This window comes from Bacteroides sp. 41_26 (genome assembly GCF_949740115.1).
GTDB classification, from domain to species: domain Bacteria; phylum Bacteroidota; class Bacteroidia; order Bacteroidales; family Bacteroidaceae; genus Bacteroides; species Bacteroides nordii.
In genome coordinates, this window is record NZ_CATJGZ010000090.1 from 1 (window position 1) to 57,671 (window position 57,671).

General features: G+C 42.9%; 23 protein-coding genes. 13 read left to right on the top strand and 10 right to left on the bottom strand.

Features of this window, described 5'->3' with window-relative positions; translation table 11 throughout:
- On the top strand, window positions 1-962 hold a 962-nt coding region (locus QX565_RS13910), incomplete at its 5' end, for a methylmalonyl-CoA mutase family protein (RefSeq protein ID WP_289293111.1).
- Window positions 963-1,264: 302 nt separating this feature from the next.
- Here QX565_RS13910 and QX565_RS13915 read toward each other — a convergent pair.
- Entirely contained in the window at window positions 1,265-2,551 is a 1,287-nt protein-coding gene (locus QX565_RS13915; protein ID WP_289293113.1) for a DUF4861 domain-containing protein, read from the bottom strand.
- A 275-nt stretch (window positions 2,552-2,826) separates the two neighbouring features.
- On the opposite strand from QX565_RS13915, the gene QX565_RS13920 reads away from it, so the two are divergent.
- From QX565_RS13920 to QX565_RS13950, 7 genes are all read left to right on the top strand, one after another.
- The gene (locus tag QX565_RS13920) at window positions 2,827-6,867 is read left to right on the top strand and encodes a hybrid sensor histidine kinase/response regulator transcription factor (protein WP_289293115.1); all 4,041 of its coding nucleotides are present in this window, start codon (window positions 2,827-2,829) and stop codon (window positions 6,865-6,867) included.
- A 537-nt stretch (window positions 6,868-7,404) separates the two neighbouring features.
- Window positions 7,405-10,563, top strand: a complete 3,159-nt coding sequence (locus QX565_RS13925; protein ID WP_195349740.1) for a SusC/RagA family TonB-linked outer membrane protein — start codon at window positions 7,405-7,407, stop codon at window positions 10,561-10,563.
- Between the two features lie 21 nt (window positions 10,564-10,584).
- Window positions 10,585-12,075: a RagB/SusD family nutrient uptake outer membrane protein gene (locus QX565_RS13930; protein WP_221649549.1), complete on the top strand. Its 1,491-nt coding sequence runs from the start codon at window positions 10,585-10,587 to the stop codon at window positions 12,073-12,075.
- A 24-nt stretch (window positions 12,076-12,099) separates the two neighbouring features.
- Window positions 12,100-13,737, top strand: a complete 1,638-nt coding sequence (locus QX565_RS13935) for a choice-of-anchor Q domain-containing protein (protein WP_221649550.1) — start codon at window positions 12,100-12,102, stop codon at window positions 13,735-13,737.
- 79 nt (window positions 13,738-13,816) lie between these two features.
- Window positions 13,817-15,979, top strand: a complete 2,163-nt coding sequence (locus QX565_RS13940; protein WP_289293118.1) for a T9SS type A sorting domain-containing protein — start codon at window positions 13,817-13,819, stop codon at window positions 15,977-15,979.
- A 16-nt stretch (window positions 15,980-15,995) separates the two neighbouring features.
- Window positions 15,996-17,201 (top strand): glycoside hydrolase family 88/105 protein, encoded by a 1,206-nt coding sequence (locus tag QX565_RS13945; protein WP_002562488.1) that lies wholly within the window; start codon window positions 15,996-15,998, stop codon window positions 17,199-17,201.
- A 5-nt stretch (window positions 17,202-17,206) separates the two neighbouring features.
- Complete coding sequence (locus tag QX565_RS13950; protein ID WP_289293119.1) at window positions 17,207-21,211, top strand: fibronectin type III domain-containing protein; 4,005 nt, start codon at window positions 17,207-17,209, stop codon at window positions 21,209-21,211.
- Window positions 21,212-21,403: 192 nt separating this feature from the next.
- Here QX565_RS13950 and QX565_RS13955 read toward each other — a convergent pair whose 3' ends face one another.
- The 3 genes from QX565_RS13955 to QX565_RS13965 form a co-directional block, all read right to left on the bottom strand.
- Window positions 21,404-24,790: a LamG-like jellyroll fold domain-containing protein gene (locus QX565_RS13955; RefSeq protein WP_289293121.1), complete on the bottom strand. Its 3,387-nt coding sequence runs from the start codon at window positions 24,788-24,790 to the stop codon at window positions 21,404-21,406.
- A 361-nt stretch (window positions 24,791-25,151) separates the two neighbouring features.
- Window positions 25,152-27,401 carry an inorganic phosphate transporter gene (locus tag QX565_RS13960; RefSeq protein WP_289293123.1) on the bottom strand — a complete coding sequence of 750 codons (2,250 nt, stop codon included), beginning with the start codon at window positions 27,399-27,401 and terminating at the stop codon, window positions 25,152-25,154.
- A 63-nt stretch (window positions 27,402-27,464) separates the two neighbouring features.
- The gene (locus tag QX565_RS13965; protein WP_289293125.1) at window positions 27,465-29,543 is read right to left on the bottom strand and encodes an RNA degradosome polyphosphate kinase; all 2,079 of its coding nucleotides are present in this window, start codon (window positions 29,541-29,543) and stop codon (window positions 27,465-27,467) included.
- Between the two features lie 54 nt (window positions 29,544-29,597).
- Between QX565_RS13965 and QX565_RS13970 the strand changes: the two genes are divergently transcribed.
- From QX565_RS13970 to QX565_RS13990, 5 genes are all read left to right on the top strand, one after another.
- Window positions 29,598-30,089: a metallophosphoesterase family protein gene (locus tag QX565_RS13970; RefSeq protein WP_002562483.1), complete on the top strand. Its 492-nt coding sequence runs from the start codon at window positions 29,598-29,600 to the stop codon at window positions 30,087-30,089.
- Window positions 30,090-30,335: 246 nt separating this feature from the next.
- Window positions 30,336-34,670 carry a CusA/CzcA family heavy metal efflux RND transporter gene (locus tag QX565_RS13975; RefSeq protein WP_289293126.1) on the top strand — a complete coding sequence of 1,445 codons (4,335 nt, stop codon included), beginning with the start codon at window positions 30,336-30,338 and terminating at the stop codon, window positions 34,668-34,670.
- Window positions 34,671-34,683: 13 nt separating this feature from the next.
- Window positions 34,684-35,586, top strand: coding sequence for an efflux RND transporter periplasmic adaptor subunit (locus QX565_RS13980; RefSeq protein WP_289293128.1), 903 nt, complete (start codon window positions 34,684-34,686; stop codon window positions 35,584-35,586).
- A 60-nt stretch (window positions 35,587-35,646) separates the two neighbouring features.
- The gene (locus tag QX565_RS13985) at window positions 35,647-36,708 is read left to right on the top strand and encodes a sensor histidine kinase (RefSeq protein WP_289293130.1); all 1,062 of its coding nucleotides are present in this window, start codon (window positions 35,647-35,649) and stop codon (window positions 36,706-36,708) included.
- Complete coding sequence (locus QX565_RS13990; RefSeq protein WP_289293132.1) at window positions 36,705-37,520, top strand: LytR/AlgR family response regulator transcription factor; 816 nt, start codon at window positions 36,705-36,707, stop codon at window positions 37,518-37,520. Before QX565_RS13985 ends, QX565_RS13990 begins: the two co-directional genes overlap by 4 nt.
- A gap of 96 nt (window positions 37,521-37,616) precedes the next feature.
- Here QX565_RS13990 and QX565_RS13995 read toward each other — a convergent pair whose 3' ends face one another.
- The 6 genes from QX565_RS13995 to QX565_RS14020 all read right to left on the bottom strand — a co-directional run bounded on the left by QX565_RS13995 (window position 37,617) and on the right by QX565_RS14020 (window position 57,198).
- Window positions 37,617-39,938 (bottom strand): GH92 family glycosyl hydrolase, encoded by a 2,322-nt coding sequence (locus tag QX565_RS13995; protein ID WP_289293133.1) that lies wholly within the window; start codon window positions 39,936-39,938, stop codon window positions 37,617-37,619.
- A gap of 248 nt (window positions 39,939-40,186) precedes the next feature.
- Window positions 40,187-45,523 carry an FG-GAP-like repeat-containing protein gene (locus QX565_RS14000; RefSeq protein ID WP_289293134.1) on the bottom strand — a complete coding sequence of 1,779 codons (5,337 nt, stop codon included), beginning with the start codon at window positions 45,521-45,523 and terminating at the stop codon, window positions 40,187-40,189.
- A gap of 12 nt (window positions 45,524-45,535) precedes the next feature.
- Window positions 45,536-47,527: an alpha-galactosidase gene (locus tag QX565_RS14005; RefSeq protein WP_289293135.1), complete on the bottom strand. Its 1,992-nt coding sequence runs from the start codon at window positions 47,525-47,527 to the stop codon at window positions 45,536-45,538.
- Window positions 47,528-47,639: 112 nt separating this feature from the next.
- A complete protein-coding gene (locus QX565_RS14010; protein ID WP_289293136.1) occupies window positions 47,640-50,108 on the bottom strand; it encodes a glycosyl hydrolase family 95 catalytic domain-containing protein in 2,469 nt (822 codons plus the stop codon).
- A gap of 101 nt (window positions 50,109-50,209) precedes the next feature.
- Window positions 50,210-52,240: an FG-GAP repeat domain-containing protein gene (locus QX565_RS14015; RefSeq protein ID WP_221649558.1), complete on the bottom strand. Its 2,031-nt coding sequence runs from the start codon at window positions 52,238-52,240 to the stop codon at window positions 50,210-50,212.
- Window positions 52,241-53,148: 908 nt separating this feature from the next.
- On the bottom strand, window positions 53,149-57,198 hold the full coding sequence (locus tag QX565_RS14020; RefSeq protein WP_289293138.1) for a hybrid sensor histidine kinase/response regulator transcription factor: 4,050 nt from the start codon (window positions 57,196-57,198) through the stop codon (window positions 53,149-53,151).
- Between the last annotated feature and the right edge of the window lie 473 nt (window positions 57,199-57,671).

A 57,671-nucleotide genomic window follows, 5' to 3' on the forward strand; every position in this document is an offset into this window, starting at 1 on the left:
CATGGGGTGGTTCTTATTATGTAGAATCTTTGACCAATGATCTTGCCCATAAGGCATGGGAACTGATTGAAGAGGTAGAGAAGTTGGGTGGTATGGCGAAAGCAATCGAAACCGGTATCCCTAAGATGCGTATTGAAGAGGCTGCTGCCCGTACACAGGCTCGTATCGACTCCGGTTCACAGACTATCGTAGGTGTGAACAAGTATCGTTTGGAGAAAGAAGCTCCGATTGATATTCTTGAAATCGACAATACGGCTGTTCGTCTGGAGCAGATTGAGAACCTGAAACGTTTGAAAGAAGGACGTAACGAAGCTGAAGTGCAGAAAGCCCTCGAAGCTATTACCAAGTGCGTGGAAACCAAAGAAGGTAACTTACTGGAGCTGGCTGTAGAAGCTGCCCGGGTTCGTGCTACACTGGGTGAAATCTCTTACGCATGCGAGAAGATTGTAGGACGGTATAAAGCAGTAATCAGAACTATATCAGGCGTGTATTCATCAGAAAGTAAAAACGACAGCGACTTCAAGCGTGCTTGTGAACTGGCCGAGAAGTTTGCGAAGAAAGAGGGACGTCAACCTCGTATCATGATTGCAAAAATGGGACAGGACGGTCACGACCGTGGTGCCAAAGTAGTAGCAACCGGCTATGCCGACTGTGGTTTCGATGTGGATATGGGACCGTTGTTCCAGACTCCGGCTGAAGCTGCCCGCGAAGCTGTTGAAAACGATGTTCACGTAGTGGGCGTTTCTTCATTGGCTGCCGGACACAAGACACTGATTCCGCAGATCATTGACGAATTGAAGAAGTTAGGGCGCGAAGATATCATCGTGATTGCCGGTGGTGTAATTCCTGCTCAGGACTATGATTTCTTGTATAAAGCAGGTGTGGCTGCTATTTTCGGTCCGGGTTCACCGGTAGCGAAAGCGGCTTGCCAGATACTGGAGATTTTGCTGGACGAAGAATAAGCCAATAAGGCTTTTAAGAAATAAGAACAGGGGTAGGAGCCAATTGGCACTGCTCCTGTTTTTTTATTCGGTACAGAAGAGACAGGGCTGTTTCAAGTTGGTATTTTATAAACAGGAGGGTGTGCCCAAAAGTCGGAGAAAGCTTCCATGTACAATATCATAAACGCAGATTCACGTAACTTATCGCAAATATTCATTTATTCTTTGCGTCAATTAGCGATCATCTGCGTTTTAATGATAGCGAGTTTTACTTTTGTCACCTCTCACTAATACATCCCTGAAACAATCTGATTACAAAAAACTTATTTGGATATTTCTACTACAACCGGATTTACCATATTCCGGGCATAGCTATCAATCATATTCATATAATAATCCCTGTTCGTAAATTGTTCGTCTGCCAGTTCCCAGGCAGCATAGGCATTGAACAGGTATTTTCCTTCTTCATTGGGTTTCATTTTTACACACCACGTTTTCAGGATATCCGAACCCTTGTCGGGCGCATTAAAGACATCGGAATAGTTGCTCACCGGCATAATGAGACTCATCCCCATATACCACTCCTTATTATAAGTTTGCCGGTCATGCGTACTCATAGAAACAACTTTCCGATCATAAGTCTCCAGTCTTTGAGGCATATCGTTGAAGTTTCCTACAATTCCTGTTACCAATACTGCGTTATCGGGTAGAGGAGAAGTTGTTATCTCATTTTCATATCCATACTTTCCTGCCCAAATAGTCATTGTTTCATGTACATCGACTTTGGTATTCCCCACTTGCCATCCATAAAAGTCTAATTTAAAGATAGAGCGCACAGGGCCTTTACAAACAAGTGTGTAACGTGTTGAGTCCACATTATCTACAGTTTCTTCTATAGTAACTCCCATACGTAAAAGGGTATCGGGCAATTGAACAGCTATACCTCCCAGTCCGAAAGAGTTGGCAGCACTCATAATGTCTCTTCCCCAGGGGCGGAGAACGTGATAGGTATCACCCGGAGTTCCGTCGGGACGGATACCTACTGTATCGAGCACAAGATCGGGTATTCTTTTTCCAAACACATCTCTACAATTTCGCCCGTCAAAGTAATGGCGGAATCCCATTTTGTCGTTTTCCCATGATGGGCCGTCTGTCTGGTAGGGATAAGGATTGTTATCGTCTCCACCTCGTGCCAGGTTTTCTTTTCCATGCATGTCGGTTGTCAGCTCTTCTATCACTCCCGGGCGCTTCATTTTGCCATAATGTACATTGGTTCGCACAGAGAAAGCCGGGTAGTTCGCTTCATCTATCCATTCTAATTGTAAAGTCAGTTTCTCTTTTTCGTTTATGTTGTATACGAATGCCAGTTCATCCCATAGTCCGTCTCCGTCCAGGTCGTCTAACTGGGAAGGAATATACTGTCCTCCTTTATCCTTTAGTACGGGAACCAATTTCTGATTTTCCGCACACAGGTCTTTGCGCTTGATTACACAGGCTTCGTCTTGCCGGGAAGTATCTGTTGGATTGGTTAGTGTGATTATATCTGCATTTCTTTCCGCACAGCTTTCGCAGACCACAGCAGCTACTCCCAAAATGAATAAGAATTTCATACTTGTTTTCATGTTTTCAGAACTTATTTAATGTTGGTTGCAAAAGTGGTAATATTCTGTTTAAAAAGGTATGAAATCTGATCCATATTCTGGTAAATTTGTATTGTTTCCGCTTTTATCGGCTTCTAAAAACAGGTTTATTATACGAAAGTACAAGTACTTGATATAATTTTCACATGTTTCTTATCTATTAAGGTTTATCTTTGTAGCGTTCGCATGATATTTAATTTAATTCCTATATTTGCGTACATTTATACCAATTGTGTGAAAGAAATATGAAAAACATTGTCATTAACAGGAAGTTCTGGCTCATTTGCTTTAGCTTGTGGTGGAGCTTTTTGTCGATAAGTGCTTTGGGTAATGACTATTCTTTTAGGACATTGACTGTGATGGATGGGCTTTCCAATAACTCGGTGAAAGCTATTTATCAGGACTCTCTCGGATTTATCTGGATGGGAACTAAGAATGGACTTAACAGGTTTGACGGATATGAGTCCAAAACTTATTATAATCATAATGAAGAGTTTGTAGGCCAGTCTAATGATGTGATCAATATAACTCCCGATAAGGCCGGTAATATGTGGATCGGAACTTTTAACGGAGTAATGCTGTTCAATCCGTATACTGGTAAATTTAAAGATCTGTCACAGGCTTATCAGGGCGAACTGCCACGGGGAGTTGTTATAAATATCTGGATGGAGAATGATTCAACTGTCTGGGTAGCAACCAAATCGGGGCTTTATTTTCTTAGGGGTAATACAAGTTCCTGTGTGGAAGCCTTCCGGGGGAAGTATATTAATGCGATGGCGGCTTCGGGTGAACATACTTTGCTGATCGATATTGTACAGCAGGGATTAATGGAGTTTAATATAAAAACCAACGTTATCACTTCTTTCAAAGATAAAGAAGAGCGTCCTGTCTCTTCCAAAATAATGCGTGATACAAAGCAAAGGATATGGTGTGCTGCCGATCTGGGAAATATTTTCATTGCTGATTCTGACGGTTATACCTTAAAAAGAGTAGATACCAGTGATTTGAAAATAGGGTTTAAGCAAGCACAGATACATGATTTGTTAGAGTATAATGATTCTACTTTGCTGTTGGCTACCGACAACGGATTGTATGCGTTGGACGTGAGTAATTCTTTGAAAGTTCATCCGGTCTCTGGTATTTTTCCTACCGAATTGGCTAAAGTGAACCGGCAAATGTGTTTGTTTAAAGACCGGCAGGAGTCTTTATGGATCGGAACCTTCAATGAAGGAGCCATGCTTTTCAACTCCAAATATACGAAATTTAAATCCTATTTGTTCCATTCGGAAATTCGTAAAGAGCCTCTCCGTGTAGTAGGAAAGTTGGTTGAATACAAACAGCAGATATGGGTGGGATGCAATACCGGTATTTTTGTGATTGATCTGATCTCCGGACAGTGGCATCGTGTAAATCTGGATAATCAATTGGAGATAGATACCAACTCTGAAATTTATTATGTATATCGGCTGTCAGAGAATCAAATATTATTCTATTTGCTGAATCAGGGAACATTTGTCCTGAATCTGGATACCAGGAAGGTATCACGCTATGATATCGGTTCACCCGCTTCTTCCCAGATCCGGTCTATTGCCAAAGATGTGGATGGGAAGCTGTGGATAGCGCAGGATGAATTATCATTATTTGATGTTGCTCTGCGAAAAAGTTCTGTTGATTTATCAACCAATTACGATGGTACCACCCGTTTTATGTTTACTCAGGACATTCTTCCTGTTGGAAGAGATATGTTGGTAGGAACACGTACCAGAGGTGTGTGGCGCTTCCAGCGTAACCTGGATGATGAGCTTAAATATTTTAAAGGTGAACCCTGGGGAGGAAAAGAACTTGAAAACAAGAATGTGAGTGTGCTTTATGAAGATAGTGAGCGGAATATATGGGTTGGAACGTATGATTCCGGATTATATATGTATGATTCGAAGAGTAATGAGGTGATTCATTTCTTCGGGCAGGATAAGATTGCACACAATACCATCTATGATATTATTCAGGATAAACAGACCGGTATGATCTGGGTTGCCACCTTAATGGGGATTTCCCGGATAACCAGAGATCAACAAGTTTTGAACTATACTTATAAGAACGGATTTCCTATTCATGAACTTTCCGGTCATTCCTTTTTGGAAGCCTCTAATGGAAACATCTTTGTGGGTGGTAGAGGAGGAGTGGTAGAATTACTTCTGAACGAGTTGTACAATACTTCCGGCATTGCCTTACAACCCCGTATTTCTCAGGTAGAGACTCTGAACTCTATTACGGGCTCCAATCATCTTCTGTTTGATAACGCCGAGGCTTTCAAAGAGATTGAACTTAATTATGGAAACTCTTCCGTGCAGATCAAATTTTCGGCTATGGATTATCTTTTCCCGGATGGTGTGAAGTACGCCTACCGTTTGAAAGGGGTTGAAAAGGAGTGGAATTATGTCAATAGAAATGAAGCGATCTATTCCAATCTGCCGGCCGGCATCTATACGTTCCAGGTTAAAGTTTGTAGTAGTGATGGAGTATGGGGAGACGCTATAACGAGCCTGCCTTTGATTGTTAATCCTCCTGTATGGTTGTCGGTATGGGCCAAAATGCTATATTCTCTTTTAGTTTTATTCATGATCTATCTCATTTTGCGGTATTATTATATGAAAAAGACGGCTAAATACCGGTTGAAAATCGAAGAGATAAAAAAGGAGAATATTGAGCGTGATTATAAGATGAAGATTGAGTTGTTCACCAACTTCTCTCATGAGTTACGCACTCCGTTGACTTTGATAAAAGGACCTGCGGAAGATATACTGTATGATGAGGCCTTGCCCCGGAAGTTTGTTTATTCGGTGAAACAAATATTGAAGAACTCGAACAGGTTGCTTTTGCTGGTGAATCAACTGATGGATTTCAGGAAGATGGAACATGGAGCCATGCAGCTGAATCTGTCTAATGTGAATATGGTCTCTTTTATGACAGAGCGAATAGACAGTTTCTCGGAATTATTACAGAAACGGGGTATTGTGATCCGGTATACCAATGATTACTACGGAAGTAACTGGTGGATTGATGCCGATTTGATGGAGAAAGTGATTTTTAATCTTTTGTCCAATGCCATAAAGCATTCAAAGGATGACAGTGTTATAAAGGTGGTATCTTCCGTAGAAGGTGACAAACTGCTCCTGTCCGTTCAGGATTATGGTGAAGGTATATCACAGGAGAATATAGATAAGATATTCGATCCATTTTTCCAGGTGAAACAGGGGAGCATGTCCAATATGTTCGGTAGTGGCATCGGGCTTAACCTGGCAAAGTATGTAGTAAGCCTGCATCATGGTAAGATTTGGGCAGAAAGTGTTGTCGGGCAGGGAACCACTTTTTTCATAGAGCTTCAATTGGGGAAGGAGCAGTATACAAAAGATGACGTGGTTTATGTCGAGGGAGATTCGGTGGATAAGACATTTGCATTAGAGAAAGAGAGTCTGAAACCAATCGGCGAACCTTTGTGGGAGGATGCGAATCCGAATGAAACGGACGAAGCGCCTGTTGTGCTGGTGGCAGAGGATGATGAAGACCTGAGAAAATATCTCGTATTACAATTGTCGGCTTCTTATAAAGTGATTGAAGCTGCCAATGGGCGTGTCGCATTAGAACTGGCACTCGAAAAGTTCCCGGATATCATATTGAGTGATGTGATGATGCCGGAAATGAATGGACTGGAATTTTGTGAACAAGTAAAGTCGAATCCTAAGCTTGCTTATATTCCTTTTGTCATGCTCACGGCAAAGGTGTTGGATGAACATATAAAGGAGGGATATAGCGTGCTGGCCGATGACTATATATTGAAGCCATTCAATATAACTGTTTTGAAAGCTAAAGTAGAAAGTATTATTAAGAACAGGGAACAACTCCGCCGGCTCTTTGGCGAAAAAATGTCGGCTATTGAAGTTCCGATGCCGGAGATTGCTGCAGTGGATCCTTTTATGGATAAGCTGATAGAACTGATAAAAGAAAAAGCTTCTGATTCTGAATTGCAAGTAAGCGATTTGTATGAAGCAATGGGATATGGGCGAATACAATTTTTCAGAAAGATAAAAGCTGTTTCCGGGATTTCACCTAATAAATTGATCGTGAATATACGAATGAAAATGGCTGCTGATATGCTTCGTGAGAATCAATATACCATATCAGAGATTGCTTACCAGACCGGATTTTCTGATCCGTCTTATTTTTCCAGAGTATTTAAGTCTGTATTCCAGATCACTCCTAAGGAATATCAGAAGAATATGAAATAGCATACTTTTGCTGTTCCTGCCTTGGGGCGGAGGGGTGTTTCAATGCTTTGAGAAGAAACTCTCAATGCTTTGAGAAAGAATTCTCAACGTATTGAGAAACTTTTCTCAAAGCATTGAAACAAAATTCTCAATAGGTTGAAACAAAGTGTTTCATCCTGATGAAACAAAACTCTCATGAATATGAAACGAAATGGAACGATCGGTTTCCTTTTTTGTATAAAGCGGCTTGCTACCTCCTTTATACAAAACTACCAGTGGTGATACTAATTTACCAGATTACAAAATATTTTCAGGTATGACACAATTCTACAGAGGATTGATACGATTCTCCTACTGTTATTGGTGCCGTGCGGATACATTTGCAACAGAAATTAATAGAAATCTTAAAATATAATGCGTATGGAAAAAGTAACGAGTTAACCTGACCACCTTTCAGAATATCTTCAAAGATATCTTCTATCTATCAGATGTATTATAGCATCTATTATATTATTAAAACAAGAATAAGTTTAATCAAAACAAAAATCAAACTTAAGTATGCAAAAACACATTTTGCTAACAAATTCCAGATTCATTTGGGTAACTGCACTGTTATTAATCTGTAATGTAGCTTTTGCACAAATGAAGGTTACCGGAATAGTAACTGACCCATCTGGTGAGCCTGTTATAGGTGCAAATGTTTTGGTGAAAGAAACATCCATGGGAGCCATTACGGATTTAGACGGACATTTCACGGTAAATGCCCCGGAAAACGGTTCTCTGGTTGTTTCTTACATCGGCTATTTAACTAAAACCATTAAGATTTCCGGTAAGAACAATATCAAAGTGGTTTTGAGTGAAGATAGTAAAGCGTTGGACGAAGTAATCGTTATTGGTTACGGTAGTGTAAAAAAGCAGAATCTTACTTCATCGGTGTCTAAAATGACAGACGAAGCTGTCAAGGAGCGTCCTGTAGCTACACTGGGAGAAGCATTGGCTGGTAATCTGGCAGGTGTTCGTGCCCAAAGCACAAGCGGTGTTCCCGGCGAAGAACTGCAAATACGTATTCGTGGTGTGAATACGATCAATGGTAGCAGTGATCCGCTGTATGTTATTGATGGTGTACCCTATGAAAGCATGAGTGATATCAATCCTGCTGATGTGGCATCCATACAGGTTTTAAAAGATGCTTCGGCTACTTCTATTTATGGTGCCCGCGGTGCAAACGGGGTTATCCTGATCGAAACGAAGCAAGGCAGTGACAAACCGGCTGTTACGTTTGACGGTTTCTATGGTCTGCAAGATCCGGAGAAATATGTAAGTATGATGGATGCCAAAGAATGGCTGGCTTTCAATATCTGGAAGAGAAACAACGACCATTTGCGTAGTGGAGGTTCAATGAGTGACCCTATGAGCGCACGTGCCGATGCAAATAAGATTCCGGATTCCTGGTTAGACCCGGACTTGGTGACTACAGATTGGCAAAAAGCAATTACTCAGGTTGCGCCTGTACAGAGCTATCAGTTGTCTGCATCGGGTAAACATAAGATGGGAACGATCTATTTTTCAGGAGGTTATTATGATCAGAAGGGTATCATTAAAGAGACCTACTATAACCGTATTAACTTCCGCCTGAACGGAACATTGAATCTCTCGGATTATTTAAAAGTAGGCGCTAATATTTCCGCTTCACGTAGTAAGCAGGATAATAAAGAGGCACAGGGCAAAGAGACTGTTATTCAGCACGCTTTGATGCAGGCACCGATTGTAAAACTGGATGAAGCTACCCGTGACTGGGGATATCCGAATCTGGGTATTACCGTATATCCTAACCCTTTGGAGCGTTTGAAAGAAACACTGGATCAAACAGTGCAGAATAAGGCAGCAGCATCCGCCTGGGCTGAGATTACTTTTATGAAAGGCCTTGTGTTCAAGTCACAGTATAATTATAGTTATGACGGTAGGGTATATGAGTACTATGTTCCGGGCAATGTTACCTACAATAACAATAATGTAACTTTGGGAAAAAGTAATTCTCAAAGCAATAATAGCTGGTCTATTCAGAACACTCTGACTTATGATGCTTTGTATGGTAACAAACATGCCCTGAATGTTATGTTGGGACAGAGTGCCGATGCAACTGATAAGTATCGTATTGATGGTGAAGCAACCGGATGGCCGTTGGAGAACATTCCGACATTGAATGTGGCTACTTTGGCAAAAAGGGCTTCTACGGAAAAATACCAGGTGCGTACGGCTTCTTTCTTTGGTCGTGTAAGTTATAATTATAAAGAAAAGTATTTGCTTAATGCAACCGTACGTAATGACGGTTCTTCACGTTTCGGTGCAAACAATCGTTGGGGATGGTTCCCGTCATTCTCGGCAGGATGGAAACTCAATGAAGAGTCATTCTTGAGTTCTGTAAAATGGATCTCTTTATTAAAACTTAGAGCATCCTGGGGAAAATCGGGTAACGACCGCATTGGATATTACGATTATCTGTCAGTGCTGACTACTGATAACTCGGCTTATGGCAATACACTTCAGGCTGGTATGGCTCCTAAAAATCTGAAGAATGAAGATTTGAAATGGGAGAGTACAGCCAGTCTTGATTTCGGATTGGATTTCTCTGCTTTCAATAACCGTTTGCAGTTCAATTTTGACTATTATATTAACAAGACCGATAACCTGTTGTTTAATCTGCCTATTGTAATGACAAGCGGTTATGACAGAATCCGTACCAACCTGGGATCCATTCAGAATAAAGGATGGGAGTTGGACATAACAAGTCACAATCTGACAGGTACATTCAAATGGTCTACTTCTCTGAACCTTTCCGGCAACCAGAATAAAGTGCTGGACATGGGAGGCATCGATAGTTTCACCGATTCAATGTGGGATGGCAAGTTCATAACCCGCGTAGGCGGACCGGTATCACAGTTCTATTGCTACCGCACGAATGGTATCTTGACTGCAGATGATTTTGAAAAGAAAGCTGATGGCACTCCGGATGAAAACAAACCTCTGGTACCTGTGTACAAAGGTCAGCGTATTGGTAATGTGAAGATGGTGGACCAACCTACTAAAATGGTTGACGGAAAACTGGTAGGTGACGGAGTAATCACAGAAGACGATCTGGTGCCTTACGGAAATAATATCCCTGATGTCATTTATGGTATAACAAACCGTTTCTCTTATAAGAACTTTGAGTTGAGTGTCTTGATTCAGGGACAGATTGGTGGTGATGTTATGTTCCTTGGACAACGTTCTTTGGACTATGGTTCTCCGGGAGTTAACCAGTTCTCGCATTGGGTACGTTGCTGGAAACCCGATTATCAGGCTGTTTACGGAGATCGCGGAGATCCTACTCCTTACTATTTAGGTGTAGATATGTCATGGGATGGTACAACCCCCAACATCTATAACCGTAATTCTACTTATGAGAATAATTCAGACTTACGTATCTACGATACTACTTACTTGAGAATCAAGAATATCACCTTGTCATATACCTTACCCAATGACTTATTGAAAAAGTCTTTCCTGAAGAAAGCTAAAGTATATGTTTCATTGGATAATGTGGCAACCTTTGACAATTATCCGGGTGTATCTCCTGAAACGAATAGTTATGGTAATTCTACAACAAGAGCCGGGGTGGATTATAGTACATATCCTATGAGCCGAAAATATACCCTTGGTGTAAATCTTGTATTCTAACTCTATAAAAACAATGAAAAAATGAAGCAAATAACATTCATATTATTGTTATCGTTGTCGTTTGTGTTGGGAGCTTGTGATGCTTTTCTGGACATTACTCCACAGTCCGATTATACGGTGGAAGAAGGCTATAAAAAAGAATCGGATTTTGAGCAGGCTATCTCGGCTGTTTACGGAAAACAACAACTTCTGTATGATACGAACTCCTGTTGGTTTATGTATATCAACCACCGTAGTGATGATTCGCGAAATGCAAATAACGTGGGCCGGTTTGTTGATTCACCTAACGAGAGTATCTGGACTACTTCCTGGAAAACTTACTGGTCTATAATTGACCGCTGTAATCTGATTCTGGATAAGATTGATAATGCAGAATTCACAAATGAGGAAAGACGTGATTACATTAAAGGAGAAGCTTATATTCTGCGTGCTTATGCTTATTGGAGTTTGGGTTGGCAGTGGGGAGGCGTTCCTTTGATCACAAAGACAACTCCTTTGGCGGAGATCCGCAAAATACCGCGTTCTACTCAGGAGGCAACTCTCGGACAGGCTATATCCGATTATAAGGAGGCTATCAGATTGCTTCCCGAAGAATGGGGGACGAATGATATCGGACGTGCTACCCGCTATGCTGCTGCCGGAATGCTCGGCCGGTTATACATGTTCCAGAATAATTTTGAAGATGCCCGGACTTACCTGAAAATGGTAGTAGATCAGGAATCTGTACGCTATGAAATGGAGAAAAAATATGAAGACTGCTTCATTGACTCCAAAGACAATGGAAAAGAACGTGTTTGGGAAGTTCAGTTTATCGGGGGACAGATTGGTGAAGGTAATTCATTTATTACCGGTTTTATTCCTGAAAAACTGACATTACCTAACACTGCTTATGTGGCTCCTTTCACCGGATATAGCGGAAATATGAGAGCGTCGGAGAATTTATGGGATGCTTACGAAACCTCTCCGAAAGTGGATAAACGTAAAGCTCTGTCCGTAGTTACCAATGTGAAGATTAACGGAACCTATGATACACAGTCCAAGCTGGTATACAAATATTGCAAGTGGGATACTTACACACCGAAAGAGAAAAATGACTGGGCAAACAATCTTCCTATCCTGCGGTATACAGATGTGAAGATGATGTATGCTGAGGCTCTTAACGAGTTGGGCTATGTGGCTGATATTAACAGTGAACCTTTTAAAATTCTGAATGCCGTACGGGCTCGTGCCGGACTGGATGCATTGACTCCTGTAGAACTGTATGATAAAGACACTTTCCGCAATGCAATTATCCAGGAGAGAAGAGTTGAGTTTGCTTTTGAAGGCCTGCGTTGGTGTGATTTGATTCGTTGGGGAATAGCAGTTTCTACAATGAATGAGCACTTTAAGCATCGTGACGAAGGTTCCGGACAGTATACAGTTCAGGATTATCAGTTGCTGCTACCGATTCCTTTCGCCGAAATGGCAGCTTATAACGATGTGAATATCATGTGGCAGAATGAAGGTTATTAATGTATTATTAAAAAAATAGTTATTATGAAAAAACATTTATTAGCATCTTTGATGATTGCAATGGCTTGTTCCAACCAGTTAGATGCAAAGAACGTGTATGTGAAATTAAGTAGCGATACAGAAGCCTGGAGTCATATTACTCAGGATGAAAACAATGTGGTTGTAGAGATTACCGATGGAAAGTTTAATGGTATATTGAGCAATATTGCTGCCAAAGATAGAGTGTGGGTTGCGAAAGGTATTTATCAGGTGACAGGTTCCATCAATCTGAATGAAGACCGTGCAGGAGTACAGATATATGGTGGTTTTAAAGGAAATGAAACCGCATTGGAACAGCGTATATTGAAAGATCAGGATGAAAATGGCATTGTAGAGCCTTGGGAGTTTGAATACGAAACACAATTCCAGGGAAATACCGATACTGATCCCAGCTATCGCATATTCACTATGAATGCAGAAGGAGACGTGGTAGATGGTATAACGATCTGTGATAATACAAATGTAAATGATCATGGGGCGGGGGCTTACCTGAAAAATAATGCAGTTCTGAGTAATTGCATCGTTCGTAATATTAAAGCGGAAGCCAGTAAGAATAGCGCTGTAAACGGAGCCGGTGTATTTGTGGATGGTGCCGGTTTGGTTAAGAGCTGTTTGATTGAGAATTGTACGAATCAGAATGACGATTCCGACGGTTCTTCTTATGGCGGCGGTATTAATATACAAGGTAATAAAAGTGTTATCAGCAATTCTGTTATTCGGAATAACCAGGTTGTTTCCGGTAAAAACGCATTTGGCGGTGGTATCTTTTTAAATAACAGTGCAGTAGCAGAAAACTGTGTGATATATAATAACTCTTCTGTTTTTCGCGGTGGTGGTGTTTATATCCATAGTGGTAGCGGAAAGTTGATTAATACAACCGTAGTAAAAAATATGGGTGCTAAAGCTGGTGGCGGTGTTTTCTCTAATGGAAATTCCACTATTTACAACTCTGTATTTTGGGGCAATGTGAACGAACAGGGGAATGCGAATAATCTCAACCTGAATCAGGCCGGATATGTAGAGACATTTGCATACTGCGGAATCCAGGGTGCAGGTATCTGGATGGAAAATAAGAACCTGAATACAAACCCAACTTCTTACCAGTTGATTGAAAGCAATGACTTTACTGAAGAGGTAACAGAAGGACTTGCTCCTCGTTTCATTCGTCCGACAGTAGACGCCGGTATTGGTTACGAATTTCTGGAAGGAACGCTGGAAGCAATAGCCAAAGCAAACTGGGGACTTTTGAATGCATCAGACTTGGTAGATAAAGGTGTTAATACCATTCCTGATTATACGATTGCGACGACCGACATTTGTGGTAATGCCCGTCCGGTAGGTCAGAAGTATGATTTAGGTGCTTACGAATTAGGTAGTGGTGCTACTGGTATTACTACTAATCAGAAAGAGCAGAGTCGCTTCACATTGGTTGCTAACAGCAATGGAGTTACCGTATATGGTATTGAAGGGCTTGCTAAGGTAAATGTGTACAATACTTCAGGCGCATTGGTTAAATCCGTACAACTGGGTAATGGAGAAACCATCTCTCTTATCGAGCGTGGAGTGTATTTCCTGTCTGTCTCCGAAGGTGAGACTTCACAATCAGGCAAAATCCTGTTTTAATTAAAAAAACACATCCGGACTACTTAGTCTTGAGTTTAAGTAGTCCGGAACTTTTTCCGGTAATTTTATGAGTGAACCAATGAAAAAACTTTCTATCTGGCTGTGTGTCTTATTATTTATGATAAGTGCTGAAAGTAGAGCGCAGTCTATGATTTCGGGGGCTACCTACGAGAAGCGGTGTGATGCTATGATTCAGTATATGGCAAAGGGTACATCACCTTCCGGAGGTGATCCTAAATATACGGGTCCGTATTATTTTGCACGTTTATATCTTAATTACGATAAGTCACGGGCGATAAACAACCTGGAGGCTATGTATGACAAATATATAGCCGATCCTGATTTGTATTACAACTCTACGGGTTCGGGCGTTGAATTTTATGCTCATGCCACACTACATGGTTATTTGCTGACAAAGGACAATATGCCGGAGTCTTTGAAAGCCAAAATAAAGACGTTTCTTCAGTTAGGTGATTATAATTCAAGAGGAATTACTCTTAATTTGGATATGATACGTTATACGGTCGGCTTTATGGCTACTGAGCAATGGAGTGATTTTACAGATCGGTACGGACGTACAACGAAGCAGATCAGAGATTATAATCGTCCCCGTATTTTGAATTGGCTGAATAAATTCTTCCACAATAATTGTAGTGAAGCAGATGCATTCATTTATTTCTCTACGAATATAATGTATGTACGTATGTTGGCTGAGTTCTGTCAGGATGAGGAAATCAATCAAAAGGCTAATGTGGTTTACCAGCAAATGATTGCCAGTTTGCTTTCGGCCTGGAATCAGGGACTGTATGTGGCCAATCCACCTCGTTGTAAGGGTTGGGACCAATTATATACAGGTGCCCGTGCTTCCAATTCGAATATAACGGCGCTTGCCTGGTTGTACTTCGGTAATCAGGAGAATAAGTACCTTTTTATTCCGGGACTGACCGTAACCAATAATACGGCAAGTATGAATTTCTGGTTGGCTTATAAACGTAATGTGGCTCCCGACCCGGCTTTGTTACAGGTTTACGACTCGAAGGAATATCCTTATGTATATACCAGTTACATTAATGATATAGGAGTGAATGGTTCAAACAAAGATGTGTTGAACTGGAAACGTTTTAAATATACATATCAAAGCAACAATTACGGTTTGGCTACTCAAACAGAAATTCCTTATGATTTGTCAAAAGCTACTTCCTGTTATGCCTACAAAGAGACCAAACGTACTTATCTGGCCTGGCAAAGTGATGTTGTAGAGAGTGTGTTTTCTGTTTGTCAGGACAATCCTGCCCGTCCTACCGACAATACAAATGCTAATATTGAAGGATACGGAGAGAACCCTTATCACAGGGTGATGCAATATGAAAAAGCAGCGGTTGGGGTGTATAATGTACCGACTACTTATATTCAGGGAAAGCGTTACCGTATCTATGTGCCTTTCACAAAAAGAGGTATTAAAGAACGTATCGAGGCAGATGGCTGGATCTTTTGTCATACCGGAACGATGCTTTTCGCCTTTAAAACATTGGAACCTTATACGTGGGCGAATACAGATTTTGTAGTCAGCAATCACGATGTTCTTACTTTGGAAGATACCTCTTGCCGAAAAGGAGCCTGGGTGCTGGAAACCTCAGAAATAGAACCGGAATATAAAGCGGCTACCCGTAGTGAGGAACTGGAGTTATTCAAGAATGCGGTTCTTACCAAGACAAAGATAGAAAAACAGGATTATACTACAAGTAAGCCGGCAGTGAAGTATACTTCACTGAGTGGTGATGTTTTGCAGCTGCAATTCTTTCCGCCTACCGAAGCTTATCAGGATAATTACAAGGTGAACGGAGTACCGTTGACCCTTTCTGAAGAATACCTCTTCAATAGTCCCTATGTACAGCAGAAGAATGACGCAGATGAACTTTTCGTCTATAAAAATGGTGTGTTGGAAAAGACTATCAGCTGGAATGATTCGTCTGTTGGGATTGAGAATGCCAGAGAAGAAGTAGGTTACCACCTTTTTCCCAATCCGGTAAAGGATGAGTTCCATCTTTCTTTTCCGCAGGAAGATAAACCGGAACGTGTGTCGATAGTCAGCTTATCCGGACAGGTAGTGAGGCATTGGAATATTCAGGAAGAATATGAGCAGACAGTTACTCTTTCGGCTGTGGGCTTGTATGAAGGACTTTATTTCCTTCGTGTTGACAATGGCAAAAAAGTATGTATGCTGAAGTTTTTAAAGATTTGATTATATAGTATTAGTTATGAAGAAGAATATTGTTTTCTTTGCATTGGTAATCCTGGGGCTGGCATCATGCTCAAGGCAAGAAGTGAGTTATTTTGATAATTTCCCGGAGGGGGCTGATCCCGTTGAGATTGGTACTAAAATAACTTACCGCTTCTTGGCTCAGGGGCATTCGCAGTATGGCAGTCCTTTACGTATAAACGAACCACGTACTCAGATTACTTATCCGGACGTTTGCACCTGGTTGGGAGGATTGTGGTTTGCTAAGGAATGTGGCAATGCGGAATTAACACAACGGTTGACCGAACGCTTCGAGCCTTTGTTTACTACAGAAGCATTTCTTCAACCGAAACCGAACCATGTTGATAACAATGTATTCGGAGCGTTGCCTTTAGAATTCTATTTGCAAACCGGTGATGAACGGTATAAGAAAATGGGGATGATGTATGCCGATTCGCAATGGGAGTTGCCGGCAGACTGGACGCTCGATCATCAGGATACATGCAAGAGCAGTATGTATGGTGATTTTGTAGATGCAGATGTCTGTCTGCCCCAGCAAAAGGAGTGGGCAGATAAAGGATACTCCTGGCAGACACGTTTCTGGCTGGATGATATGTTTATGATTACTGCTATACAGGCACAGGCTTACAGGGTAACGAACGAACGGAGATACATCGATCGTGCCGCCCGTGAAATGGTGCTTTACCTGGATTCCATACAACAACCTTCAGGCTTGTTTTATCATGCTCCGACAGCTCGCTTCTGTTGGGGAAGAGGCAATGGATGGATGGCTGTAGGTATGGCAGAGTTACTGCGTATTCTTCCGGAAGATAACCCGGACAGGAAAGCTATCATGCAGGGTTACCTCAAAATGATGGTACGCCTGAAAGAGATGCAGGACGAAAAAGGTATGTGGAAACAAGTTGTAGACGATGCATCTATGTGGGAAGAAACATCCGGTACGGGTATGTTTGCGTATGCAATGATCGTAGGTGTGAAAAAAGGATGGCTTGATAAAGACGAGTATGGTCCTGCCGCCCGTAAGGCGTGGATTGCACTCACTTCTTATGTGAACCAGATGGGCGATGTGGAAGGTGTATGCGAGGGTACTATGCTGGGAAATACGAGTGAACATTACCGTAACCGTAAGCCACTGACGGGCGATCTGCACGGGCAAGCTCCGGCATTGTGGTGTGCTTATGCTTTGATAGCTGAAAAAATTTAAAATTGATGAGATATACTGTTATTAGTTTTATTGTGTTGTTGTGCTGGGTATTTGATACCCATGCACAACAATATCGTATTTCTACGGACCATCCGGCTGTTACTTTTGAAAAAGAGAATCCGCTTTTTTTGTCTATATACAGTTGGCCGGAGACTCTGATCAGCTATCCGGTTACTTTTTCTCCGGATAGCAATGTTGAGAACCGTTTGGAGTTGATAGATACCCGGACCGGAAATCCGGTTGCTTTTCAACTTTCGGATAAGAAGTACGATAACAATCGTATTTGCTCTGCACGTATCCATTTTTTCACCTCCATGTCTGCCGGGGGAGGTTTTAAGTATACTTTGCGGTTGGGCAGCCGGAAGATGAAGTCTGATCATCCGGTATACATCGAACGAAAAACGGACTGTTGGATACTTGGGAATACGGATTTTAGTGTTGCCATTCCTGTAACTGCTACCGTGAATGACAATATCGCTCCGGCTCCAATTCTTTCTGTTTCAAAGGGAGAAGGAGCTTCCGGTCGTAACAGGTTGTACTCCGGTCATAAGAAAATAGTGTCCGTAGAGACTTCCGTAAAAGAGAGTGGAGAGCTGTTTGCCGAGTGTCTGGTACTTTATCGTTTGGAGGGAGGAGCCGAGTATCGGACTTCTGTTAAGGTGGTACAAGGCTATCCGTTCGTAATCTTCGATGAAGAGATGAGCGGAATAGAAAAACAAGACGGAGTTTTTGTAGATATGGAATGGACCGGCTTCCATCCGACTCATAAATATGCTAACTGGGACCGTCAGAAAGATGTGACCGTTGCTGACGGAGTACCTGTTGAACAACCTCTTTATACCAGTTATTGCCAGGAAGATCCGCATTGGACAGGTGAAGGATGGATAGAACAGGTTGACAAAGAAATGGTATATCGTCTGTTGCCTTTCGGAGGAAACTCTACGCGGGAGCAAGTTCCTGTGATGACCTTTTGGGAAAGTGGGAAGGATGCCCGTGAGTTGGGCGTATTTGTTTATGACCACAATCGCTGGAATGACCGGCAATACGGTATTTGGCAGCCTACTCCCGATCTGTCTGTCTATTTCAGATATGCGGATCAGAAACTCTATTTTAAGTATCCGGTACAAAATGGTACGCGCTCTACAGCAATAGCATTTACCCGGATCGGTGATACACACCCCAAAGTGGAAGCTTTCAATAAGAGTATTGATGATATTGCGGCTAATGGCGGAAAAGACCATTCGGCCGAAATGGTATTCCGGTATACGATGATGCTTCACCGGCAATATGCGTTACTGAATTTGGATAAGGTGAAGAACTGGGTACTGGAATATCCACGAGAAGCGAAACGCCCCGAAAATCCTTTTGTCAAAAGACCCAAAGAAACTTCTGCCGATCGGTTTTATAAGCAGATGGTCACTTCTCCGATGGCGTATTATATGACCGGGATGAATAGTTTTCCGGGCATTCATTCTATATCTCACCGCCCGGTTTATTCACAGTGGGTACAGGATTATCTGACTTACTACAAAGATTTGTCCGACGAACAACGTAAGACTGTTGAGGCTCTTTTCTTATTGGCCGGTTATGTGAATATGCTTGAACCGATGAATGCCATTCGTACTTCATTGGCAGGCACTGCCAACATGGCTGCCGATGGATGGGCGGTGACCGGACAAACGGCTTTTCTTTTCCCGGAACATCCGATGGCAAAGGAGTGGGCCGATTTCTTTGAGAAGTCGATTGAAGTTTATGGTTTGTTTTATACCCGTCCGGAAGTCAGCTCCTATGAGTCTAAGGGAGGACGTTGGGTAGAAAGTCTGGGAGTGTACAATTGGGCTTATCTGCGTCCTACCGTACATTCGAATATAGCCCTGGAACTGTTTGATGGTAAAAATCGGTTTGCAGATTCTCATATGGCGCAAAGAGCCCGCTGGATGGTTGATATGGTAACGCCGGGACGAGCTTATCCACCTCATGGTGCACACGGTGGCGGCAGATTGGTGCCGCGCTATGCGCCTGTTTATGAATTAGGAAACTGGTTACAGTATTATGATCCGCTGGTAGCCGAAAATTTACGATGGTTGGGAGCGATAGGAGAAGATGTGGAAGAAAAGGCGAATGATACGAAATGGGTAGAGGTGCATAAGAATACGCATCAGACGAAAGATATCGGTACGAATCCGCATCTGAAAAGTTGCAAATATACCGGGCATGGGATTGTACTTCGTGCCGGAGTTGATTCGGATGAAGAACTTTCTATCCATTTGAATCAGGTAGACAAGGGGCCTAATTACCGCTGGGGACATCAGGGGCAAGGCAATGCAGGCGGTATCTATTTCTATGCACAAGACAAAGTTTATACCGGTCATGAAAATGAGGCGGTAGGAGATCATACCCAGAATAATACGGATGGCGTAACCAATTTCGGAGTCATGAAAAACGGTACTTTCTGTAATATCGGAATGAATGAGCTGGTTGCCCCTTTATATGATCTGGAGATAGCTCAGATGGCTGAAGTACGTTCGGCAGAGGGAAAAGATTCTTTTGCATGGCCCGAATATGTATCCCGCAGTATTCTTCTGGTAGGGACCGATTATTTTCTGATTTACGATCAGACCGGGACTAATTGGAGAGCTTTCAACCGTTTCTCATGGTTCACCCGGAAAGAAGATGAATTTCCGAAGATTGTATTTATGGATAAAGTACGTCCGGAGTATTGGACAACAGCAGGGACTGCGAAGTCGAAAGGCTTTTACCGGGATGGTGTTGGTTCTTTGCTGACGCTGGTTACCCACAAGAAAGAATCAGTACGTGTTTTGGATGGCAAACTCACTGTTCCGGCATTACTGGAAGGAAATGATGTTTATGAATTCGTTCCGGATAAAAGCGGAAGGCCGAAGGGGGTAGTGCAGGTCGCTACAGATAAGAGCCGGGATATTATTTTCAGGGACAGCGATCCCATTACCTGGCATTCGGATTCTGTGACTTTCAAAGGAGAAGCAGGGATGGTTCGCCGGATGAAGAACGGAGATCTGCAACTGGCCCTGTTCAAAGGTTCTGAGATTGCTGCTGACGGTTTGGGCATTCATCTTACGGGTGAGACAGAAACAGCCATCGCATTGACACGCCTTGTAAGTGGAGATTGCAAGGGGAGATTGAAGTCGGACGGTCAGGCGACGTTGACTTTGACAGGTGTGAAAGGGGGAAAACTCTATATCGACGGAGTGATGTACAAAGGGGATATAGCCGGAGTGAAACTACCCGCCGGAGAACATTCCATTGAATATACAGCCAAAGAACCTGTTCCTGTGCCCACAATGATTGAGGATGTTGTTTATGCAAAAGCCGGCAACATGGTTTATTTGTCAAAGCCCCAATCGGTGTCAAAGGTCCGTATGGAACTCTCGAGAGATGGAGGCAAAAGTTGGGAAGTATCGGGCACAACCACAAAAACTATATATATGTTGCCCAAACTGGCAGATGGTAAGTATCATGTACGTGCTGTCTCTGTCAACGGAAAGAAAGAGGCTGCTTCTGCCTGTGAATATCCGGTTTATATAAGTAAGTCTCCTTCTCATTATCCGGAAGGCTTAAAACTTCAACTTGATTCCGGTCGGATTGATCTCTCCTGGGGGCAAGTATTAGGTACTGAAGTTTACAGGGTTTACAGAAGAAAGCTGGGTGAGAAAGATTTCCTGAAGGTTTATGAGGGAAAAGCTACTTCTTTTGCGGATGAAGAGCTTCAGGGAGTTGTTCCTGCCTTTAGTCTGCCTGGTAGCCTGGATAATGCTGATGCCGATAGAAGTGGAATTATTGTATACGAGTATACTGTGACCGCTTTAAATGGAAATGGAGAGAGTGCAATGGCTCCGGTGGTGAACAGTGATCCTGCTTCATGGGCAAACTGGTATCCATCTACTGAACTGAAGTTCAAACGCCGTTCTGCATTCTGGATGGAACCGTATGTTCCGGCTAATGCAGTTCCCGGGAAGTATTATCCCGATTAAATATATTTCACCACAGAGTCACACAGAGTTTCACAGAGTACTATTATCTGATTACTAATAAAAAAACTCTGTGAAACTCTGTGTGACTCTGTGGTGAATTCTCCTCATTATTTGTCAGATAGTATAAGGAGAAAATATAGCTTTTAATATAAAACAGATTAACTTCTTATCCTCGTTTTGAGGATTCTGTTCTTATGCTTTTACAATCACTTTCATATTGACTTTTCCATTACGGATAATGTAGAAACCAGCCGGAAGTGAAATAAATGAACCGTTCGTAACTGCTTTTTTCACTATTAAACGGCCTTGTCCGTCGAATACTTCGGCTACACAATCTTGCCCTTCAATCGCAATACCTCCGGCTACACCGGTAAATACTGTTTCCGGAGCATCGTTTACATCTTTGATACCAACGCCTCCCGATGATTCGATCCGCAGGGTAAAGTCGGCAATAGTACCGCCATTATTGGCAATTCCATTTCCTGCAATAACGCTTCCGCAGGGACTGATATCATTCCAGTCGATTTTAAAACGGATACGATAATCTCCTGCAGCGAGGTCTTGAGGTATGATGAAGCGGGGAAGAGCACCGTTAGCGCCGACATTATTTTCTTTCCTTTCGCCTAAACTGTTTGTACCATACTTACCTCCGTCTTCTGCATAGAATGTGTATGAAACCAGTTCTCCTTTGTTATTACCATCGGCATTGAGTGTTACATCAAATTCTTTATCCTTATTATAATCTATATATACATAAGCATGCATCCATTCGAAGCCCCATACGGTACTTGCATTTAGGGTAGCACCGGCCTTGGTTTTAATTATTTCATCTGTTTTGTCAACATATACGGCACGAGGTGTTGCCGATGTCTGGATTTGGCTGCTCGTAAATGAATTTGTATCATCGTCGGTCACAGATACAGAGGTCAGATAGCGGGCATGATTTGTTTTTAGATCGGGAGTGCAATAAGCCGGATAAATAAACTCGGCTGTTGCTGCTTTACTATTGAGCATGCCTTCTTTAACTGCTATTGCCTTGATTGTAGTTGATGACGAAACCGAAATAGCGTTCATATATACTTCAGATTGCTCAGTGGGGGTCGTTCCATCCAGTGTATAATGGATTACAGCATCCGGAGTAGCACATGTAATGGCTACTTTAACTGTCTCTCCTTCTTCCAGCCGACCATCAGCCGGGTCAAAAACTGGAGTTTCCACCCGCTCAAGCACCTCACCTGCAGGGGTGTATATATCCTGACCGCCAGTCAGCCATTCCAAAGAGAAATTCATGAAATAGAGTGAGCAAGCACCTTCCGGATTTTCTTCTACATATGCTCCGATTGTACCGTCGGGAAGTATTGTAAGAGATGAATATACGGAGTTATAAGGACATATCGATTTTACAACCGGCCATGTTTCTCCTTCGTCATAGCTGATAAATATACTTACGTTCTGGCGGGAAGAGGCATTGGGAAGAGAATGTAGCAAGCGATCTTTGTTGAAACCCTTGTCTGTAGCCGTATAGCGGATAATATCACCATTGCAGGCATTGGTGTTGATTTCGTTCCAGCTCGATTGGGCGCTCCAGGTCTCTCCGCCATCTGCAGAGATACTATAGCCACGATAACCGTTCTGACGAATACTCATCAACACGCGGCCATCGTTGAGTTCTACTACTTTGGCTTCATCTCCATTGGTGAATGCACGCTCTGATACCGACCAGGTAGCACCGTTATCATCCGAATAGACGGCATAGTTGTGCAACTGGTTTCCGGAGCCCATTGCTGCTACAAACAGGATGCGTCCTGCATGTTCTCCACGAATCAGGCGCAAACCATTACCGGAACCGAAGAATGAATGAGCAAAGGCTCTGCGTTCTATATTATCGCACTTACTTCCCCACAGTAAATCTGTAATGTTCTTAGGTTCTCCCCACGTACGTCCTTTATCATGACTGATAGCGATATACGACCATTGAGGATCGGATTCAGAAGAATTCCAAAGTCCGTTTCCACCCACAAAACCACATACTACGTCACCATTGGTTGCCTCTACAATGACTGCATCGCCGTATCCTTTTTTACGTCCTTTTCCTTCGGCAATGGTTACGGGTTCGCTCCAGGTAAAACCACCATCGGTACTGTAACGTGAAACGATATCAATGTCTTCCGGGAGGTCCGTTTCGTTATATTTACGCTTATCAGTAGTAGTCAGCAAGGTTCCGTCCGAAAGTTGCAACAATCCCGGTATACGCCAGTTTGTTGAATTATAGTCGCCCGGAGCAAATACCAAACGACGTTTCAGCAATATTTCACGGCTTCCGGTTGGAGCGGGGTTTTCAATTTCGAATGTCTGGCTTTCAGTAGTTATTTCATGTAATTCTGCATCTATTTTCGCACCTTCGGCAGCTGTTTCCGAAACTTCGGCACAAAGCCACAGATAACATGTTCCGGACTGAATGGTTGCATCTGTAAATTCGCATGTCATCTCACCTTCGGCCGGAACAAATTCGCCCAACAGAACAGCATCCTTGGCTGTACGTTCGTCGAATGTATTTTGGGATGTCTTATAGAATTTGATCTTGGCAATATCGTTTAAATTGGTAGTACCGTTTAAGTTCATTTTCACAGAACGCAATACTTGTGTTGCATCTGTTCCACCCATTACTACAGTGGCTTTAAGAATTTGATCGTGCAGGTTTCCACGACCGGTGAACTTGGTATTCTGGGTAAGAGTAACGGATGCAATTTCCGGAAGATTGGTTGTAAATCCTACCAGTGTGGCGGTATGTCCGTTTCCGCTGATGTCTGTTACTTTCAGACCAGTGATGTTCTGAAAATCATAAGCAGCCACCAAGCCTTCTGTTTCAGCTCCTACTTGGGCTGTTGCATCCGCAGCGATCTCTTCTGCCGAGAGAGCCCGTTTGTAAAAGTGTAAACCGGCAATAGAGCCATTGAGGAAGTAATTAGGAGTATTCTCTTCTGAGAATCCTGCTCCGACAAGTACGTCATACGTATTGCTGCATTCCCAGGGGGCAATGTTTTTACTTCCACTGCTCGCCACCTGTGTTCCGTTATGATATTCGTACATAACGCCTGCTGTGCGGTCAATAACGAAAGCCACATGATGCCATTCGCCGGCATTACCCGTTATCGTTGAATAAACCGATACGGAGTTGGTATGGTCTCCTGTATTGTTGGGACTATTTACCGCGAAATATTTATTACTAACGTCATCTCCCCATAGTTCATACCCCGATTTAACAGTGGCATTGTTTTTCACACGTTTTACGATGAAGCGAGTGTCTTTGGCCAGAACATTTCGTTTTACCCAGCATGAAACAGTGAATGACTCAGAAGTCGTAACGTTAAAATCGGCATGATGGGGAATCACCATATACTGATTGGAACCGTTGAACTCAATGAATGATGTAGGAGTATCACCTATTAAATTCTTGGTTTCAACCGTTGATTTGGAATTAGTAGCGGAGTCATTACCATTGGTTGCCTGGTTATTGGCCAGAACTGATGGCAATAACGCTGTGAGCGCCGCCATAGCAAGTAGTTTTCTTAAATTCATAAGTATTGTATTAAAGTTATAAAATAGAACTATTATTAGTTGCTTGGAGCATGTACATTCATTACTTGCTTTGGGCTCTTTAAATAGTATTGTTTATATTAATACAATTTAATGGTGATAGTTACTAAATTAAGAATAAGGTTAGTATGCAAATAGCCGTTGACAGGGGTATCTATATCGAAAAAAAAAGTATCCGGATAGACTTTTTGGGTTAAAATAGGGGTAGAGTGCAAGATTGTACACTTTGGTTATGCAAGGTTGTACACTTTTATTACACAAGATTGTACACTCTTGCATGACAAAAGTGTACAATCTTATAAGTGTTTATTATCAGTTAGTTATGAGCTTGTTTCCCTTTCGGTTAAGCGTCCGTTTCCAGCTGGAATTTACGGCTTACCTTCATCAGATTGATTGTATAAGTTACCACATTTTGTGCTTCTTGCACCATTGTCAGATATATCATACTTACTCTGACGCTACCTGCTTGATTCTGAATACGTTGTAACTCCTGACGTTTCAGGTGTGAAAGTTGTGCATTAAGGTCATTGGCACGACGTACTTCTTCCTCAAAATCATTATAATCGTTGGATTCAAGTTTCTTGCGGCACTGCTGTATCAGATAAGTGATATCTTCGGCTACGTCTCCAAATTCTCCCTTCTGAATGGCATCCAGCGGATTGAAGTTATTGTCTGTGTGTTCCAGACAGGGTTCGCACAGGCGGGCGATACTGTATACCAGTTCGCTGGCAAAATCATTTCCCTGATAATAATAAAGACCTTTTTCGAGTACGGTGTTATTATCCAGTTTGCACATCGCTACGGTTCCCGTTCGCTTCATTTGCTTGATAAGCTGCTTCTCAAACTTGGTGGAACCCATTGAGCGGCGCAATCCGCGCAGGTTTTCGTGAAGGAAGGAGGTGACCGTCAATTCAAAGTTGGTTTCAGCATATTCGAGTACTTTGCCTAACTCTTCGCGGGTGTGCTGGCGCATCAATTGCAAGGCTTCGTCACTGTTGCTGGTTTGCATCAGTTGTTTCAGCGTTTCGTTGCCTTTTTCCTTCTCCTTTTTCTTTTTATAGATTACTTGGCTGCGAATAAGCGAGAGTACTGCCAGAGCGATAAGAGCGATGATAGCAATTGTACCTCCGAAGTAGATAATCATGGCTACGAAGAAGCAGATGGTGAAAGCCGCTCCGGCGGTAAGAAACCAACCGCCAATAACGCTTAGAACACCGGTGATGCGGTAAACGGCAGAGTCGCGTCCCCAGGCACGGTCGGCCAGTGAGGTACCCATAGCTACCATGAAAGTGACATAGGTGGTAGACAACGGAAGTTTCAAAGAAGTGCCCAGTGCGATAAGCAATCCTGCCAATACCAGATTGACCGATGCACGAACAAGGTCGAAGGCAGCTCCGTCGGCAATGATGGCTTCGTCTTTACGGAAGCGGGTGTTGATCCATTTTTTTGCACCTTCCGGTACAATTCCTGAAACACCATTTGCCAGTGTCATACTGATGCGTACCAGCGTACGGGCGATCGGGGTGCTACCGAAAGTCTCTTCTCCTTCGTCCTGCCGGGAGAGGTCTACGGAAGTCTTGATAACATTATGGGCTTTCTTCGATGTACAAAGCGCATATACCATGATCGCTCCTGCACCTATCAGGAAGTACCAGGGAGTTTTGGCAGGGCCCAGCAGAGACGACATGAGAAAATCATTCGGACCTGCTGCCATACCGTTGGTTGTATAGTCAATAAAAGAAGAGTAGCCGGCCAGGGGGACACCTATAAAATTGACAAGGTCATTACCCGCAAATGCCAGTGCCAGTGCAAATGTACCCAGCAATACCACTACCTTAAATACATTCACTTTCAACCAGTGGAGTATTTGCATCAATATAGTGAAGAAGACAAAGAAACATCCGATCAGCATTGCTGTGTTATCCTGTATCCACTGTTTGGCCTCTGATGTCATAAATGAGCTGTCTTTCAATCCTTTGATAAGCATGAAGTAGATGATGGCTGTAGTTGCGATACCACCGAACAGCGCAATGCTGTACTTCATCTTCTTTTTATAGTTGAAAGTAAAGACGATACGTGCCAACCATTGTACCAGCATACCGAAGAAGAAAGCGATGGCCACTGAAACGAAGATAGCCATAATGACGGACAATGCTTTATCCGTATTGATCAGGTCGCCCAACCCCAGCATATCATTGTTGTGGACTTTGATAAGTGCCAGTGCAAAGGTACCTCCCAATAGCTCGAACACCATTGAAACGGTGGTAGAGGTAGGCATACCCATTGAGTTAAACACATCGAGCAGTACGACATCCGTCAGCATCACGGCAAGCAGTATGCACATGATTTCGGCGAAGTAAAAATGCTCGGGTTGATAAATGCCGTGTCGTGCGATGTCCATCATACCATTAGACAACGAAGCACCGATAAATATACCGATGCCTGCTATGAATAATACTGTTTTAAAGGAAGCTGCTTTCGCTCCGATGGCGGAATTTAAAAAGTTAACGGCATCGTTGCTCACTCCGACCATGAGGTCGAATACTGCAAGCACAAATAAGAAGATGACGATGCAAAGATAGATTGTCTCCATAAATGTATTCTGTTTCTGGCTGCAAAGGACGGATTTTCGTATTGCAGAGAAGTGTCATACATATTACAAAGATGTTTCATTTTTCCTTTTCAAGTAATTATAGAAAGTATATTGTGCCCGGATACCCTCTCCTTTAGACTTACTCTTGAACACATTGCACAACTTGTCGTCTACGAAACAAGCTTTGCGATTGTCAGAAAGTTGTATGTTCAGCATGTCGATCATTTCCTGCTGTAGTTCGGGGGACAGTACAGGGGTCACAGCTTCGATCCGGCGATAGAGATTGCGGCGCATCCAGTCCGGTGAACCGAAATAGATTTTCGGATGACCGGCGTTACCGAAATACCACACGCGGGCATGTTCAAGGAATGTATCCACAATACGGGTGACACGAATGTTGCGGCTGTATGACTGTCCCGGTATCAGGCAACAGATACCTCTGACGATCAGGTCAATTTGTACCCCTCGTTGTGAGGCTTCATACAAGCGGTCGATCATGGCAGGGTCTTGCAATCCGTTCATCTTTAATATGATTCTTCCGCCCTGTCCTTTTTCGGCCAGTTCTATTTCGTGGTCGATAAGGCGGTTCAGTTCTGGTATCAGGTTGAAACGTGCTACAAGCAGTGTGCTGAATTTGGGATTCTCCTTCCCCTGCAAAGTACAAAAGAGTGTATAAAGGTCTTTGGTTATTTTAGGATTACAGGTGAATAGTCCGCAATCGGCATAAAGCATGGCTGTCTTTTCATTGAAATTGCCGGTACCTATGTAAGCAAAGTCGCAGGTTTTGGGATCGTCACCTTTACTCTTCCGGCGGATAAGGGCTACTTTGGCATGCACTTTGAGCCCCGGCAGGCTGTAGATGATTTTTATTCCGGTGGATTTCATCATCTCCGCTGTAGCCAGGTTATTCTCTTCATCAAAGCGGGCTTTGAGTTCTACGAATACGGTTACTTTCTTTCCGTTTTGCGCAGCTGCTATCAGCGTATTGATGACCGCAGAGTTTTCGGCTACACGATATTGCGTTACCATGATTTCTTTCGTTTGCGGATCGTGTACAGCTTCATACAGGAAGTGTATAAAGTGTTCAAACGAGTGGTAAGGATAATAAAGCAACAGGTCTTTCTGCTTCACATAGTTGAATATGGATTCTTTTTCATCCAGGCAATTCAGCTTCATAGGTTTGGGCTTTTCCAGTGACTTCAATGCCTTGTTCGGGTTGGGCAGATGACGCAGGTCTTCAAGATTGAGATGTTTGTCGCCCGGAACCAGTTCCTCTCTGTTTATTTGAAAGGCATCTACGAGGAAGTCCAGAAAGTCCGATGGCATGCCGCGGTCGTATACAAAACGGCATACAGCTCCTATTTTGCGTTTCTTCACTTTTTTCTTCACCTGTTCCACAAGGTCGGCGGTGCTGGTAGTATCGTCTATCAGTATATCGGCATCCCGGGAGATTTTAATGCAATAACTGGAGTCCACATCGTATCCCGGGAAGATGAGGCCGATATTGGCCTTTATGATATCCTCGATAAACATCAGGTAATAGTTGTCCCCCTGTTTGGGAAGTTCGATGAAACGGGGTACTTTGCTATATGGCATCTTCATTACGAAGTATTGCACATGATCCGGGTCGGTCTGCTCCGTGCCGTGCATGAAGAGACGCACCGCGAGATAAAGCCGGTTGTCCCGCAAGAATGACACGACGCGATCTTTGCATACTGGCACTGGTTGGAGGAAGGGGAATATCTCTTCACGGAAGAAGTTCCGGATGAACTCCTGATGGAACGGTTCTACATTCCGGCTTTGATAAAAAATAATGTGGTTCTTGCGTAAGGCAGGCAATATCTTATGTTCGTAGATACGGATACGGTCTTCCAGTTGGCGGTTTACTTCCCGGTTGATATTTTCCAGTAATTCGGCAGCCGATTGTACGGACTCTTCATCGCTTTGGGTGACACCCGATGCCACTGCTTTATGATCGGCTACACGTATTTTGTAAAACTCCTCCAGGTTGGAAGAGTAGATGGATATGAAGTTGATGCGCTCATACAGTGGAAGTCGGTCGTCATTAGCTTCCAGCAGTACGCGATAATTGAATGACAGCCAGCTTATGTCTCTTTTAAAATACTGATAATTGCTTTCCATTGCGTTAAGATTTTCCCAAATATAAGTACCTTTGTGCATATAAACAAAGAAACTATGATGAAAGTTGGATTATTATCGGATACGCATGCATGGTGGGATGAGAAATACCTGGAATATTTTGAGTCTTGTGATGAAATATGGCATGCAGGAGATATCGGTTCGGTGGAGGTAGCCGAAAAGTTAGCGGCTTTCCGCCCTTTGCGTGCTGTTTATGGAAATATTGACGGACAGGAGATCCGTAAGATGTTTCCGCAGGTCAATCGGTTTACGGTAGAAGGTGCTGAGGTCTTGATAAAACATATCGGAGGTTATCCGGGGAAGTACGATCCCTCTATAATAGGTAGCCTGATGGCGCGTCCGCCTAAGTTATTTATCAGTGGGCATTCGCATATCCTGAAGGTGAAGTATGATAAAACATTGGATATGCTTCACATCAATCCCGGTGCGGCAGGGATGTCCGGTTTTCATAAAGTTCGTACCATGGTGCGTTTTGTGATAGAGAACGGGGCGTTTAAGGATTTGGAAGTAATAGAGTTAGCAGGATAAACCGGGGCTATTCCCCGGTTCCGGGGAGGGAAATGCTCGGCTCCGGGGAGGAAGGTGCTTCATATTATATTCTCATCTTTTTCTCAAATTTCCTAATTTGTCACGGAATAAAAGTGTATTTCCGAAAGCCTCAAACCGGTATTCCGTCACTTCACTTTCCAATTTGTTTGTTTCAACTTTTCTGGGTGTCTATGAATTCTGATAGTCCGTAATTTTGTTGCATGAAACAATAACACTCAGGAAATCATGTTTAAAGCTATTGTACGTTTTTCCATCAGGAAGAAGTTGTTCGTCGGACTGACTACGCTTTTCTTGTTCATCGGCGGTATCTATGCCATGCTGACACTACCGATTGACGCTGTGCCCGATATCACCAACAATCAGGTGCAGATTGTAACCGTTTCACCCACCCTCGCACCGCAGGAAGTGGAACAACTTATCACAATGCCAATTGAGATTGCGATGAGTAACATTATGAATGTGGAAGATATCCGCTCGGTCAGCCGTTTCGGATTATCAGTAGTAACCGTTGTATTCAAAGAATCTGTCCCTACGCTTGACGCCAGACAATTAATTAACGAGCAGATACAAACGGTTAGTGGAGAAATTCCTTCCGAGCTGGGTACACCGGAAATGATGCCGATTACTACGGGGCTTGGAGAAATCTATCAGTATGTTTTAAAAGTGGCTCCGGGATATGAAAACAAATATGATGCGATGGAGCTCCGTACCATCCAGGACTGGATGGTAAAGCGCCAACTATCCGGTATACCGGGAATTGTGGAAATCAACAGTTTTGGGGGATATATGAAACAGTATGAAGTGGCCGTTGATCCGGATGCTTTATTCTCGCTCAATATTACCATTGGAGAGGTATTTCAGGCGCTTAGTAGTAACAATCAGAACACAGGGGGCAGTTATATCGAAAAAACAAAGAATGCTTACTATATTCGCTCGGAAGGTATGATCAGTCAGCTGAAGGATATTGAACAAATAGTCGTGACCAATCGTAACGGGATTCCTGTACATATCAATGACGTTGGCACTGTTCGTTTCGGTTCGCCCAAGCGTTTCGGTGCCATGACGAAAGATGGAGAAGGTGAATGTGTAGGAGGTATTGCCATGATGTTGAAAGGTGCTAATGCGAATGTCGTGACTCAGGAATTGGAGAAACGGGTGGAGAAGATTCAACGTATGTTGCCCGAGGGGGTCAGTATCGAACCCTATTTGAACCGTTCGGAACTGGTCAATCGCAATATCTCGACAGTAGTCAACAATCTGATTGAAGGCGCTATTATTGTATTTCTTGTGTTGATTGTTTTTCTCGGTAATGTCCGTGCCGGATTGATTGTTGCTTCGGTTATACCGTTAGCGATGCTTTTTGCCTTTATTATGATGCGTTTGTTTAACGTAACTGCCAATTTGATGAGCCTCGGAGCTATCGATTTCGGCATCGTAGTAGATGGTTCTATTGTTATTCTGGAAGGTATTCTTGCCCATATTTATGGGAAAAAATTCCGTGGTAAGACATTGTCTAAGGAGGAAATGGATGAAGAAGTGGAAAAGGGAGCTTCCGGGGTTGTCCGTTCGGCTACTTTTGCTGTATTGATTATCCTGATCGTATTTTTCCCTATCCTTACCTTGGATGGTATCGAAGGAAAATATTTCACACCGATGGCCAAGACATTGGTGTTTTGTATTATCGGTGCACTGATCTTATCGTTGACATACGTTCCGATGATGGCTTCGCTTTTTCTGAAACATACCATTGTAGTGAAACCTACGCTTGCCGACCGGTTTTTTGAGAAGCTGAATAGAGTTTATCAACGTACACTTAAATTCTGCCTTCATTTCAAATGGCAGACTGTGGGGATTGCCTTCGCGGCACTTATCTGCTCGCTCTTTCTTTTCACCCGTTTGGGAGCAGAATTCATACCCACACTGGATGAAGGAGACTTTGCTATGCAAATGACACTTCCCGCGGGCAGTTCACTTTCGGAGAGTATCGAAGTATCTAATTTGGCGGAAAAAGCATTGATGGATCAATTTCCTGAAATCAAACATGTGGTTGCCAAGATCGGTACTGCGGAAGTTCCTACCGATCCGATGGCAGTAGAAGATGCCGATGTGATGATTGTGATGAAACCTTTCAAGGAATGGACCAGTGCAAGCAGCCGGGCGGAAATGGTGGATAAGATGAAACAGGCACTCGAACCTATGTCAGAACGTGCGGAGTTCAATTTCAGCCAACCGATTCAGTTACGCTTCAATGAACTTATGACCGGTGCCAAAGCTGATATCGCGGTGAAACTGTATGGTGAAGATATGCACGAACTTTATCAAAAAGCGAAAGAGGCTGCTGCCTACGTGGAGAAAGTTCCAGGAGCAGCCGATGTCATTGTGGAACAAACAATGGGATTACCTCAGTTGGTCGTAAAGTACAACCGTGGAAAAATAGCCCGTTATGGCATTAACATCGAAGAACTTAATACGATTATCAGAACTGCCTATGCCGGTGAAGTAAGCGGTGTAATATTTGAGAATGAACGGAGATTCGACCTTGTGGTTCGTCTTGATCAGGAAAAAGTGGCAGATTTCAATTTGGACAAACTCTTTGTACGCAGTACGGAAGGAATTCAGATTCCGGTGAGTGAAGTAGCTGGTATTGATCTTGTCAGCGGCCCGCTGCAAATTAACCGTGATGCAACGAAACGCCGTATTGTAATCGGTGTAAATGTGCGTGATGCTGATATCCAACAGGTGGTAACCAATATTCAACAGACACTGGATAAGAATATCCAACTGAAACCGGGATACTATTTCGAATACGGAGGACAGTTCGAGAATCTGCAAAATGCAATCAATACACTCATGATCGTTATTCCGGTAGCATTGATGCTGATTCTGCTGATTTTGTTCTTTGCATTTAAGAATGTCACTTACACATTGATGGTGTTCTCTACAGTTCCGTTATCGCTTATCGGTGGCATTGTAGCGCTTTGGTTACGCGGACTTCCATTCAGTATTTCGGCAGGAGTAGGCTTCATTGCCCTGTTTGGTGTAGCTGTATTAAACGGTATCCTGATGATAAATCATTTCAATGATCTTCGTAAACAAAACCAATATGCTATGAGCACGAGCCGAATTATATCTTTGGGAACTCCCCATTTATTGCGTCCCGTCTTCCTCACCGGATTAGTGGCATCGCTGGGATTTGTTCCAATGGCAATTGCTACTTCTGCCGGAGCCGAAGTACAGCGTCCGTTAGCAACCGTGGTGATTGGTGGATTGATCATTTCCACTGTTCTGACTCTGCTCATAATTCCGGTGTTTTATAAGATCGTAAATTCATTTGCAACTTTAAGACGCCCGGGAAGTAAGTTTCGTCTGTATCTCTTTTCTCTGTTATCTTTATTCCTCCTGCTGATTCCATCTTTGGTTTCAGCCCAACAGCCGAAAGTTGTCAGCTTGGAACAGGCGATTGAAATTGCAAAACAGAATCATCCCCGGTTGAAGATGGCAGCGAATGCTATCCGGCAAACCCGGGCGACCCGGGGAGAGATAGTAGAAGCACCCTCCACTTCATTCAACTATTCGTGGGGGCAGCTTAACGGAGAAAACAAGAAAGACAAAGAACTGGCATTTGAACAGAACCTGGGTTCTTTATTGACACCATTCTATAAGAACGTACTTGTCAGTCGGCAGGTAAGAACAAACGCGTACTATCAGAGGATGGTGGAAAAGGAAGTCACAGCAGAAGTTAAACGGGCATGGGTTTACTACCAGTATGCTTCCAATTTATGCTCCATGTACTGTGACCAGGAAAAACTGGCGAAAGAATTACAACGAATTGCTGAGTTACGTTATAAACAGGGTGAATATACACTGCTCGAAAAGAATATGATGACCACCATTGCTGCTGATCTGCACAATCGTTGGTTCCAGGCACAGGAACAAGAAAATATAGCTTTGGCACGTTTTCAATGGAGCTGCTATGCAGATGATACGGTGGTTCCGGCGGATTCTACTTTATCGTTGTTGTGCACCGACCTGTCAACAGCCCATTTGTCCGAAACACATAGTCGCTATTTTCAAAGCCAGGCGGATGAAGCAAAAGCGATGCTGAACGTAGAACGTAGCCGTTTCTTTCCGGAGATCAGTGTAGGGTATACGCGTCAGGATATTCTTCCGATGAAGAATCTCAATGCATGGATGGTAGGAGTTGCTTTTCCTGTTTACTTCCTTCCGCAGAAAAGTAAAATCAAGCAAGCCAAACTGGCGGCTGCATCGGCGCAAATTCAGGCAGATGCCAATATCCGTGAGTTGAACAATAAAGTAACGGAACTTGAAGTATCACTTCGTCGCTGTAGTGAGAGTTTGCGTTACTACACGGTTTCTGCCCTGAATGAAGCGGACGAACTGACAAAAGCCGCCAATCTGCAATTGAAACAGAGTGAGATCAGTGTAGCGGAATACATCCAATCGCTGACAACGGCACGTGACATACGCAGAGGGTACATCGAAACGGTCTATCAGTATAATATCACTGTTTTGGAGTATGAATTATTCAAAGGTAACTAAATAAAAAACAATTATGAAAAGAATATTTTATCCCATCCTGCTGTTCACTTTAGTGGCTTGTACAGGAAACCGACCGGCAACGGATGTTACTACAACAGACACTGTATCGAATCCTGTTGCAGAAACAACTGCCGATACGGTTGCACAACTTCTGGTAGATGCCGTCACATCGGCTACATCGAAACCAAACCAAGTATCATTCAACGGACGAATGGTGCTTTCTCCGCAACGGCAGGTAACCGTTGCATTGACAATGGGCGGAGTTATCAAGAAAGCTTCTTTAATTCCAGGGCAATATGTTTCTGTAAATTCAGTTGTTGCTACATTGGAAAATCCGGAATTCATCACTTTGCAACAGACTTATCTGGATACTCATGCACAGACCGAATATCTTCAGGCTGAATATGAACGCCAGAAGAATCTTTCTGCCGAACAGGCCGTTTCACAGAAAAAGTTCCAGCAAAGTAAGGCTGATTATCTTTCAATGAAAAGCCGTCAGGATGCAGCGGCTGCACAACTTTTACTGTTAGGTATTCATCCGGCAACGTTACTCAATAACGGCATTCAACCATTATTGGAAGTGAAAGCACCGATCAGCGGCTACGCAGCCAATGTAGCAATGAATGTAGGCAAATATATCAATCCGGGAGAAGCCCTTTGTGAGATCATTGATAAAAACGGACCTATGCTGTGCCTCACAGCTTACGAAAAAGATCTTGCTGACATACAAGTGGGAAGTTCTGTACAATTCCGTGTGAATGGTATGGGAAAACAAACATTCAATGGTACGGTTATCTCTATCGGGCAGAAAGTAGATGAAGTAAACCGCTCACTCGAAGTCTATGCCAGTATCAAAGAAACAAATGCACAGTTCCGTCCGGGCATGTATGTGACGGCACATATCCAAAAGAAATAACCAAGTCTGAATTCATAAGTGATAATCCTAAATTCATAATTAATCATTTATCTTTGTGGAATGATATTGAAGGCTATAAAAAAAGACAAGTACCTACTCTCTACAATCATCATCTCGCTGATGGTGGCTGTACTTATCCATTTTCCGGAATTAGTATCCCTTTTCGATCGTTTTGAGAGTCATACACTTTTTCCGGGTATGCGGTTTATTGATGTGGCTAACGAGGTTTTGTTCACATTCCTCTCGTTGTTGCTACTCTTTGCCATCAATACATTACTGTTTCATTTCAACCAGGCTTCCATCAAAATAACAGGAACCAAGATTTTGCTTTCATTTATTATTACATGGGTATTGAGCAATCTTCTGGGACAAGGTTTTGTGTTTCTCCACAAGACATTTGATATTCCGGCTATCGATGCCATGGTACACCATTATCTGCATCCATTGCGCGACTTTATTATGGCTTGCCTTGTTACGAGCAGTTGCTACATTATTCATTTGATTCGCCGTCAGCAGCAGGTAAGTGTGGAGAATGAGCAGCTTCAGGCTGAGAATATTCGAAACCAATACGAAGTCTTAAAAAATCAACTCAATCCGCATATGCTTTTCAATTCACTGAATACTTTGCGTTCCTTGGTGCGTGAGAATCAGGATAAGGCGCAGGATTACATTCAGGAATTGTCGCGGGTATTGCGGTATACCCTACAAGGCAATGAATCGCAAAGTGTCTGCTTGCGTGAGGAAATGGAGTTTGTTTCTGCTTACATCTTTTTACTGAAAATGAGATTCGAGAATAATCTTCAATTTGACATCCGGATAGACAAATTTTATGAGGGATACTGTATTCCTCCCATGTCTGTCCAGGTGCTGATAGAGAATGCCGTGAAGCACAACGAGATCAGTAACCGCAAACCTTTGACCATTCATATCGCAACCGATAAGGAAGGAAATCTTTCTGTCGGCAATGCGATCCAACCCAAGTGGACTGCAACTTCTGGAACAGGAATTGGCCTTGCTAACCTTGCTAAACGTTACCGGCTTCTGTTCAAAAAAGATATTCAAATCACAGAGGATAAGGAATTCATGGTATCTATTCCGCTTATTAATAAGGAAGAGTTATGAAAACAGTCATTGTAGAAGACGAGAAGGCAGCAGTACGCAATCTCGTATCGTTGCTCAAAGAGGTCGAACCGGATGTGGAGGTGGTTACCATGCTCGATAGTATCGAAGCTACCATCGAATGGTTTGGCAGTCATCCGATGCCTGAACTTGTATTTATGGACATTCATCTGGCAGACGGATCGGCCTTTGAGATTTTCGAACATGTCAGCATCACCTGTCCGGTCATCTTTACTACTGCTTATGATGAGTATGCACTGCGGGCTTTTAAGGTAAACAGCATCGACTATCTGCTCAAGCCGATAGGAAAAGAAGATGTAGAACACGCTTTCGAAAAATTAGGTAACTTACATAAATCTGTTACCGAAGTTGGGAACCAACAACCGCAGAAAGAAGAATTGTTACAACTCATCCATTCTCTTAAAGAGCAGGAAAACTATAAAACCCACTTTCTTATTCCGTTGAAAGGAGACAAATTACTGCCTGTATCAGTAGATATGATTCAACTGTTTTACATTAAAGACTGCCAGGTGAAAGCTGTTCTGACGGATGGAACCGAACATTACTTTCCGCAACCCCTGGATGAGTTGGCCGGATCTCTCAATCCCACTCTTTTTTTTCGGGTAAACCGCCAGTTTCTGATTTCCAGAGAAGCTATCAGAGATATTGATTTGTGGTTCAATAGCCGTCTGTCAATCAATTTACGGTATTTGGGAATCAAGGAAAAGATATTGGTGAGCAAGGCGCGGGTAACAGAATTTAAAGAATGGTTCTCAAAGAAACAAATGAATGTGAATAACTCGTTAAAACTGTAATTGTATTGTTTTACCATAGAATACACAGAGTTTTTATAGGTAATTTAAAAACCATATAATCTCTGTGTATTTTGTATACTCTATGGTGAATTTTATTTATTTTATAGGCTTTGAACCCATTTCTACTGTAAGTACTCCTCCTTTAACAATATCGGCATGGTCAATAAAGCATTGGTTGTATTCTTTGCCATTGAGCCATGTTCGTTGGATGTACATATTCTCTTTTGAGTTGTTTTTTGCTTCAATAGTGAAAGTTTTGTTATCCTCCAGCCGGAAAGTTATTTTGTCGAATGCAGGGCTTGTCAGTTCATACCTGGTTTCTCCGGGACAAACAGGATGAATACCAGAAGTTGCAAGTATATACCAGGCAGACATTTGTCCTACATCTTCATTTCCTACTAGACCTTCAATATCATTCTGATAAGCATTTGTACAGATATATCTTGTCCATTTCTGAGTCAGCCAAGGAACACCCAGTCGATTGAATATAAAAGGGACGTGATGCACCGGTTCGTTGGAGTGGTTGTAATACTCATTCCAAAGGAAATGTTTGGGTGTTTTCTCAAAGAAGTATTCCAGGTCATTTATCACCTTTTCTTTTCCGCCCATTAGTTCTGCCATACCGTCGATGTCATGGGGTACAAACCATCCCTGTTGGTAGGGGTTCGATTCGATGGAGCCGTGCCATTCCGTCAATCGGCCGTTGGCGGGCCACTCTTCCCAGGCTCCTGATTCGCGTTTGGGGCGGAACCACATCTTGTCTTCCGAGTCGAAGATGTTTTTGTAGTACAATGACTTCCGGGTATATTTCTCGGCGTCGTCCGTTTTGCCCAATGCCTTGGCAAGCTGTGCCACACACCAGTCTGTGTATGCATATTCCAGTGTCTCCGAGATAGAATATCCCTTCTCTACGGGTGTGTATCCTAACTCTTCTTTGTTCCCGATCAACTCGGAAGTACGTACGGCTGCCCGGTAGGCTTTCTCAATGTCATACTTCCGGATGTTCTTGGCATAAGCATCTGCCAGAACTGAGATGGCCGGGTTGCCCACCATACATCCGCTATAGGCATTGAAGAACTCCCATCTTTCCAAATATCCTTTTCCGCTCTCTTCGGCCAGCGTCACCAACGAATTTATCTCGTCATTCACCAACGTGGGGTTGATGATGGTTTGCAGGGGGAACTGGCTTCTGAACACGTCCCAGCCGCTGAAGATGGTCCGTTTCGTGAAGTCGGCCGTCTGATGAATCTGATGATCGCCGCCCGGATACCGTCCGTCTACGTCTGTCATGTTACGCGGATCGATCATGGTGTGATACAGGGCAGTGTAGAATGTGACTTTCTCGTCATAGGTGCCTCCTTCCATTAAGATTTTCGAAAGTTCCTTGTTCCACAACTCTTTGGCCTGTTTCTTCATCCCGTCGAACGTTTGTCCCTGCAACTCTGCTTTGAAGTTCTTTTCAGCGCCCTCCAAGTCGGAGAAGGAGATACCTGCTTTCAGGGTGACCTCTTCCTGATCGGTGGTGGGGAATTCTGCAAAGAAACCTACGTGTTTGCCTTCCAGTGACTTCTTGCCTCTGATAATACTCGATTGGGCGATGCGAGCCTGATAATTGTCGCTCAGCACATTTTCGCGTTTGCGTTCCCAATCATCCGGAATGTCGGCACTCCAGAAACCGTAATTGTCCAAAGGTTTGCTGAACTCTGCATAGAAAAATACCGTATAGTCGGGGTTGCCATATCCGTCTCCCCAACCACCTCCTTCGGGTGTACACTTCATCCAACCGCGGATCGTGTTGTCATTGACCACTTCCACGTACTGCGTGGTAGAGGTTCCGCCAACGCGTCTTGCCAGATCGATCTGGATGCGCGACAAGTCGCTGGCAGGGTAGGTAAATTTCAGCGCACCTCCGTGCGGAGAGGCAGTTGCCTCCGTTAGGATGTCATACTTCGTTAAGCGTGCGGTGTAGTATCCGGCAGAAGCGGCTTCCGATGCTTTGTCGTACTCCGAGCGGTATCCCTCCTTCTCCGGATCGCTCTCTTTGCCGGCAACCACCTGAAGTTCGCCGGTAGTGGGCATCACCAGGAAGTTTCCTAAGTCGCCATACCAGCCAATGCCGCTCATTTGGGTGAAAGCGAATCCCTCGATAGTCTTATGCTGATAGCCATATCCCGATCCGTAGTCGCCTCCGGTGATGGTGTTGGGACTTACCTGGGTCATTCCAAACGGAGTCGCTGCTCCGGGAAAGGTTTTCCCCATGCTGTTGAAAGATTGTTCCGTATCGGCTTTGACACTGGTGCCAATGAAAGGATTGACGTAGGATGACAGGTCTTCCGCACCGTCCGTACGGCTTTGGCAGGCGCTCATGCCTGCCAACAATACCAGTGAAAAAGCTGAATGAATGAATTTTCTATTCATAAAAGATAATATTATTGAAAAAGAATGAGCAAAACTCACCACAGAGTAGCACAGAGTTCCACAGAGTACTATTTATCCGATGAAACGCGGATTAACACAGATAAACACAGATTAAAAGACTGTATTTCTTTATCTTATATTTGTTTCCCTTTGCGAAAATCTGCGTTTCAATAAAGATTTAAACTCTGTGGAACTCCGTGTTACTCTGTGGTGAAATACCGATCCCGATATAAAAAACGAATTCTTAATTAATGAATCGTTACTTTCACCGTAGATGCTTCGTTATTGCCATAGGATAGGCGAACAATATAGACGCCTTGTTCCAAAACAGCAGAAGATTGTTGGGCAGCCGTAGCGCATACACCGGCTGACATCATCAAGCCGTTGGCAGACAAGATGGTATACTCTACCGGTTCTTGCCCGTTGTTCTTGATGGTAATCTGTCGTTGAGCGTTGGCATAGGCTTCTACCCCGTCAAAGGCAATTGAGTGGATGCCTGTGATAATATCTTCGCTGATGCTGGCAAACTGACTTCCCAGGTCCGCCTGGTCTACTGCCTGCACGCCGAAAGTATACTTTCCGCTTGCCAGTCCGTTCAGTTCAAAACGGTTGGTCTGGATCAATGGAATCAGGTTCCGGACTTTCAATACTCCGGTTTGAACATCTGTCGGTGCATAGGCATATACAGTGTTGTCGGCATTGTTTTTTACGTACACATTGTAGCGAAGTGCCTCTTGCGGCGTATGGTCGTCTGTTGCTTTGCTCCATGTCAGGATCACTTTGCCGTCCACCGACTCCACTTTCAGATTGGTTGGAGCTGCAGGCGCTGCGTTTGCCTGAATATGACTCTTGCTCAGATCATTGAAAGCATACGCGTTTTTCCAGTCATTCTGCCAGCCGAAAGAAGCTACATCCAATGTACCGTCTCCGTTGATGTCCACCAGGTTGATGGCTCCGCATCTTTCTGTTATTTCCGACGGAACACCGCCCAAGGCAAATGTATTGTCTCCGTAATTATAGAAAACACGGGTTACAATGCCTTCTCCGGTCACAATCAAATCCATGAAACCATCGTTATTGATGTCTCCTGCCGTAGACTGAACACATTTACCGTTGATAAGGCCGGCACCCTTGACTTTGATAAAATTACCGCTTTTATCGTTCAGGTACAGAGTGGCGCTTGTTTCGTTCACTTCCACAATATCTGAATAACCGTCGCCGTTGACGTCTACCAACGCTGCATCAGAGAATGGCTTCGGAACAAATCCGTCCATGGCTACCTGCTTGAAAGTACCGTCTTGATTGTTGATGTAAAGGTAACCTACATCTTCGGCTGAAGGCAGAAACGCGCGTCCCTGGTTGTAAATGTCGAGATAACCGTCGCCGTTGACATCGCCTACGTGCACGGAACCCTGTGTGATGTGTCTGAACTCTCCTCCGTCAACCACCGTCGTCTGGCGTACAAATCCTTTTCCTTCCATGTTTTTGTAGAGGGTAGTGGCAGAAGTTCCGGTAGCTTTGTTATACGGTACATCGCTGGAAACAAGAAGGTCCGTCCAACCGTCATTGTCGTAATCAAAAGCAATCAGTCCGCGTCCGCTGTGTTCGTCTTTCAAGAAATAGTGTTTTAGGAATCCGGCAGCGAGTGTTGTGTTTTTTACATAGGCATACTGATTCTCCGCACCCGTATTTTCAAGAATGAGAGGCAGGCTGGTTCCGCTCGAACCTTTTCCCATCACCACGATGTCCAGGTCGTTGTCATTGTCGTAGTCTATAAAGATAGCTTTCGACCGGGACATTGCTGCCAAGGCGGCATTGTCGCTCTGAACTCTTTTGAACTTCCCGTCTTGAGTCTGCTCATAGAGTGCCAGCGTGCCGGAATCTCTACCTCCTGTGATGAGCATGTCTACTCGTCCGTCGTTGTTGAAGTCACCCCAGATGGCATCTCCCGACTCTAAATAGTGGGGGAACGTACCACCTACTGTCCAAACTACCTCTTCCACCTTCAACGCGGGGTATTTAACGGTAAGGAATTCGCTGGCAACGTCTGCCTGGTCAACAGACTGTACACCGAACGTGTATTTACCATCCGGCAGGTTCCATTCAAATGAGTTCTGATTGATCAGGGTTGTGATGGCTCCTCCTGTCTTCAGCTTGCCGGTAGTGAAATCTGCCGGAGAATAGAAGTATACAATGCCGCTGTTCTCATCTTTGGCATAGACGTTATAACGAATGGCATTGCTCGGAGTGATGGCATCTGCCGCAGGTTCCCAAGCCAGTGTAAACTTTCCATCGGTATAGGTTACGGTCAGGCCAGCCGGAACTCGGGGAGCAATGTTTGCCGGGAGGGTGTTTTGAGACAGGTCATTCAGCACATAAGCACTTGTAAAGCCGTCACCATAACCAAAGTTAGAGAGATCTAAGGTCCGGTCGCCGTTGATGTCTACCAAGTTTAAGTTACCTGAGCGGGCAGTCACCTCTTTGGGCACATCCACGCCTTTGAACGTGTTGTTGCCGTTGTTGTAGTAGATCTTGGTCATGATGTTGAAACCGGAAACCACCAGGTCTGTCCGTCCGTCATTGTTCACATCGCCGGCGGTAATGCTTGTGGCTCCGCTTTTCGTCAAACCGGTCACCGTTTCATCGTATTTGGTGAACGTATTGTCCTGGTTGTTGATAAACAGATTGGCAGCGTTGCTGTTTATTTCGACAAAGTCATCGTATCCGTCTCCGTTGATGTCAGCAAAGACCGTCTCTGCTGCCTGTGAAGCAGTAAAGAGTTGAGAAAGTGCTTCCGAACGGGAGAAAGTACCGTTCTTCTGATTCAGATACAGGTCTGCGTAGAAATCACCGTTCCATCCCTGAACGAAGACATCGGCATATCCGTCATGATTTGCATCGCCCACGTGGACCGATCCTCCACTCACTGCCCGGAAGTCATTGCCGTCCACCACATTGGGCATCCGTTCAAATTTCCCCTGGTTGTTGCGGAAAAGAGCGGTTACGCTGCTCCCATCGGTTGTTACTCCTGTCAGGATCAGATCCTGCCAGCCGTCGTTATTGTAGTCGAACACTTGCAGGAAGCGTCCCGGGCGATCATTATCACCAGCATTGCCGGAGGTGACGCCCATCAGCTCTGCACTGCGTTCCGTATCTTCCGAGAAGGTGTATTCGGGTGCACCGTTGTTCCGGTATACATGCGTTACGATTTTCCGGTTACCGGAAACCTCGTTGGTTCTTCCGGAGATGATCAGATCGAGATTGCCGTCGTTGTCATAATCAATGGCAGCGGCAGAAGCCCAGTTCAAGGCGGGCAGGGTAGTGCTTTGCTGGGTAAAACCGGCACCACCGTCATTCATATACAGCCCGATGTTACCACCGCCTTGTCCGGCGATGTAGAAGGCATCTTTATAACCGTCATTGTTGAAGTCTCCCCAGATGAATCGTCCGTCGATCACCCAATCGGCAGGAAAACTGCCACCTGACTTCCAGACAGCTTCTTTCAGAACCTGCGGAGTGGGGTTCTTGGGATAGATCTTGAATAGCTTCACATCTCTTGTGGGTATACTTTCAGTCCAGTTACCGGTCTTTATCGATTCCTTATTACCCCACAATTCGCGAACGACGTATTCCGTACCCTGCTCTAAGCCCAGACGATCGAAATCCATCGCCCGGTTGATCATTGTGCCATAATTAAATGTAGCCACATACATGGTGTCTGCCACAGTGGCATAGAAGCTACGGGCAGCATCCTGGTTTCCTCCGGCCGGAGCAGAATCCACCGGACGGAAAGCTTTGCACTGACTTGCAATTCTTATGATCTCGGGGTTAGTGAGGAGTTTCTTTGCACGTGCTTTGGCGGTGATTACAGCGGCATTGGAATTGTCGCTGAAGTCATCTCCCAATATAAAGATACCCGTAAGGATAGAGGAGGTGATGCGCGAACGGTTTTCGGCTTCCGAATAACCCTTGATCACTACATGGTCAGCATCGTTATACTGATAAACGTGGTCGAGCCACCAGCCGTAGCTCAAGCAGTTCAACACGTATTTGGTGTTGTTAATATCGCCCCATGCGTCACAACTGATGCGACGGCTCTGTGCATACTGGGCAGGGAAAATGGGTGCAATGGACAGATTGACGTAGATTCTTCCGGCGGCATATTTGTATATCTCCTGCATACCTTTGTTGTAAGCCTGTATACCGGTGTGTACGCTCTTATCGTAATAACTGTCTGCTTCTACCGCACCATGAGACATAAAGTCGATCTTTACATAGCTAAACCCTTTGGCTATATGGCTTTCAATGGCGTTCTTTATGCCGGAAAGTACTGAAGGGTGGGTGGGGTCGAGTGCATAAGCACCGTCGAAGCGGATGTATTCTCCATTGGCTTTCAGGCAAACATCATATGGATCGTCTCCCCAGGAAACGAACGTATTCATGTATCCTCCCACCTTCTGTCCTCTCGCTTTGCATTCGCTGATGAAAGCTTCCATCTTTCCTTCGTCGTCCAGCTTTCCGCCGCCGGCATCCAGTCCGATATACACATCATTCGCTCCGTTGGAGAACTCTTTCAGTTCATTCTTGATGAAAGCGGCCGTCTCAGATGCATTCTGATAGTTTACATCTCCTTGCAGCACTCCCCAGCTGTTCCAGCCGAAAGGTTTGTTACCGTCCCAGACGGCTTTGGGAGCAACAATAGCGTTTACATCCCCAAAGGTTTCCATACCTTGGCGCCAATCGGCAAAGTAACCGATGAATACTTTAGGCGATTTGATGATCTTACCTCTCAGCTTTCCGTGAGGGGTAGGGGTATTGGTCTTGTTATTATTGAACCCTTTGTCCGTGTACTTGTCTCCGCTGTTTTTATAATACGTGTCACGGGTAAATTCGGAGGTTATTCCGCCGTATACTTCCAGATTGGTAACCTCGTTGCTGTTCCTTGTATATGCCACCACCCCTGTCTTCCAGTCGGTGTGCTCCACCGAGCCGAGAATCAGTCCCTGCCGCGTGTCGTCATTGTAGAGGCCGCCCACTTCATAGCTCGTAGAAGACTCAGCTGTCTCTTCGGAGTTGAAGTTATAGGAGCCGAAGCGTACAAAACCATCGTTGTCAAAAGGAACAAACAAGGCTCTGTTTTTATTGGCAGGCAGGAAGCTGACTTCAGTCGTGCTTCGTACGGGTGCCATATAATTGGATGCTAATTCCTGATCGGATGCGATACTGAACTCTGTCAGTATATAGTCACTGTATAAGTAATAATCCTGAGTGACCGTAATACCATCGGTTGTGGTGGCCGTAACGGTTACTTTTTTCCCTGTGCCGAACGGGTCGGCTATCTCTGCCGTCTGAATCGCATATCCACTCAGTTGGTCTTGGAAATACTCTTTATCTCCGTTTTTGAATGCACAACTACTCTCATTGACTACGAGCGTGTTATTGTGGTATACATTTACTTTGGCATTGTTTTCGTTGATGTCGATTCGCCATTTCCCTACCGTTACATCTGCGGCGCAAACCGGATGAGTTGGGAAACAGAGAAATGACAGACAGCAAACAGCTGTTAATAAGAATTTGGTTCTCATGCTATTGGGGTTTTATTGAATTCTGATTAGTTTCACATCTTTTCCCGGAATGGTAATGGCTTTACTCAAGTCAATCTCTGCTCCACTCCAAAGTTCTTTGGCGTTAAGAGTCTCTGAAGGATTGAGACCTATTCTTTCGAGCGGTACATTCACGCTCATTTCTTCTTCTCCGTAATTGAAGACTACGTAGTAAAGTGTGTTATTATCCTGTCTCATGAATTGATTCTCGGAATTAGTTCCAATGCCCTCTATCGGACGGAAGGATACACCGTTGGCAATGAGATTGACGTCTTCGTTCGTCAGATATTTAGTTGCACGTTCCTTACCTTCTTTTGAGCCGCCTTCGCTAAAGTCGTCACCTGCAATGTAGAGTCCGGTGATGACTGCTGAGGTGATTCTTGCACGATTTTCTCCCTCGGTGGCATCCTTCAACACCACGTGGTCGGCATCATTATATTGGTAAACACGGTCAATCCACCATCCGTACGAAACGGCATTCATGGTATATTCCGTATCTTTTATCTTGTTCCAGGCATCGCAGGCAATACGTCTTGACTGGGCATACTGAGCTGGGAATATCGGTGAGATGGAAAGGTTGATATACATATCACCAAAGTACTTGTTCAGTAAAGCCATTCCGTAGTTATAGCCCTGTATACCTGTCTGTATTTCGGGGTTATACCAATGATCTGCTTCCATAGCTCCATGCGTCATGAAGTCCATCTTTACATATTCAAAACCACAACGGCGGAAGAGTTCGGATGTTTTCTTCATTTGTGCTTCTATTGCCGGATGGGTAGGGTCTACGGCATAAGCGCCGTCCAGTTCCTGTGGCTTGCCGTTTGCATACAAGTATACATCTTTATATTTGTATGCAGGTGCATCATGCAGTACGTTTTCAGCCTGTCGGCCCCAGTCAGTGAAAGGAGTCCAGTATACACCGGCAATCTGTCCGTTTGCTTTGCAACGGTTAACAAAAGCGGTCAGTTCTTGCTCTGAGAAACTGTTCCAACCGGAATCCAGCCCGATATATACGGTATTGTCTGCATTGCAGAAGTGGTTGTTTTGAAGATTGTTCTTAAAGAAGTCCGAAACTTCCAATGCTTTGGGGTAAGTAAGCCCGAACTGCAATACTCCCCAGCTGTTCCAACCGCAGGGTACTGCTTTGTCCCATGCTTTGGGAGATGCTATCAGAGCATTGGCATCGGCATACTCTTCCAGTCCTGTGCGCCAATCGTCAAAAAGTCCGAATAAAACTAACGGTGATTTAATGCTTTTACCCTTTAGGGCACCGTGTGGCTTGGAGTCGCGTGTCAATTCGTCGGCAGCACCTCCATAGCAGATCAATGATTTTAAATTGTTGGCGTCTCCGGATTGCATTTCGATGGCTGTTTTCCAGTTATTGTGCTCTATAGAACCTACAACGAAGCCTTTTCTACTCTCATTATTGAAAACAGCTGTGACTTCGTAACTGGTTAGTTTATCAAAGGTGAGTGGATGCGACTGGTAGCGTACCCATTTGTCGTTATCGAAAGGAATGAACAGAGCTCTATTGGTTCCCTTATCCAATAGCTGCGGCATTTCATCTATGTTAATTGGGGCCATAAGGTTTGATTCCACTTCGGCTGATTCGCCGTTCAGTGTGAACTCCGTCAGGAAGTAGTTTTTACCGGGGATGGGGTAAAATTGTTGTTCCAGTTGTGGCAGATCTTTTCCGGTGTAAGTGATCTTGACTACCGGTATTTGCCCGAAAGCATTTTCCACTTTCTCTGTGGTCATCCGGACTTTGGTGTAATCTTTAGACGTAATTGTATCGCCATCGTACAGGAAGGAGGCGTACAAGCCGTTCAGGGAATAGTTGTCGCCAGCTTTAATATCAATGGTATTACTTTGCTTGTTGTATTCAAAAGTCCACTGATCCAGATTGATTTTCGTGTTGCTGCAAGAAGACAGGCAACCAACCACGAGAAAGTTTAGAAAGAGATATTTAATAAAGCTTTTCATGTTGTGAAGATTGTTTTATTGCGAGACTGTTGTAATCAGCCTCTTGTTTATACTAATTGAAAATTGACTATTGATAGCTCTTCCTCTTGAAAGGAAGATATTCATAATTGAGTTATTCGATTGCTGTCAGTACGAATTGTTCACCGGGATCTGTTTTGATTCGCAGTTTACTGCCCGACAATATCTCTTTTTTGTCTTTTCGTGACAATGATACTTTCTTTCCATCCCATGGGTTACAAATGACGCACATATTACCTTTTTCGCTGGTTATATTTATTTGGGTTACTTCTTTATTTTTCAAAGTAGCGTCGATCAGGAAAGCCCCTCTGGCACGTAAGGAAGTGAAGGCAGCATCTTTTTTCCAGTCCCAGTTGGGGAATAAAACAATCTCTCCGTTATAACTTTGCATCAGGCATTCATTGATTACCACCGGCAAGGCGAAATTCTCAAACCAGATGCCCATGTTTCCCATGTAAAAGTAATCGGTCTGGTCATTATAACGTCCTCCTATCTGCAATACAGCATCTGTTACCGTCTGATTCGGCAGTGTGGCATAGTTTACTTGGCGCTTGAATTTCTCTAAGTCCAGCAATCCCATGCGGGCTGCTTGTAGATTTACGAAAACAATGTCATTGCCACCCTCATTTTGGTGGGCACGGTATGTGTTTTCTAAGCGGCGTTTTATATCTTCCGGAGCATTCATGCCATATTCTTCGCCGGGGAATACATGAGTCATATTAGCTGGGACATTATATACGATCTGGTCCGTTTCTCCCGGGACTGATACATATATTTCTCCATCTTCGGGCGATTGATAAGTGGGGTAGGCAGGCATACCGGACAAGATTTTATTTACTTGTCCGGCTAAATTCTTTTCTTGTTTCCCGATCTTTAATATCTGAATCGCTTCCAGATAGGCTTTGAATATGAATTTACTAAGAGCGATGTCTATTTGCGTGTCATAGTTGAATTTAAAATCCGGTTGTAACCCGTACAACTCAGGAGGGATCGAAGGAAAGATGTGATATTTGTGATCTCCCCATTGTTCTCCTTTGGCATCCGGACGGCTCATGTAGTCTACCAGGAACATGACAGCATCTTTCATGGGGATGAATGCTTTTTCCTTTAGAAAATCAGTATCGCCTGAGTAAAGATAGTGCCACCACAGGCCTTGTACCATCCATGGAGTCTCAAACACTTCCCATCCCCAATCAGGTACGGGATAGGGGTGCATAGTCATATCTACCGGGTAGGCGGAGTGTGGGAAAAAAGCTCCGCGCATGTTATAATACTCTTTTGCCCATGCACGACTTACGGGTAGCAGATGATGCACTAAGTCTACATAGGGTATGTTTTTGTCCAGATGATTACTGGAGTAGGTTACCCAAAACGGTTGTTGGGTGTTGTAATTTAAGTGATAATCGCCATGCCATGCAGTCCCTATATTACCATAGCTCCAATTGGCAAAGATGCCCGGACATGTGACACCGGCCTTGACTGAGCAATTGAGGAAATAGAGGTTTCTGTACCATATTTTTTCCAGATCGTTATCTGCCAGCGATACACCGGAGCACTTCCAGTATTCACTCCATTTCTGCATGCTGGCTTTTTCGGCAGCAATATAGCTGTTGGTAGTAATCTTTTCTTTTGGCAATGTGAATAGTGAAGTATCTTCTGCAAGTCCTTCTTTTAAAGATACCATTGCATAAAAAGGAGTTTCAGAAGTGTCCAGATAACGCTCCATGTCCGCCAGATCTTCTTTTATGCCTAATGTTGTTGTACGTTGTCCTTTTAGTAAGGACACGTTAGTGGTGAGATCCAAAGCAAAAGCTTTGTCTTTGGCGTGCCCTTTCTGTATATCATACAAATGTGGTTCAAGATAGGGCAAACGCTGGAAATAACCGAGAGACTTTTCTTGTTCCCGAATTTGGTAATGGGGGATGTCATTGGGAGTAGACGGATCGGCTATGAGGCGGATGCGATTAAAACAAGAGGGTATGGGATTTCCTTGATTGTCTGTTAATGACAACCATACCTGATCTTTATTCATGTCGGTGAATATCCTTAGTGCTATCTTTTTGCCGTCTTTCAGTAGCTGGACGGTACACAATCCGTTGGCAATATCGAGTGTGTGTCCTAACAATTCCACTTCACGCCGGTCAAATCCCAATAATAGTGTGCCACAAGGGAAAGGGCGTGGATAGGGCTTTTGGTAGTTCTCAGCTGTCAGTTTCAGATATTCCGAGAATTCGCTACTGTGATAAATAGAGGGTAAGCCGGTGAGAGTTGTTTGGGCTTTGGTGAAAATTTCGTCGAAAGTACCTATCTTCTCTTTGTTGTTTTCGGCAATGCGTATGTCCCAGACGTTATTATGACCGAAGTGCAGACAAATGGCATCGGGACGGGTTGTTACTACTACTCCCAAGGCACCGTTTCCTAACAAAGCTCCTTCAAAGAAACCGGGAACGGGTTTGTCTGCAATAATAGGATGCTTAGCAGCTATTTTCTGTGAGTCGATGGCATGTGTAGAGATGCTTATTAAAGATAAAATGCCGACTATCAGATAGTGTGTCTTTCTCATAATAATAGGTTTTAGAAACTGAAAAAAGGAACTGTCCCCAATATAGCTGAAATGAAACAGTTCCTTTTCTTATAATAATATCCTGAAAAATCTATTTTACCTTATTTACCTACTTTATAGGTGCGTCCTCCGGTTGTGATCAGATAGATACCGTTTGAAGAAACTGGAATCACGTTGTTTGCTTTATCTTTTGCTACTACTCTTCCAAGCATATCGGTTACTTCAACATCGAGGTCACTGTCTGCTCTTACGATAAAGCCTTCTTTAACTGTTTCGATGCGAACGTTGTTGGCTACTTCGTTCTGAGCAATACCGGTATCTTTACCAAGTAATTGAGTTGTGAAAGTACTTGCACCTTGTGCCTGATCGATGGCCTGTACACCAACGGTGTAGCTATAACCTTCGGAAGCATCTACTTTCACAGAATATGATTTCAATACGCTGCGTACACCTGTCTGATAGTCAGTAATCACTTTCAAACGTCCTGTTTCCGGATTGGCTGGGATAATCATTGAAATCTTTCCGGTATTGTTGTTTTTTACATAAACATTGTAGAACAACGCCTCTGCAGGAGTTACATCATCGGTAGCGTCGTCCCAAGTTACAGTCAACATACCCTTTTCGATTTTGGCGACAACATTGGTAGGAGCAGTAGGAGCTTGGTTCACGAAGTCGGATGTGTTTTTGAACATAGCAACTTCATTTGAAGCATTACCATCCACTCCGAATGCATCTAATTTACCGTCATTAGAGAAATCGGCAATAACAAGTCCACCCTGACGTTCGCCAGCGTTAAATACTTCTTTTACGCCTCCATAGTTGTATGTATTATTGTCACCTTGATAGATGATACCACTAAAATACCCTAAACTATTTGAATATCCCATAAGTGCGGCATCAAGTTTTCCGTCATGATTCATATCTGCAAAAGTACCAGTAGGTACTGCTCTTACCTGTACGAAACCTGAAGTTTCCATATCTACCGGGGTAAAGACAAGGTCACCTTCATTCATGTAGATTGTTCCTCCGCCGGGAGTTGGTGCACCATCACCCAACAAAATAAGATCCATTAGGCCGTCTCCATTCAAGTCTTCTACAAAAAGAGTGATATCATAACCTCCCTGAAAAGTATCATTATCAAACGGTGTCACATCCAAGAATGCAGTACCTTCTTCTATATTCTGATAGATTCGGATTTCTTTTCCGGACTCTCTAATGCTACCATCTTCATTGTCAGCATATCCGGTACAAAAGATATCCAGCCAACCGTCGTTGTCAATGTCTACAAAAGCAACGTCACCATGGCTCATCGGTTTAAAATTACCATCCAAACCCTCTTCTCCGAAGGTTTCTGCTATTTTTTGTATAGTGAAAGTTCCGTCGCCACCATTGTTCTTGTAAAGTTCAACGAAGCGTCTTTTAAGGCGTTCCGGATCGTAGTTTGGATTTTCCGGGTCGTTACTCTGATCTTTGTTTTCACATCCCATGAGCAAAACGTCAACAAAGCCGTCTCTGTCATAATCGCCTATAGAGATACCTGTAAGATAATCTTCATTATGTGCTTGGTTGAGTCCGTGATTTTCTACTAATTTAAATTTGTAGCCGTTTTCCGGTCCCTGATTCTCAAGAAGCATTAAATATTCGGATTCATTGGTTAGGAAGTTGTGTTCTCCTTTTCCTCTTATAATAAGGTCCAGATTTCCGTCATTATTGAAATCAAGGAAACGGAAGAAGGACTTTGTACTTATCGGCAGATTGATAAGGTCTTCAACCGGAGTTCCCGGAGCGTCAGGATTATCCTCTGTTCCTGCTTCGTGTTTGGATTTTGCTGAAATAGTAAAATTGTCATTCCCGTCATTCTTTATTACAATGGCTGCACAAAACCATCCTCCGACATCAAACTTACCGCCTTCAACGTAATCTTTATGACTTTGTCCACCCATGATGATATCCATAAAATCATCATTGTTAAAGTCGCCTACGGCAGGGACGGTACGGTGAGTAAAAGGTAACATAGGATTATCTCCGTTACTGGACATTATTTTATCGAATGTTACTTGTGCTGATGCTCCGCAGGTCATTAATAGTGATAGAGCGACCGCACTTTTCTTTAAAGAGAAAATGTTCTTCATAATCTTTAATTTTAATTTTTGGTTAATAGTTCAAAAACTGATGCACAAATGTAGCGTAATAGTTCATTTAGACTGTCACTAAATGTATCGATAACTATAATAAATGTAGAAATTTTCGGCGTTTGAATATATTGTAGCCCGTTTTCTACATTTGTGTTATTAGGTGAGAGTTTTGTTGTATTCTGCCTTGTATTTGAAAAGTTAAATCTTCATGTAGGATATCAATAAAATGATTTTAGAGTAATGTTTCAATGGGTATGGAATATGAAATTAGCTAATATAGATATCTCTGTACGGCACGCTTTGGCAGCATGCAGAGTATGCCTTAGCTTCATGTCGCTGATGTGGAATTTTATATTGGTGATTTTTTTTGTAGTGCTGAATCGTACTGCTGACAATAGCTATATGATAGGAATTATATTCAGCATAATCTCAGAATTGTAGTTATTTCAGAAAATAAGATGACGCAAAAGGAGAGGTGAAGCAGAAGTTGGTGTGCTGAAAATATGATACAGATTCGTAATTGTGTAATGTTTTGTAAATCAATGTGTTATAGTGTCTGTTTTTTCCTCTACGAGAAACGGGGCGATTCTCTACGACAATCGAGGCGTTTCTCGTAGAGGATCGAGACAATCTTCGTAGAGAAATGAAATAAAAGTCTGTAAGATTGACAATAGGTGTAAAAGATAAATAAAATAGTTTGAGTTTGTTGTAAGGAAAAAAGGAAATAGGGGTAAAGACATAAAGCAGCTTGTTCTATTATCAAAAATAAGCCTGATATAGATATCCGTTAAATACAATTTACTTTGTTTTTAAAGGCTAATATAAAACGGTAAATGAGCCATAACGGATAATTTATATTTTACTGTGGCTCATTCACCGTTTTATAACAAACTATACCTTTCTATTTAGCTTTTTCCTGCTTTGCTACTTTTTGCAAACTCTTTGGGGGTCATACCAAATTGTTGAAAGAACATCTTACCGAAATAAGACGGAGAGTTAATTCCTACCATAAAGCAAACTTCTGCTATTTGATATTCACCTCCCTGTATCAGTTCCGCAGCCTTTTTCAGTCTGATTAGTTTGATAAACTCAATAGGGGAGAGTGAGGTTATCTGTTTTACTTTTCGATGGAGCCCTGAACGGCTCATATACAGGTTGTCAGCAAGATATTTCACATTTAGTTCCGGATTAGCAAGATCATGATTGATTATCTCAATAATTTTGTTTAGGAACTTCTCATCATTTTTACTCACTTTCATCTTCTGTACCGGGAAGAACGGTTTGTTCAGGAATGCTTTTTTTTCTTTTTCCCGGTTTTTAAGCAACATATTAATATGCTTATACAGATAGTTGAAAGCCGTAGGTTTTTCGATATATGCATCTGCACCTATCTCAAGACTTTTCATTTTACTATCCATATCCGTTTTGGCAGTAAGCAGAACAAAAGGTATCTGAGCAAGGTCTTCGTTTGATTTTACGTTCTGACACAGTTCCAGACCATCCATTTCGGGCATCATCAAATCACTCAGAATGATGTTAATGTACTTCTCGTTTAAGACTTTCAGTGCTTCAACCCCATTTGTTGCAATGTAGACATTGAAATATTTTTCCAAGCGTTCTGATAGATAGCTTCGAACCTCCGGTTCATCTTCAACTATCAGTATGCTGTTTTCTTTTATTTTCGGTTCTTCTTCTCCCAATTCTTCGTCTTCTTCAGTGTCGGAAATAACAGTTGGAAGAATATTCTGTTCGATGAAAGTTGTAGATTCATTATCCTCTTCCTGCTCCTTTTCCTCTGTATGTTGTCCGTCTGCATTGACGCTGATTGGAATAGATAAAATAAACGTGGTCAGGGAGGCAGTGGTATCAAGTATTAATTCGGCATTATTGAGTTTTGCCAGATTACTGGCAAGAGACAATCCTATTCCACTTCCGGGGATATTGGATACCTTTGTCGTACGGTAAAATGGTTCAAATATCTTTTTACTCAGATTGTCCGGAATAGGAGTACCGTCATTGATAACACGTATATGAGCGATATTATCATCTGTAGCATACAAGTCTACCTGAATTGTTTTGTTTGAGTATTTTAGTGCATTATTCATCAGATTGCTGATAATTTTAATGACTGATTCCTGATCTATGTTGGCTATCAATACATTATCAGTAATGTGAAGTGTAAGTTGTTTCTCTTTTTGCTCAAATGTGAGTTGGAACCGGTTTATGGTTTTAGTTACCAGATTGTTGAGATTGGTATTTGTGGGATTTAATATAAATTTGCGTTCATCTATTTTACGGAAATCGAGTAGCTGATTGATCAGATCGAGCAGACGTTTCACATTCTGTTCCATGATGCGCATATTTTTTCTGATAGCTGGCGGATCTATTTCCTCCTCTTCCAATATGGCCTCGAGCGGGCCATTGATTAGAATAAGAGGGGTTCGTATTTCATGTGCGATATCAGTAAAGAATTCTATTTTAGCATTATATATATCTTTTTCGCGTTGGTTGTCTGCCAGAATCTGTTTTTGGGCATACCGTTTTTTCTGTGTACGATCATACAGATAAATAAAGGTAATAACCCCTATTAGAAAGAAGAGGATATAACAGTAGGTGGCTATTGTACTTTGCCACCAGGGGGCTTTGATAAATATTTTAATAGATGTTTCATTGTCCCCCCATTCACCCAGGCTATTGGTAGCCCTGACACGGAAAGAATAATCGCCTGGGCTAAGATTGGTATATGATACACTGCGGTTATCATTTGTGATAGTCCAGTCCTTATCGAAGTTCTCCAGTTTATAGGAATATTTATAATTACTTGATGAGGAATAACTGAGTGAAGCAAATTCAAAACCAATACTGTTCTGGTCGTGATTCAGATGGACTTCGTCTGTGTAAATGATACTGTTGGTAAGGGGAGAGCCTTTTTCGTTTACTTTTAATTCTTCGTTAAATATCAGTAACTTAGTAATATAAAGTGGAGCTGTGACGTGAGGGCGTTTAATATTGTTTGGATTTACGGCCATTAATCCGTTGATGGATCCGAAATATAATTTTCCGGACCGGGTTCTGATTCCCGATTTATAATTGAATTGATTGTTATTAATGCCATCTTTTTCGGTAAATACCTGGATTGCTTCCGTCTCGGGATTAAAACGCACCATGCCATGATTGGTACCAAACCATAGTAGGCCTTCATTATCTTCTATTATTTTGTAGGCAACGTCATCGGGTAATCCTTCGTTTTTGGAGTAAGACTTGAAACTATTTGTCTCTTTCATATATTTACATATGCCTCCACGGTCTGTTGAAAACCAAAGATTTCCTTTTCTATCTTCGGTAACGCTACTCACTGAGTTAGAACTTATGGTATTGGGATCTTCCTGCCTGTAAATATAATGCTCAACTATTTTATCTGTTGCTCTTAACTTAAACACTCCATTTCCCATCGTACAAACCCATATATTGCCTCTTGAATCTTCATATATGTCAAAAATGAAGTTGTATCCGAATTCATTGTGGCGTTCAAATTTCAGGTTATTCTTATCACTGGAGTAAACTCCCCATCCATTTCCTAACCAGATTGTTCCTTTTCTGTCCTGATATAATGCCCAGATACTTGATTCGTCGATACCCAATTGTTCGGGGCTGAGATGTTTTCGGGTTTTAGTTTTCAGATTGTGAATATCTATTCCGTTTTTGAATAGACCTACCCATATCTCGTCCTGATTCTCTATAATAGCCTGAGGAATAAACTGAGTACCTCCTGTCGGAGTGATTCTTTCAAAAGATTGCTTTTTAGGGTCAAAGACCGATATGCCGTTGTCTTCGGTACATACCCATATCTTTCCATTCTGATCTTCTTTCAGATCGCGTATAATTCTTCCGTCGATAGAATTTTTTTGTTGGCTGGGGAGATACCTGTCTATTGTCAGTGTTTGAGAAGGAATGTAATTTACTCCTCCGAATACAGTCCCGATCCATATTCCATTCTCATTATCCTGATACATAGCGTAAATTTTGTTGTCGGTCAGACTATTACCTATCATCGGATCACTACGGATTAATTCTATTTTGCCGGCATCTTCATCTATTATATAGATACCCTGTTCCGTACCTACCCATAATTCATTGTTGAATACCTTGACATCTCTGATAATTTTGTGGTGAACGTCGGCGGCATTAACTACAAAAAAAGTGTTATTGTTGTAATCGTATTTTTTTAATTCTCCCTCATGTACACCTAATATAATATAATCACCGTATTCGCAGGTACTGTATATCATGTCATTTTTGATGGATATACCATTCCTGTCTACGATATGTTGCTCGAATTTATCGGTTTTAGTATTGTAATGATACAATCCGTCTTTATTGGTGCCTACCCATATTTCACCGGATTTCAGGATTGTAATACACTGTGGGTGTTTAGAAGCCTGATTGCTTGCAATAATAAAAGGATAGTGTGACAGGCTATTGGCATCAATGTCAAATCTGAACACACCCTGATTAGGTATTATTATCCATATCCTTTGTTCTTTGTCTTCCGCTATCTGAGCTACCCAATCGGATATACCTATTCCGCTTTCTGTAGTGATGTTGAAATGTCTGAACTTTTCGGACAGGGGGTTATAGATATATATACCACGGTCTGTACCTACCCATATATTCTTGTTCTTATCTTCAAACAGGGCGGAGATGTTATTGTTACCGATACCTCTCTTTTCATCATAGCAATTGTATATTCTCACTTTCTTTCCATCAAAACGATTTAGGCCGTTTTTCGTTCCGAACCACATAAAACCTTTATCATCCTGAATGATTGTTTTAACATTGTTTTGAGACAGATTTTGAGCCGAAGTTACGTAGTAATTTTTGGCCAGCGTCTGACAATATACGTTCAGAAAGAGAATGTTACAGATGAATAGTAATGAAATACGTATTTTATTCATTATATATGATTTAAGTTAACTCGATGTGTTAAGATATATTATATATTGATTATTAGTGTATTAGTTGGGCGTATACTGACGCGAAGCCTCAGGCATTAGTGTTTTTGAAGATAACGATTGGTAAACTTCCCTTGTAGAGGCTAATCCTAAAGGATGTTGCAAATATCGTGATTTATTTGACAGGTTGTATCTGTTTTCCGGTGAAAATTATGAATTTGCTTTGTTGGTAGTTATTTACTTTTGTAAACCTAATAATGAAATGTATAAATCAATATTACAAATGTATACAATTTAGGTGTAAATGTCCATTTTACCCCTAAAAAGGTGGGTGAGTGTACATTTCTTATAGTATATGGCGGCTTTTTGTTCTATTGGAGTTTTATTTCTTCCTACTTTTGTTCTGTGAAATTAATCTAATAATAATTTGTTTATATGAAAAATGCAACTTAGTAAGCCAACTTCTGTGAAGTCCA

What these genes read in the sequence shown, in the direction of transcription:
- QX565_RS14015 (WP_221649558.1), bottom strand. Translation starts at nt 52,240, where the DNA reads ATGAAGAACATTTTCTCTTTAAAGAAAAGTGCGGTCGCTCTATCACTA.
- QX565_RS13945 (WP_002562488.1), top strand. Translation starts at nt 15,996, where the DNA reads ATGAAGAAGAATATTGTTTTCTTTGCATTGGTAATCCTGGGGCTGGCA.
- QX565_RS14000 (WP_289293134.1), bottom strand. Translation starts at nt 45,523, where the DNA reads ATGAGAACCAAATTCTTATTAACAGCTGTTTGCTGTCTGTCATTTCTC.
- QX565_RS13980 (WP_289293128.1), top strand. Translation starts at nt 34,684, where the DNA reads ATGAAAAGAATATTTTATCCCATCCTGCTGTTCACTTTAGTGGCTTGT.
- QX565_RS13985 (WP_289293130.1), top strand. Translation starts at nt 35,647, where the DNA reads ATGATATTGAAGGCTATAAAAAAAGACAAGTACCTACTCTCTACAATC.
- QX565_RS13975 (WP_289293126.1), top strand. Translation starts at nt 30,336, where the DNA reads ATGTTTAAAGCTATTGTACGTTTTTCCATCAGGAAGAAGTTGTTCGTC.
- QX565_RS13965 (WP_289293125.1), bottom strand. Translation starts at nt 29,543, where the DNA reads ATGGAAAGCAATTATCAGTATTTTAAAAGAGACATAAGCTGGCTGTCA.
- QX565_RS13950 (WP_289293119.1), top strand. Translation starts at nt 17,207, where the DNA reads ATGAGATATACTGTTATTAGTTTTATTGTGTTGTTGTGCTGGGTATTT.
- QX565_RS14020 (WP_289293138.1), bottom strand. Translation starts at nt 57,198, where the DNA reads ATGAATAAAATACGTATTTCATTACTATTCATCTGTAACATTCTCTTT.
- QX565_RS13990 (WP_289293132.1), top strand. Translation starts at nt 36,705, where the DNA reads ATGAAAACAGTCATTGTAGAAGACGAGAAGGCAGCAGTACGCAATCTC.
- QX565_RS13955 (WP_289293121.1), bottom strand. Translation starts at nt 24,790, where the DNA reads ATGAATTTAAGAAAACTACTTGCTATGGCGGCGCTCACAGCGTTATTG.
- QX565_RS13995 (WP_289293133.1), bottom strand. Translation starts at nt 39,938, where the DNA reads ATGAATAGAAAATTCATTCATTCAGCTTTTTCACTGGTATTGTTGGCA.
- QX565_RS13935 (WP_221649550.1), top strand. Translation starts at nt 12,100, where the DNA reads ATGAAAAAACATTTATTAGCATCTTTGATGATTGCAATGGCTTGTTCC.
- QX565_RS13930 (WP_221649549.1), top strand. Translation starts at nt 10,585, where the DNA reads ATGAAGCAAATAACATTCATATTATTGTTATCGTTGTCGTTTGTGTTG.
- QX565_RS13920 (WP_289293115.1), top strand. Translation starts at nt 2,827, where the DNA reads ATGAAAAACATTGTCATTAACAGGAAGTTCTGGCTCATTTGCTTTAGC.
- QX565_RS13940 (WP_289293118.1), top strand. Translation starts at nt 13,817, where the DNA reads ATGAAAAAACTTTCTATCTGGCTGTGTGTCTTATTATTTATGATAAGT.
- QX565_RS13970 (WP_002562483.1), top strand. Translation starts at nt 29,598, where the DNA reads ATGATGAAAGTTGGATTATTATCGGATACGCATGCATGGTGGGATGAG.
- QX565_RS14005 (WP_289293135.1), bottom strand. Translation starts at nt 47,527, where the DNA reads ATGAAAAGCTTTATTAAATATCTCTTTCTAAACTTTCTCGTGGTTGGT.
- QX565_RS13915 (WP_289293113.1), bottom strand. Translation starts at nt 2,551, where the DNA reads ATGAAATTCTTATTCATTTTGGGAGTAGCTGCTGTGGTCTGCGAAAGC.
- QX565_RS14010 (WP_289293136.1), bottom strand. Translation starts at nt 50,108, where the DNA reads ATGAGAAAGACACACTATCTGATAGTCGGCATTTTATCTTTAATAAGC.
- QX565_RS13960 (WP_289293123.1), bottom strand. Translation starts at nt 27,401, where the DNA reads ATGGAGACAATCTATCTTTGCATCGTCATCTTCTTATTTGTGCTTGCA.
- QX565_RS13925 (WP_195349740.1), top strand. Translation starts at nt 7,405, where the DNA reads ATGCAAAAACACATTTTGCTAACAAATTCCAGATTCATTTGGGTAACT.